Origin of the sequence: Shewanella glacialipiscicola (genome assembly GCF_023283485.1) — a bacterium.
Taxonomy (GTDB): Bacteria; Pseudomonadota; Gammaproteobacteria; order Enterobacterales; family Shewanellaceae; genus Shewanella; species Shewanella glacialipiscicola.
This window is the reverse complement of record NZ_JAKILU010000005.1, coordinates 1-57,671: the sequence shown is the minus strand read 5'-3', so window position 1 is coordinate 57,671 and position 57,671 is coordinate 1. Positions and strand designations below refer to the sequence as shown.

41 protein-coding genes and 4 pseudogenes (1 of these 45 running past the window's edge) are annotated in these 57,671 nt (G+C 44.1%); 24 read left to right on the top strand and 21 right to left on the bottom strand.

The window, feature by feature from the left end; translation table 11 throughout:
- Nucleotides 1-511, bottom strand: the 5' portion of a protein-coding gene (yjjX, locus tag L2717_RS05985; RefSeq protein ID WP_220773847.1) for an inosine/xanthosine triphosphatase. 50 nt of this gene lie to the left of the window's left edge; the window shows 511 of its 561 coding nt (coding positions 1-511); the start codon lies at nucleotides 509-511; its stop codon lies beyond the left edge, outside the window.
- Nucleotides 512-780: 269 nt separating this feature from the next.
- Between yjjX and L2717_RS05980 the strand changes: the two genes are divergently transcribed.
- Both L2717_RS05980 and L2717_RS05975 read left to right on the top strand, forming a co-directional pair.
- Nucleotides 781-3,345, top strand: coding sequence for an acylase (locus L2717_RS05980; RefSeq protein WP_220773835.1), 2,565 nt, complete (start codon nucleotides 781-783; stop codon nucleotides 3,343-3,345).
- 466 nt (nucleotides 3,346-3,811) lie between these two features.
- Nucleotides 3,812-5,107 carry an SLC5/6 family protein gene (locus L2717_RS05975; protein WP_220773834.1) on the top strand — a complete coding sequence of 432 codons (1,296 nt, stop codon included), beginning with the start codon at nucleotides 3,812-3,814 and terminating at the stop codon, nucleotides 5,105-5,107.
- A 103-nt stretch (nucleotides 5,108-5,210) separates the two neighbouring features.
- On the opposite strand, the gene L2717_RS05970 is transcribed toward L2717_RS05975, so the two are convergent.
- Nucleotides 5,211-5,654, bottom strand: coding sequence for a GNAT family N-acetyltransferase (locus L2717_RS05970; protein WP_248938002.1), 444 nt, complete (start codon nucleotides 5,652-5,654; stop codon nucleotides 5,211-5,213).
- A gap of 500 nt (nucleotides 5,655-6,154) precedes the next feature.
- Between L2717_RS05970 and L2717_RS05965 the strand changes: the two genes are divergently transcribed.
- Complete coding sequence (locus L2717_RS05965) at nucleotides 6,155-7,489, top strand: dicarboxylate/amino acid:cation symporter (RefSeq protein WP_220774931.1); 1,335 nt, start codon at nucleotides 6,155-6,157, stop codon at nucleotides 7,487-7,489.
- Between the two features lie 71 nt (nucleotides 7,490-7,560).
- Here L2717_RS05965 and L2717_RS05960 read toward each other — a convergent pair.
- A pseudogene (locus L2717_RS05960) lies at nucleotides 7,561-8,881 on the bottom strand (IS4 family transposase).
- Nucleotides 8,882-9,006: 125 nt separating this feature from the next.
- Nucleotides 9,007-9,921, bottom strand: a complete 915-nt coding sequence (locus tag L2717_RS05955) for a L,D-transpeptidase family protein (RefSeq protein WP_220774930.1) — start codon at nucleotides 9,919-9,921, stop codon at nucleotides 9,007-9,009.
- 708 nt (nucleotides 9,922-10,629) lie between these two features.
- Here L2717_RS05955 and L2717_RS05950 point away from each other — a divergent pair.
- The gene (locus L2717_RS05950) at nucleotides 10,630-12,360 is read left to right on the top strand and encodes a potassium/proton antiporter (RefSeq protein ID WP_220774075.1); all 1,731 of its coding nucleotides are present in this window, start codon (nucleotides 10,630-10,632) and stop codon (nucleotides 12,358-12,360) included.
- 100 nt (nucleotides 12,361-12,460) lie between these two features.
- Here the strand turns inward: L2717_RS05950 and L2717_RS05945 are convergent, their stop codons facing one another.
- The gene (locus L2717_RS05945) at nucleotides 12,461-13,387 is read right to left on the bottom strand and encodes an LpxL/LpxP family Kdo(2)-lipid IV(A) lauroyl/palmitoleoyl acyltransferase (RefSeq protein ID WP_220774073.1); all 927 of its coding nucleotides are present in this window, start codon (nucleotides 13,385-13,387) and stop codon (nucleotides 12,461-12,463) included.
- A gap of 103 nt (nucleotides 13,388-13,490) precedes the next feature.
- Here L2717_RS05945 and hldE point away from each other — a divergent pair, with 103 nt between their 5' ends.
- The 3 genes from hldE (at nucleotide 13,491) to L2717_RS05930 (ending at nucleotide 16,376) form a co-directional block, all read left to right on the top strand.
- Nucleotides 13,491-14,921 carry a bifunctional D-glycero-beta-D-manno-heptose-7-phosphate kinase/D-glycero-beta-D-manno-heptose 1-phosphate adenylyltransferase HldE gene (gene hldE / locus L2717_RS05940; protein WP_220774072.1) on the top strand — a complete coding sequence of 477 codons (1,431 nt, stop codon included), beginning with the start codon at nucleotides 13,491-13,493 and terminating at the stop codon, nucleotides 14,919-14,921.
- The gene (locus L2717_RS05935) at nucleotides 14,918-15,745 is read left to right on the top strand and encodes a hypothetical protein (protein ID WP_220774071.1); all 828 of its coding nucleotides are present in this window, start codon (nucleotides 14,918-14,920) and stop codon (nucleotides 15,743-15,745) included. Before hldE ends, L2717_RS05935 begins: the two co-directional genes overlap by 4 nt.
- Before the next feature lie 151 nt (nucleotides 15,746-15,896).
- Nucleotides 15,897-16,376 (top strand): TetR family transcriptional regulator, encoded by a 480-nt coding sequence (locus L2717_RS05930; protein WP_220774070.1) that lies wholly within the window; start codon nucleotides 15,897-15,899, stop codon nucleotides 16,374-16,376.
- A 75-nt stretch (nucleotides 16,377-16,451) separates the two neighbouring features.
- Here the strand turns inward: L2717_RS05930 and pntB are convergent, their stop codons facing one another.
- Nucleotides 16,452-17,936 carry a Re/Si-specific NAD(P)(+) transhydrogenase subunit beta gene (gene pntB / locus L2717_RS05925; protein ID WP_220774069.1) on the bottom strand — a complete coding sequence of 495 codons (1,485 nt, stop codon included), beginning with the start codon at nucleotides 17,934-17,936 and terminating at the stop codon, nucleotides 16,452-16,454.
- 12 nt (nucleotides 17,937-17,948) lie between these two features.
- Complete coding sequence (locus tag L2717_RS05920) at nucleotides 17,949-19,475, bottom strand: Re/Si-specific NAD(P)(+) transhydrogenase subunit alpha (RefSeq protein WP_220774067.1); 1,527 nt, start codon at nucleotides 19,473-19,475, stop codon at nucleotides 17,949-17,951.
- Between the two features lie 415 nt (nucleotides 19,476-19,890).
- Here L2717_RS05920 and L2717_RS05915 point away from each other — a divergent pair, with 415 nt between their 5' ends.
- From L2717_RS05915 to L2717_RS05895, 5 genes are all read left to right on the top strand, one after another.
- Nucleotides 19,891-21,690, top strand: a complete 1,800-nt coding sequence (locus L2717_RS05915) for an assimilatory sulfite reductase (NADPH) flavoprotein subunit (protein WP_220774076.1) — start codon at nucleotides 19,891-19,893, stop codon at nucleotides 21,688-21,690.
- 100 nt (nucleotides 21,691-21,790) lie between these two features.
- Nucleotides 21,791-23,488, top strand: a complete 1,698-nt coding sequence (gene cysI, locus L2717_RS05910) for an assimilatory sulfite reductase (NADPH) hemoprotein subunit (RefSeq protein ID WP_107881668.1) — start codon at nucleotides 21,791-21,793, stop codon at nucleotides 23,486-23,488.
- On the top strand, nucleotides 23,481-24,266 hold the full coding sequence (locus tag L2717_RS05905; protein WP_107881670.1) for a phosphoadenylyl-sulfate reductase: 786 nt from the start codon (nucleotides 23,481-23,483) through the stop codon (nucleotides 24,264-24,266). Before cysI ends, L2717_RS05905 begins: the two co-directional genes overlap by 8 nt.
- A gap of 747 nt (nucleotides 24,267-25,013) precedes the next feature.
- A complete protein-coding gene (gene mtgA / locus L2717_RS05900) occupies nucleotides 25,014-25,799 on the top strand; it encodes a monofunctional biosynthetic peptidoglycan transglycosylase (protein WP_220774066.1) in 786 nt (261 codons plus the stop codon).
- 392 nt (nucleotides 25,800-26,191) lie between these two features.
- A complete protein-coding gene (locus L2717_RS05895; protein WP_248938001.1) occupies nucleotides 26,192-27,928 on the top strand; it encodes a hypothetical protein in 1,737 nt (578 codons plus the stop codon).
- 88 nt (nucleotides 27,929-28,016) lie between these two features.
- Here L2717_RS05895 and L2717_RS05890 read toward each other — a convergent pair whose 3' ends face one another.
- Together L2717_RS05890 and L2717_RS05885 are read right to left on the bottom strand one after the other, a co-directional pair.
- Nucleotides 28,017-29,573: a S41 family peptidase gene (locus tag L2717_RS05890; protein WP_248938000.1), complete on the bottom strand. Its 1,557-nt coding sequence runs from the start codon at nucleotides 29,571-29,573 to the stop codon at nucleotides 28,017-28,019.
- 183 nt (nucleotides 29,574-29,756) lie between these two features.
- Nucleotides 29,757-30,641, bottom strand: coding sequence for a phospholipase A (locus L2717_RS05885; protein ID WP_220773614.1), 885 nt, complete (start codon nucleotides 30,639-30,641; stop codon nucleotides 29,757-29,759).
- A 498-nt stretch (nucleotides 30,642-31,139) separates the two neighbouring features.
- On the opposite strand from L2717_RS05885, the gene cobA reads away from it, so the two are divergent.
- From cobA to cysC, 5 genes are all read left to right on the top strand, one after another.
- On the top strand, nucleotides 31,140-31,985 hold the full coding sequence (cobA, locus tag L2717_RS05880; RefSeq protein WP_220773615.1) for a uroporphyrinogen-III C-methyltransferase: 846 nt from the start codon (nucleotides 31,140-31,142) through the stop codon (nucleotides 31,983-31,985).
- A gap of 82 nt (nucleotides 31,986-32,067) precedes the next feature.
- The gene (gene cysD, locus L2717_RS05875) at nucleotides 32,068-32,976 is read left to right on the top strand and encodes a sulfate adenylyltransferase subunit CysD (RefSeq protein ID WP_220773616.1); all 909 of its coding nucleotides are present in this window, start codon (nucleotides 32,068-32,070) and stop codon (nucleotides 32,974-32,976) included.
- Between the two features lie 83 nt (nucleotides 32,977-33,059).
- The gene (cysN, locus tag L2717_RS05870; protein WP_220773617.1) at nucleotides 33,060-34,502 is read left to right on the top strand and encodes a sulfate adenylyltransferase subunit CysN; all 1,443 of its coding nucleotides are present in this window, start codon (nucleotides 33,060-33,062) and stop codon (nucleotides 34,500-34,502) included.
- A 3-nt stretch (nucleotides 34,503-34,505) separates the two neighbouring features.
- The gene (locus L2717_RS05865; RefSeq protein WP_220773618.1) at nucleotides 34,506-36,236 is read left to right on the top strand and encodes an SLC13 family permease; all 1,731 of its coding nucleotides are present in this window, start codon (nucleotides 34,506-34,508) and stop codon (nucleotides 36,234-36,236) included.
- Between the two features lie 56 nt (nucleotides 36,237-36,292).
- The gene (gene cysC / locus L2717_RS05860) at nucleotides 36,293-36,910 is read left to right on the top strand and encodes an adenylyl-sulfate kinase (RefSeq protein ID WP_220773619.1); all 618 of its coding nucleotides are present in this window, start codon (nucleotides 36,293-36,295) and stop codon (nucleotides 36,908-36,910) included.
- A 76-nt stretch (nucleotides 36,911-36,986) separates the two neighbouring features.
- Here the strand turns inward: cysC and L2717_RS05855 are convergent, their stop codons facing one another.
- Entirely contained in the window at nucleotides 36,987-37,826 is an 840-nt protein-coding gene (locus tag L2717_RS05855) for a TIGR03899 family protein (protein WP_220773632.1), read from the bottom strand.
- Nucleotides 37,827-38,615: 789 nt separating this feature from the next.
- On the opposite strand from L2717_RS05855, the gene hemG reads away from it, so the two are divergent.
- Both hemG and L2717_RS05845 read left to right on the top strand, forming a co-directional pair.
- Nucleotides 38,616-39,137 carry a menaquinone-dependent protoporphyrinogen IX dehydrogenase gene (gene hemG, locus L2717_RS05850; protein ID WP_220773620.1) on the top strand — a complete coding sequence of 174 codons (522 nt, stop codon included), beginning with the start codon at nucleotides 38,616-38,618 and terminating at the stop codon, nucleotides 39,135-39,137.
- 151 nt (nucleotides 39,138-39,288) lie between these two features.
- Entirely contained in the window at nucleotides 39,289-39,786 is a 498-nt protein-coding gene (locus tag L2717_RS05845) for a cytochrome b/b6 domain-containing protein (RefSeq protein ID WP_373316152.1), read from the top strand.
- A gap of 76 nt (nucleotides 39,787-39,862) precedes the next feature.
- Here the strand turns inward: L2717_RS05845 and L2717_RS05840 are convergent, their stop codons facing one another.
- From L2717_RS05840 to L2717_RS05815, 6 genes are all read right to left on the bottom strand, one after another.
- The gene (locus L2717_RS05840; protein WP_220773622.1) at nucleotides 39,863-40,618 is read right to left on the bottom strand and encodes a thiol:disulfide interchange protein DsbA/DsbL; all 756 of its coding nucleotides are present in this window, start codon (nucleotides 40,616-40,618) and stop codon (nucleotides 39,863-39,865) included.
- Nucleotides 40,619-41,036: 418 nt separating this feature from the next.
- Nucleotides 41,037-41,681, bottom strand: coding sequence for a DNA-J related domain-containing protein (locus L2717_RS05835; protein WP_220773623.1), 645 nt, complete (start codon nucleotides 41,679-41,681; stop codon nucleotides 41,037-41,039).
- A gap of 376 nt (nucleotides 41,682-42,057) precedes the next feature.
- A complete protein-coding gene (gene nfsB, locus L2717_RS05830) occupies nucleotides 42,058-42,711 on the bottom strand; it encodes an oxygen-insensitive NAD(P)H nitroreductase (protein WP_220773624.1) in 654 nt (217 codons plus the stop codon).
- A 277-nt stretch (nucleotides 42,712-42,988) separates the two neighbouring features.
- Nucleotides 42,989-43,720, bottom strand: a complete 732-nt coding sequence (locus L2717_RS05825; RefSeq protein ID WP_220773625.1) for an amino acid ABC transporter ATP-binding protein — start codon at nucleotides 43,718-43,720, stop codon at nucleotides 42,989-42,991.
- On the bottom strand, nucleotides 43,713-44,393 hold the full coding sequence (locus tag L2717_RS05820; RefSeq protein WP_220773626.1) for an amino acid ABC transporter permease: 681 nt from the start codon (nucleotides 44,391-44,393) through the stop codon (nucleotides 43,713-43,715). The genes L2717_RS05825 and L2717_RS05820 overlap by 8 nt, the downstream gene beginning before the upstream one ends.
- Nucleotides 44,394-44,400: 7 nt before the next feature.
- Nucleotides 44,401-45,135, bottom strand: a complete 735-nt coding sequence (locus tag L2717_RS05815) for a basic amino acid ABC transporter substrate-binding protein (protein WP_220773627.1) — start codon at nucleotides 45,133-45,135, stop codon at nucleotides 44,401-44,403.
- Between the two features lie 470 nt (nucleotides 45,136-45,605).
- Here L2717_RS05815 and L2717_RS05810 point away from each other — a divergent pair, with 470 nt between their 5' ends.
- The gene (locus L2717_RS05810) at nucleotides 45,606-46,424 is read left to right on the top strand and encodes a hypothetical protein (RefSeq protein WP_220773628.1); all 819 of its coding nucleotides are present in this window, start codon (nucleotides 45,606-45,608) and stop codon (nucleotides 46,422-46,424) included.
- Between the two features lie 9 nt (nucleotides 46,425-46,433).
- Here the strand turns inward: L2717_RS05810 and L2717_RS05805 are convergent, their stop codons facing one another.
- Nucleotides 46,434-47,324: a LysR family transcriptional regulator gene (locus L2717_RS05805; protein WP_220773629.1), complete on the bottom strand. Its 891-nt coding sequence runs from the start codon at nucleotides 47,322-47,324 to the stop codon at nucleotides 46,434-46,436.
- Between the two features lie 121 nt (nucleotides 47,325-47,445).
- On the opposite strand from L2717_RS05805, the gene L2717_RS05800 reads away from it, so the two are divergent.
- From L2717_RS05800 to L2717_RS05785, 4 genes and pseudogenes are all read left to right on the top strand, one after another.
- A complete protein-coding gene (locus tag L2717_RS05800) occupies nucleotides 47,446-47,880 on the top strand; it encodes a CidA/LrgA family protein (RefSeq protein WP_220773630.1) in 435 nt (144 codons plus the stop codon).
- A gap of 2 nt (nucleotides 47,881-47,882) precedes the next feature.
- Entirely contained in the window at nucleotides 47,883-48,602 is a 720-nt protein-coding gene (locus L2717_RS05795; RefSeq protein WP_220773631.1) for an LrgB family protein, read from the top strand.
- Nucleotides 48,603-49,118: 516 nt separating this feature from the next.
- Entirely contained in the window at nucleotides 49,119-50,084 is a 966-nt protein-coding gene (gene pbpG / locus L2717_RS05790) for a D-alanyl-D-alanine endopeptidase (RefSeq protein WP_220775037.1), read from the top strand.
- 461 nt (nucleotides 50,085-50,545) lie between these two features.
- Nucleotides 50,546-51,530 (top strand): annotated as a pseudogene (locus tag L2717_RS05785) (dienelactone hydrolase family protein).
- 838 nt (nucleotides 51,531-52,368) lie between these two features.
- On the opposite strand, the pseudogene L2717_RS18235 reads toward L2717_RS05785, so the two are convergent.
- The 4 genes and pseudogenes from L2717_RS18235 to L2717_RS05770 all read right to left on the bottom strand — a co-directional run.
- Nucleotides 52,369-52,809, bottom strand: a pseudogene (locus tag L2717_RS18235) (methyl-accepting chemotaxis protein); the annotation flags it as partial.
- 99 nt (nucleotides 52,810-52,908) lie between these two features.
- Nucleotides 52,909-53,595 (bottom strand): annotated as a pseudogene (locus L2717_RS18230) (PAS domain-containing protein); the annotation flags it as partial.
- A gap of 581 nt (nucleotides 53,596-54,176) precedes the next feature.
- Nucleotides 54,177-55,385: a NupC/NupG family nucleoside CNT transporter gene (locus tag L2717_RS05775; RefSeq protein WP_220774897.1), complete on the bottom strand. Its 1,209-nt coding sequence runs from the start codon at nucleotides 55,383-55,385 to the stop codon at nucleotides 54,177-54,179.
- Nucleotides 55,386-55,644: 259 nt separating this feature from the next.
- Complete coding sequence (locus L2717_RS05770; RefSeq protein WP_220774896.1) at nucleotides 55,645-56,592, bottom strand: LysR family transcriptional regulator; 948 nt, start codon at nucleotides 56,590-56,592, stop codon at nucleotides 55,645-55,647.
- Between the last annotated feature and the right edge of the window lie 1,079 nt (nucleotides 56,593-57,671).

Sequence of the window (57,671 nt, the reverse complement as noted above, 5' to 3'; positions counted from 1 at the left end):
GAATTATCGCTTGGGTATAATTGCTTTCACGGGTTGCATGCCCGTGGGTTAGTAAACCAATAGCGCCACCTTTTTGCTTGATATTGATGGTGTTAAACAACCTATCCATCACATGCCCGAGTTCTTCGCCTGCTTCTAATGCGCGATAAACTTGCATTGGCAGTGGCAAAATTGCGCTACGGCCAATGGCGAGTTGGTCTTTATGACCAATAGCAATGTAGGCGAATGTGGCTGGACCAAAGTCAAAGTTATCAACGCCACCTTCCATGGCAAAGTAGTAATCACCCTTGGTGTCTTGCGTGTCTTGTTGTTGACAATAGTGAACCCGATTAATCGCGCCTTGGCGAGTTTCACTATCCGTCATCGGTTGAGCTGCTACACCTGAAGGCGCATCCATACCCTTTACTTCGATAATGCTATCGGGGAACAGTTGCGCCATCGCCGTCGTTGCGGCATTGATTTTAACTGGGTTTTTAGAGCCCACTTTTATGTTAATTATTTTTCGCTGCACATTTTGTTTCATATATGTTGCTTATTTTGGTTATTAATGTGGACGCTCGTTTGAATCATTGCTTAAATGGTCTGAGGTGTCTAAGCGTTTGGGTTTTCTATTTTGCCACAGTCTTTGGTGAAGCTCAGTAAAAAAGCCAACAGTAGGGGAGGCAAAATAGCCAGCTTAGGCACTAGGAAGCGACATGCAACTATTGCTCCTTCAGTTATTCGTCTGGACAGGCAGTAAGGCAATGTCATTGAAGGAATCAAAACCAAGAGATAATAATAATGAAATTCAACAAACTCATGATCGCAATGGGAATGGCTTGCGGTGTCATACTCGCAGGTTGTAACGATAGCGACGATAGCCCTACGCCTACTGAACCTGAAACCCAATTACAAACCTTTGCGCCTAATGGTTTACTTAAAGCCAGTATTCGCCGTACCACCTACGGCGTGCCGCATATCCAAGCCGATAACTTAGAAAGCCTAGGTTTTGGTAGCGGTTATGCACAAGCGCAAGATAATTTATGTGTGTTAGCCGATGGCTTTATTAAAGCTAACTCGCAGCGCTCTATGTATTTTGGCCCCCATGCGTCAATTGATTTTACGACCGGCCTACCCACGGCTGAAGATAACGGCAACTTGATTTCAGACTTTGCCTATAAAGCATTAAAAATCAGGGCACAAGCCGAAGAAAAATGGCCTAGTTTTAGTGAAAACTCTCGGGCATTAATCCAAGGTTTTACCTCTGGTTATAACCAATATCTTGCTGATGTCGAAACGGGCAAACAAACGGCTGAACCTTTTTGTGGTGGTCAGCCTTGGGTGAAAGCCATAGCACCAGAGGATGTGGTCACCTATCTGTTTTCTATCGCGTTATTACCGGGCGCGGCTAATTTTCTAGATTTGATCTTCTACGCTAACCCAGGGGATGCGCAGGAATATATGCCGCGTATTGTTGGGCCAGCGCCAAGCCAAGATCAAACGGCATTTGTTGCCGATATGCAATCTAAGTTGATTGCCCGCGTGGCTCGTATTACTACGCCAGAGACCAATCCAGGTGAGTTAGGCTCCAACGGTTGGGGTTTAGGTAAGGATAAAACTGAAAATGGTAAAGGTATGGTGCTGGGTAATCCGCATTTTCCGCATACGGGCAACCTGCGTTTTTGGCAGTCTCATATCACGATTCCTGGGCATTTGGACATGATGGGTGGCTCGCTAGTCGGTATGCCTGGACCGATTAATATCGGCTTTAATAAAGACTTAGCTTGGACGCATACCTTTTCAACTGCCGAACATTTTGTGATGTATAACCTTGAGTTAGTCTCGGGCGATCGGATGCAATATCTGTTTGATGGTAAGCCGATGCCGATCACCAAAGAGACGGTATCGATTTTAGTCAATGGCGGCCCTGCGGGCATGCTGGTGGCTGAGAAGGATATTTATACCACAGCCAAAGGCCCTATGGTTGAAGCACCCGCTGCGTTAGCGCCATTTGGTTGGGATGATGGCGGCGCCTTTATGCTCCAAGATGCCAATATGGGCAATATGGATCCTGTCGACCATTGGCTAGCAATGGATATGGCGACCAATAAAGAAGAGTTTCAACAAGCCTTTAAAGATTACGACGGGGTTATTTTTAATAACACTATGTACGCCGATAAAGAGGGTAATGCCTTCTATATTGACGATTCTACCGTGCCGGGATTATCAGAAGCGGCGGTAGTGTTACTCAAAACCTCGCCAGACATTAAGGCGGCAAAGGCGAAAGCTGGGTTTACGATTTTACCCGGTAACACCTCGCTGTTCAGTTTTGATGGCCCAACGCCCTATGAGCGTGCCCCCAAACTTGAGCGCACTGACTTTGTGCAAAACTCTAATGATTCATTCTGGTCGACAAACTTAAATGAACCCCTCACTTATTTCTCGCCCATGTATGGTGTAGAAGCGGGGCAGTTATCACTGCGTACACGTATGGGTCTTAGCTTAATGCAGGACGCTGCAGGTGCCGATGGCAAGTTTAGCTTGGAAGAACTCGAAGCGGCAGTGTTATCTAATCGCAGTTATTTAGCTGAGCTAGTGCTGCCAGAGTTGATTGCCCAGTGTGATGCCCAAGGCAGCACGCCTGTGGTGGTGTCAGCGAGTTTATCAAAAGATGTCACTTCGGCTTGTGCAGCGTTAAAAGCATGGAATGGTAAGCAAGATAACGACAGTAAAGGTGGCGCCTTAGTGCGTGAGTTTGCCCACCAATTCAGCCAAACGACGATGCTGACCCAAGGGTTTGATCCTGCCAATGCAGCGACGACTCCTAAGAAGTTGACTACTGATGGTAGTGCGTTAGTGGCCTTAGCCCATGGCGCGCTTAATCTTGAGGCGGCTGGTTTTGCCTTAGATGCACCATTGGGTGATGTGCAGTTTGTGGAAAAATCGCTGCCCGATGGTACGCCAAGCGGCTCGCGTTTGCCTTGGCCGGGTAGCCATAATACTGAAGGTGGCTTTAACGTGTTCTCGACCAGTTTGTCGGGCGATGACACTTTGATCCCGCAGCACAAGTACGCACCTGTTATGGACGTCGTCACGGGTAAAGCCATGAGTTCAGGTTTAACCGCGAAGGGGTACCAAATCCGTTATGGTTCGAGTTGGATGATGGCGGTGCACTTTACCGATGAGGGCCCAGTAGCGCGGGGAATATTAACCTACTCTGAGTCGAGTAATATCTTAACACCTGCTTTTGCCGATCAAAGTCTGTTGTACTCGAGTGAGAAAACTTTCCGGCCGCTGTTGTTTAAAGAGGCGGATATCACCCCAGCAGTGCTATCAACAACGGAGCTGAGTTTACAGAAACCTTAAATCCGATAGATTTAATTGCTCACCGTTTGTTTATCATTAACGGCTCACTGCGAAACATAATTCGCGCTGAGCCGTTTTTTTATACAGGGTGAAAACTGATAGTTATTTGTAAAAATTTAACATTACCAATGGCGATCTAGATCACCATTCCGCGCATGGCTGTGGTGGTGCATCACATTTTGATGTTTTTTGCGATCAAAGCCCGCTTAGCTGTTTTTATCAACACACACCTAATGTCACGTCATTGAGTTTTTAGTGAAAAATTTGTAATTTAATGCGATTTTAGTGTTTATTTTTTGATGCTAAATTGGGGCTTTATTACATTGAATCAGCGATCTAGATCCCAATATCAGTTTATTATGAAATTCCCTTACATTAAGCGGTGTCAGATCAACTTTTATAGACATTTTTTGGTTATCCTTAGCGCGAATTTATTATGTTTAGTCACATGTAAGGTAACTTCTATATGCAAAAAGATGCGACCAGTGTTCTTGGAACACCTCAAAGCACGCAAGAAAATAACACCGCAAAACACTTACCTTGGACACGCCAAGATACGACTTGGATGTTGAGCTTGTTTGGCACCGCAGTGGGTGCTGGAATTTTATTTTTACCGATTAACGCAGGCATGGGCGGTTTTTGGCCGCTGGTACTGATGGCCATAATTATTGGCCCTATGACTTATCTTGCTCACCGTGGTCTATCTCGTTTTGTGTGTTCATCAAGTATTCCTGGTAGTGATATCACTCAAGTGGTGGAAGAGCATTTTGGTATTGGTGCAGGCAAGGCCATTACTGTTTTGTATTTCTTTGCCATTTACCCGATTGTACTTATTTACGGTGTAGGTATTACCAATACTGTTGATAGCTTTATCGTTAACCAGTTAGGTATGGCATCACCACCACGCTTCATTTTATCAGGGTTGTTGATCCTTGGTATGATGGCTGTAATGGTTGCTGGTGAGAAATTTATGCTGAAAGTGACTCAACTTTTAGTGTATCCGCTGGTGGGTATTTTAGCTTTCATGTCTCTTTATTTAATACCTGAATGGAAAATGGATGCCTTACAAGTTGTACCTGAAGTGGGTGCATTTTTAGGAACGGTTTGGTTGACTATCCCTGTATTAGTGTTCGCTTTTAACCATTCGCCTGCAATTTCACAGTTTTCAGTATCATTAAAACGCGACCATGGCGTGAATGCTTCCCGCAAAGCCGATGTGATTTTACGTAACACTTCGATTATGTTAGTGGGCTTTGTGATGTTGTTTGTGTTCTCTTGTGTGTTGTCGTTATCGCCAGCTCAGTTAGCTGAAGCTAAAGCACAGAATCTACCGATTTTATCTTATTTAGCTAACGTACATTCAAGTGGTTTTGTAAGCTACTTTGGTCCGTTTATTGCCTTTATCGCGATTGTGTCTTCTTTCTTCGGCCATTACATGGGCGCGACAGAAGGCATGAAAGGTGTGATTGTTAAGCAGTTACGCTCAAGTGGTAAATCGGTTTCTGATGTGAAGATCGACAAGTTTATCTTAGGCTTTATGTTCCTCACTATCTGGGCTGTGGCTGTGATTAACCCAAGCATCTTAGGTATGATTGAAGCTTTAGGTGGTCCAATTATCGCTGCAATTCTGTACATAATGCCTATGTATGCTGTGTATAAAGTGCCAGCATTAAAAGCATATCGCGGCCGTATTAGTAATATCTTTGTCGTTATTGCGGGCTTACTGGCAATGACAGCAATTGTATTTGGCTTCTTTAGCTAGGTTTGAATGTTAGTCGGCGCGCGGCATTAAGCTGTTGCGCCATCTGTAAAAAAGGTCGAGCCACTGGCTCGACCTTTTTAATTTTGTGAATATTTTAAAGCACTTATTTTTCTTCAAACATTAAGTAGTAACTCTGCTTCATCCCTAAGGCTTGGTAGGTCTGCTGGGCTGCAAGGTTTTCTTGTTCGACATATAAACGAAAGCTTGCCGCGCCGCCATTAGTTTCGGCCAGTTGTTTAACTTCGTTATAGAGTTTGCCATAGATACCTTGGCGACGATTTTGCGGACGAATATACACACTTTGGATCCAGTAATAATCCTTAGCACGCCAATCGCTCCATTCAAATGTCACCATCAGTGAGCCTACGATTTCACCCGTGATTTCTGCGACGAGATAAAACCCTTTTTGTGGACTTTCCAGTAGTGTGCCCACGCCTCGTGTAAGTATGGCTTCATCTAAGGCTAAGCCTTCAGTTTCTTGTGCCATGGCTTGATTAAATTGTACTAAGGCGGTTATGTCTTGAGCCTTAGCTTTACGGATCAACATACGACAACTCCTAGGCGGTTATTTGGCAATAGTGCTTTTGTTTAATGAACAACTATTTAGTGGTTCACTTTAACATGGAATATTGGGTGATAACGAGTTTGCCAGTGGCAGGTTTAGCCGCAAACTTGCTTGTTGATAGAATATTGAGTGCGGCTAAATTCTTATTTTGCAGGCTTGTCTCGGGTGAAGGTTCTCTAAATTAAGGCATTCAATGATGGCATTGGTGATGACTTTTCCGCTAAGGCAATGCGAATACACCAACAATAGCACCGCATATTTTGAGGCGTAAGTTGTAAAAATGGCAGAATTGGGAGGCAGGATTATAAACGTGCTTTTTGTTAATGTTATTGATTTTTAGACAGTTTAGCTCAACGTGACCCAGATCATTCTTAGATTTAAACCCCTCTGCTAGACTCGGCGATTGCCTCATTTAGACTGAGAAGCTAGCACGTTAGTTCTGGTCTTTGCCTTACCATTGTTTCAAGTTCAAGGTTATTAATATGACAAAACCCAAGTTGTCAGCATTAGGCTATGTTTGGTCTCGCTGGATGTCAGTGCCGCTGTGGCTACAAATTGTTATTGGTATGGTGTTGGGTATTTTGGTTGGTATCATTTTTGGTGAGCAAGCAACTTGCCTGAAGCCGCTGGGTACCTTGTTTGTTAATGCTATTAAGATGCTGATTGTGCCACTGGTGTTTTGCTCGCTGATAGTGGGCGTCACTTCGATGCAAGATACGGGCAAGATGGGCCGAATTGGCTTTAAATCCTTTGTGTTTTATCTCTCCACCACAGCGGTTGCGATAAGTATCGGCCTCGTTGTCGGTTATATTCTTCAACCTGGCGCAGGCTTAGGTTTAACGCTGGTAAAAGGTGCGACTCAAACCGCTAAAGAGGTGCCGTCTTTAATTGATACCTTAGTAGACATAGTGCCGACAAACCCGATTGCTGCCTTGGCAAATGGCCAAATTTTGCAGGTTATAGTGTTTGCTATCGCTTTAGGTATCGCCTTAGTGCTGACGGGTGAGCACGGTAAACCGGCAATAAAAGTGTTCGAAAGCCTTGCTGAGGCCATGTATAAGCTGGCTGACATGGTGATGAAGCTCGCGCCCTATGGTGTATTCGGGCTAATGGCTTGGGTGGCGGGTGAGTATGGTATTGATATGCTTTGGCCACTAATCAAAGTTATTATTGCTGTATATATCGGCTGTATTATCCATGTACTTGGTTTCTATAGTCTTGTACTGCGCGGGGTTGCGAAGTTAAACCCATTGCAGTTTTTTAAAGGGATTGGTAATGCCATGGTAGTGGCATTTACTACGTCTAGCTCTGCCGGCACGTTACCTGCGAGCATGAAATGCGCGAGTGAAAACCTAGGTGTCCATAAAAAGATTTCTAGCTTTGTGTTACCGCTGGGCACCACTATCAATATGGATGGTACGGCGTTATACCAAGGGGTAACTGTGCTGTTTGTGGCGCAGGCGTTTAGTATAGACCTTACTTTAGTGGATTATCTCACCATTATTTTAACGGCAACATTGGCTTCTATTGGTACTGCTGGAGTACCCGGTGCAGGTTTGGTGATGCTGACGTTAGTGCTGACAACCGTAGGACTCCCATTAGAAGGCGTGGCATTAATTGCAGGGATTGACCGTATTTTGGATATGGTGCGTACTGTGGTGAACGTATCGGGTGACTTAGTGGCAACGACTGTGATTGCAAAGTCTGAGGATGAGCTTGATATGGCGCATTATAATGCCGACATGGAGCAAAGTGCCGTACTAGCCGAGCAGAATATTGCCCTTGAAACGGCAGCGGAGAAGAGCGCTAAGGCATAGAGAACCAAAACGTATTAACCTCAAGTCGTCAGTTATTACATAAAAAACCGCCATTGGATAATGCCGTTCACTTAAGAGTGAACGGCATTTTTATTTGGTCTAATTGGATACTTGTTTTTGCTCATTTTAAGCACTCTTGGATAAGCCCTTTCCCGTTTACCATCCAACTTAAATTGCTGTGCATTACGTTCTATATCCAATACATCTGGGGACATTACCCTGCGTTTGTGATGGCAGTTGTGTCAGCTTGAAGATGATATGACTCGCAGCATCCCGAAAACTCAGTTGATTGGGATGGACCGATGGCAAGCTTTTGGTCATCAGTAACATCTTGTATCGGATAAGATTATAGGCCAGCAACACGCCCCACAGCTCTTGAGTCACGAGTTCTGGCACTTGACTGCGCAGCGTAAAACGACTCTCCAACAGGTGCTGTTTCATCTCTCTGTAGCCCAGTTCGATTTCCCATCGATGAGCATACAAGTCGACAATGTCTTCGCTGGGGTAACGCATCGGGTCAGTCAACGAGGTTAAAATGGAGATTAACTTACCTTTCACTGTCTTAGTGAGTAAGCGGACTTCAAGCGTATCTGGGAGCAGCGGCCATTTCTTTCTGGCTTGAGGCGTGGTGGTGAGCCTCACCAGCTGGTCATGCTGACCCAACGTTCGAATCACCTCATATTGAGTGCCTTTCTTCAGCGGCAACAACCAGTGGCTATCAGGTTGCGCTTGCTGCCAAGCGTGCAGAAGGCCGAGCGAGTAAAATCCTCGGTCAAAGAGGGTTAGACTGTGATTGGGAATGCTAGGAATGAGCCCAGATGCTAAGTTCATTTCATTTTCGGCAACCGAATCAAAGACACTGTTGACCAACAAATGGCTGCTTAACGCCATCAAGCAAATCATGCGAATTTGCGGATAAGCCGCTTCGCCTGAAGCGTTTGCGGCGCGCGCAAAGGCAGCTTGATTTTGGACACTATCGGGTGTCTGCCACACGACACCGTCGACGCCATACAAGTTAAGACCGCACCAATGCGGGTGCTCAGCTCTCGCATGCCAGGTATTGGCGCTGCGGCTAAATACCTCTCGAACCACCTCACTGCCCAATCGTTTACGCACCTGAGTTACGGCGCTGCGAGTAACATAATCAATCTCTTGCGGCAGAACAATGTCGAGTTTGTTGATGAGTGACCGAACAGACTCTCCTAGGAACAAGGCCATTCCGATCACCGCCCAAATCATCGCATCCATGGGTAATTTACGCCGTCTGAGTGTGGCAACGCCCTGAGAGTCCAAACAGGATTGAATTAACTCAGGTTCTAACACATCAGCTAAGCAGGTGAATTCAGTTAGGCGAGTAATATGAGTGCGCGCGAGTGCTTCTGAAAGTTGCATAAAAAATCCGATGACATGAGGTCATCGGATTTTGATTTTTTCAGCAAGATCGTCAAGCGATCTGTCTTAACTGATCGGCATTACGCAGATAGCGGGTATTTTTTTAGATGATATTTGCCAGCAAATTATTGATTAATGACCAATGGTACACCGGTACGTTCATCGAGCAGCTTCTTGATCACAGAAGAATCAGTGTCCGCTTTAGCAATAAACTTGGCGATCTCTTTGGGTAATGAAATCGCAACGGGATCATTCGATTCAAACTCAGCTATCGTGCGAGACAGTGGTTGATGCACGGCTAAGTAGCGCTTACCGTCTGGCTCTTCGGTTGCTTTAATCGGTTGGTTTACAAATTGTACGCGGGTGCCCACAGGGACCGTCTTGAACAAATGCTCGATATCTTCATGGCGTAAACGCACACAACCTTGGCTGACACGTAAACCGATACCGAAACTGGCGTTGGTGCCATGAATCGCATATAAGTTGCCGATATACAGCGCATACAGACCCATAGGGTTGTCTGGGCCCGCTGGCCATACCGCAGGCAGGATTTCACCCTTAGCGGCATATTCTTTACGAATGCGTGGCGTAGGGGTCCATGTTGGATTTGCCCGCTTACGTTGCACCGTTGTCACCCAGTTTTCAGGAGTATCTTTACCGATTTGGCCAATACCAATAGGTAACACTTCAACGGTTTTTTTACCCTTGGGGTAATAGTAAAGGCGCATTTCAGCAACGTTAATGACGATACCTTCATGGGGAGCATTAGGCAGAATCAATTGTAATGGGATAAGTAGTTTGCTACCTGGCTTTGGTAGAAAAGGATCTACGCCTGGGTTAGCTTCCAGTAAGTTACTAAGACCAAGCTGGTATTTGGCTGCAATATCTTCGAGGGTATGTTTACCCTCTGGAACCGTATAATACTGGTTCTCGCCAATTAACCTGCTTTGGGCGGCTGGTAAAGGATATTCCGTTGCTAAAGCGGACAGACTAGGGAAAACCAAAGTCAATAATAAAGCTGTGGTGCGAAGCATACTCATAAGCGGAGACTACGATTCCTGTTAATAAAAAAGCGTGTTTAACGCCGCTTTCTCTCATAAAACGAGAATGGCAAATTGACGAGCAAAATGCACTGGCGCGCGAAGCTCGCATCCTTCCTTATTTCGGCCATTATTTCAACTGAAATCTGTTCTATAAAGCGTATTTATTGCTTTATGTGTGTTTTTTTACCTTTATCCATAACAGCTTTGTCCTCACATTTTTCATCCAGTTGATGATAATTCTTGAGCGTTAACAACTGAGATTACCCGAGTATGGCGGAGGATGACGAGGCCACCCTTAAAATCGATGTTCAAATATTCACCATTTTATGGCTTCAAGTTTCATTCGAGACAAAATTGCTAACAAAAGTGTGAGTTTATACAGGTTTGTAGCTTGATTACGGGTTAATAATTTTAGTTTATGTCGAATTGTTTTTTTTAACATATTGATATTTATTTATTTTAAATTTGATAAATTATGTGGCTGTATTCTGGTGCTTTTTAGGTTTAACTTTAGCATTTGTTTCAATGTTATCTAAAAGTTGTATTTTTGTATTGTCAGCGTAGATGATTGAATTTTAATATTTAATGCTCCATTAATTCATAATAATTATGCTAATATAAAATCATAAAATTGTAATTAGTATCATTTTTAACCTCGGTGAACCTTTATCGTTTAACTCAATAACCTGTATTAAGGAGGCGTTTGTGGATGCAGATTCCGTCAATAGTTTTTTTCTGATCGGCGCCTTACTTACTGCGGTAAGTATTTTAGTTAGTCCTATGTCGTCCCGCTTGGGTATTCCTATTTTATTGATTTTCCTCGCTGTGGGTATTTTAGCGGGTGAAGATGGGCCTGGTGGGATCCTATTTGATGACTATTCGACGGCCTATTTAGTCAGTAACTTAGCCTTAGCCGTTATCTTACTCGACGGGGGTATGCGTACCCGAGTTGCCAGTTTTAGGGTCGCGTTGTGGCCGGCATTATCGTTGGCAACTTTTGGGGTGGCAATTACTACCAGTATTACTGGCATGATGGCCGCATGGTTGTTTGATTTGCATTGGTTGCAAGGTTTGCTGGTTGGCGCGATTGTAGGCTCAACCGATGCTGCAGCAGTATTTTCTTTGCTCAAAGGCCGCAGCCTTAACGAACGCGTTGGCGCAACCTTAGAAATCGAGTCCGGCAGTAACGATCCTATGGCGGTGTTTTTAACCGTCACTTTGATTGCGATTCTTGCCAATGTGGATACTGAGCTTTCCTTCAGTTTTATGTTTATGAGCTTTGTTAAACAATTTGGCTTAGGCATATGCTTTGGTCTTGGTGGTGGCTGGCTGTTGTGGAAGCTGGTTAATTTGAGCAAATTAGCCGATGGCTTGTATGCCATTTTGGTGTTGAGTGGTGGACTCATCATTTACGCCGCGTCTAACAAACTCGGTGGCAGCGGTATTTTATCCATTTACTTAGTGGGATTGTTGCTCGGTAATAAACCCACCCGTGGGCGGCATGCTATTTTGAACGTGCTCGACGGCATGACATGGATCAGCCAAATCGGCATGTTCCTTGTGTTAGGGTTATTACTTACTCCCTCCGATTTAGTCGATATTATGATCCCTGGTTTTGCCTTGGCATTCGGGATGATTTTATTTGCTCGTCCCATCGCAGTTTGGGTGAGCTTGTTGCCCTTTAAAAGTTTTAGCAGCCGTGATCGCTGGTTTATTTCTTGGGTCGGATTACGCGGTGCGGTACCTATCATCCTAGCGGTATTCCCTATGATGGCGGGTTTACCGGGCGCTCAACTGTATTTTAATTTGGCTTTCTTCGTGGTGTTAGTGTCATTACTCGTCCAAGGTGCCTCTTTGACTTTTGCCGCGCGCTTAGCAAAGGTGGAACTGCCCCCAAAGCCTTTACCTGTTTCGCGTTCAGGGGTTGAGATATACCCGAGCAGCGAATGGGAAGTGTTTGTGTATCGTTTGAGTGATAGTAAGTGGTGTATTGGTGAGCCTTTAAAACGCTTGGCTATGCCTGATGGAACGCGGATTGCGGCAGTATTTAGAGACAACACTTTACTGCATCCTTCTGGTAGTACTTGTTTAGAAGCCGGTGACATACTTTGTGTATTGGGGCAGGAACGCAGTTTAGAAGCATTAAGCCAGCTCTTTAGCCAAGCGCCAGAGACAAAAGACGTACAGCGTTTCTTCGGTGACTTCTTTATTGAAACCGATGTAAAACTAGCCGATTTAGCGCCTATTTATGGCCTTAGCTTAGATAATGTGGCTGACGATATGACTATCGCAGACTTAGTCACATCGCAACTGAGCGCGAATCCTGTACTGGGGGATAAGTTCCAGTGGCAGTCATTACATTGGGTCGTGGCGGGGCTTAATGAAGGTAAAGTGACAAACGTAGGTATCCGTTTGCCCACGGAGATTGCATCCTAAATACTTTGGATTCATTTTACGGTTAATGCCTCTATAAAAATGCCAGCTTATTTGCTGGCATTTTTATGTTAAAAACGGACTTATATTAAAACGGATAGCGCTACTGATACACAGACTTATCTGTGGGATCGGGGCGAGTCTTAAAGCGGCGATGTAACCACATATATTGGGCGCGATTTTTATCAATGATGGTTTCGATAATTTTATTACCGCGAATTGCATCATCTAGCTCATTTTCACCGGGGAAATTATCTAACGGTGGCATGACTTCAATACGATACCCTTCATCACCTGCGGTACGTTCAACGAAAAAAGGTAATACTTTGGCTTTACCAAGTTTGGCTAAGGTGGTGGCGCCCGTAATCGTTGCTGCATCTGGCATGGCATAAAACGGGATAAATACGGCGCTGGAGCGGCCAAAGTCCTGATCGGCCGTGTACCAAATTACATCGGGATTACGTAGGCAGCGCACCATTTGGCGTAAGTCGCGTTTAGAGACTAAGCCTTTATTCGAGCGTAGACGACCTTGAACTTGTAGGTATTCCATCACTGGATTATTGTGCGGGCGATAAACCCCTACGCCGGGTTGAAATTGACCAAAGATACGCGCACCCATTTCCAATGGTAAACAATGAACAGCAAAAAGAATCACACCGTGACCGGCATTGAGTGTGTCTTGCACGTGTTCTTGACCGGTAATGCTCATATGCTGTTGTACTTTTTCGTCGGACCACCACCAAGCATTGATGGTATCGAAAATAGCTTTGCCGGTTTCTTCAAAGTTACGTAGCAGCAACTCTTCTCGCTGCGCGGGGGTCATCTCGGGGAAGCAAAGAGTCAAGTTACGGCGCGCAGTGTGCGTGCGGCTACCCGCAAACTTCATCACTAAACGGCCTAAACCTTTACCCAATTTCATCTGCCAAGATAGCGGAAGTAGTTGAGTTAAACGCATCAAAAATACGCCAAACCACATAGGCCAATGTTTAGGATGATATAACGAAGATGAAAACTCGGCTTTCTCGACCACAAAATACTCACTACTTTTGAAAATTACTGCTCATTCTAACTCAAATCCTACTGAAATTAGGTACAATCACGGTTTAATTTCTGCATATGAAGATAAGGCCACTATGAAGGTTTCACTGCCAGCATTTGAAAAAGCCAGAGTGTTAGTCGTCGGCGATGTGATGTTAGACCGCTATTGGGTTGGTCCTACTGCACGAATTTCCCCTGAAGCCCCTGTGCCTGTGGTGAAGATTAATCAGGTCGAAGACAGACCCGGTGGTGCAGCAAACGTGGCGCTCAATATTGCAACCTTAGGGGGGCAAGTACAACTTGCTGGGCTCGTCGGTCAAGACGATACTGCCACAGCCTTAACGCTCGGCGTGCAAACCTTAGGGGTTGAACCTCAGTGGTTAACCATTGCCGATAAGCCCACCATTACTAAGCTGCGGGTATTATCACGCAATCAGCAGTTAATCCGTCTGGATTTTGAAGAAGCCTTCGATAAGGCCGATAGTGTGCGTTTGCTTAAGCAATCTGAAGCCTTACTCGATGCTGTCGATGTGGTGGTGCTGTCTGATTATGCTAAGGGTGCTATCAATGAGCCGCGGGATTTTATTGCCTTAGCACGCGCTAAAGGAGTGATGGTCTTAGTTGACCCTAAGGGCAGTGATTTTGGCCGTTATCATGGTGCATCCTTGATTACCCCGAATATGAGCGAGTTTGAAGCCGTTGTGGGCACTGTGACCTCAGAGGCCGATTTGCTCGAAAAAGCCCGTGGTTTACTCAAACTCCATAACTTTGATGCCATTTTAGTTACCCGCTCAGAAAAGGGTATGACCTTAGTCACCGCCAATTCGCCTGAATTACATATCCCCACCGTTGCCCGTGAAGTCTATGATGTGACTGGCGCGGGCGATACAGTGATTTCAGCGCTGGCAACTTCATTGGCCGCAGGTGCTGATTTACCGCAAGCCTGCGCTATCGCAAATACGGCGGCAGGTGTGGTCGTGGGTAAACTGGGCACTTCGACTGTGAGCCGCATTGAACTAATTAGTGCGCTAGCTGTGCACCAAGGTGAATCGGGTTTTGGCGTAGTGAGTGAAGATCAACTGGCTTACGCCCTTGAGCAAGCTAAATTACGCGGTGAGCGTGTGGTCATGACCAACGGTTGCTTTGATATTTTACATGCGGGACATGTGAGTTATCTCAAGCAAGCCAAAGCCTTGGGCGATCGCTTAATTGTGGCAGTAAACGATGATGCTTCGGTTAAGCGCCTTAAGGGAGAAGGTCGTCCTGTTAATCAAATTGATCGCCGTATGGCTGTGTTAGCCGGTTTAGCTTCGGTCGATTGGGTCGTACCTTTTAGTGAAGATACGCCGCAGCGCATTATTGCTCGATTATTGCCAAACCTGCTGGTTAAAGGGGGCGATTATAAGCTTGAAGATATTGCGGGTGGCGCTGAAGTGATTGCCGCTGGGGGGCAAGTGCAGGTGCTGGGTTTTGAAGATGGTATTTCAACGACAGCAATTATCCAAAATATCATGGCTAATCAGTGAGTCTGATTGCTCTAGTCTTTGCAGCGAGTTTGTCTTGGGCTCCTATCGCCGATAAGCAGGCGTTAATTTGCCCTTTACCCGAGCTTGGCACTTGCTTGACATTATTGCCTCAGCAAGTGCTGTTGCAGCTCCCCCTAACGCAGCAGCAATTTACGCAGGCTTTAGGGCAAAGAAGTGCGATGGTGATGCCGGTTGACGATAGCAAAATAGCAGGGCTAGTTTTAGTTAACGAGCAGCAAACACCAGCGGTTCAGTTAGCCAGTATCGATAGCGTGACCTACCAATTACCTTTGCATCAACAAACACAATTAACTCTGTGGCATGAGCTCGGTCACCTAGAAAACCGTGCTCTGCAAGGTACTGTTTTACCCACTCAATTGAGTGCATATCAGCATGAATGGCTTGCCGATATCTACTTAATGTGGCGTATTGCGCGTCAGCAAGGTGATTTTACCCTCGCATGGCAGCAATATCATAGACGCAATCTTGATGCGTTAACAAATCAGGCGCATTTGTCGCATTGGAGTGCCCCTATGATGATACAAGTGTTTCATCGTTATAATGCGAGGCAAATGGCTAATTTTACTGTTTACGCCGATTTTGTGATGGATTTTTACCCAAGAGCTGAACAGCTTGATCCAAGACTATTGGGAGAATATTCGAGTTTGTTGCAACGTACTTTTGGGGCAAGTGTGCTACAACCGCTGCCTCGCTATCTTTTTTGGAGAAAAGCCGCTTTAGGACAATATTTAAAACCGACCTTAATTTTGTTGATGGGTGATGTTGAAGCACAAGACTGGTTGGTACAAAACTCTATGTTGTGAACGTGTTAATTTTTATGGTGTTATTATCCATTTAAGTCTGAACCTTAGCTGAACGAAGGTTAAATACGCTAGTTTTGGCTAAGCTCGCAGCAGTAATCCCTAGATGGCTTTGGTAAGATTTGCCCTTAAAAATAAGAGGGGAGATCTTACTGTGGCTAAACGCTCGCGAGTACAAACTGAGCTGACCATTAATCAAATTATGGATGAAGCATTAAAGCAGATTTTGACTATCGGTTTTGAGACCATGTCCTACACCACGTTGTCAGAAGCAACCGGTATTAGCCGCACTGGTATTAGTCATCATTTTCCACGAAAAACTGACTTTTTAGTGCGTTTAGATGGCCGTATTGGCAATCTATTTGTTGAGGCATTAGACTTTTCTAGCCAAGAAACCTTAGAAACATCTTGGATGCAGGCGATGCAAGAAGAGCATTATCGCGCTGTGTTGAGGCTGTTTTTTAGCCTCTGTGGTGGTGCTAATAATGAAATCACTCTCTTTAGAGCGGTAAGCAACGCGCGCCAACAAGCGATTGCTGAACTCGGTTTAGTCGGTGATAGTACGATTAATCATTTATTAGGTCGTAGTGCTGTCATGTTGCTATCCAATTTCGATGTAGAGAAAGCGGCATAATCAACAGTAAAAAATTACTAAAAATTAAGGGAGCCTATGGCTCCCTTAATGCTATTAAAACGAATGCTATTAAAACTACAGTGCTTTTAAAATTGCTTCGACACTGGCTTTCGCATCCCCAAATAACATTTGGGTATTCTCTTTAAAGAACAGTGGATTTTGCACGCCGGCATAACCGGTATTCATTGACCGTTTAAAGCCGATGACATTTTGTGCTTTCCACACTTCTAGCACTGGCATGCCCGCAATAGGACTACCTGGGTCTTCCATTGCCGCGGGGTTAACCGTGTCGTTTGCACCAATAACCAGCACTACGTCAGTATCTTTAAAGTCTTCGTTGATTTCGTCCATTTCAAGCACGATATCGTAGGGGACTTTTGCTTCTGCTAACAGTACGTTCATGTGCCCTGGTAAGCGGCCTGCGACTGGATGTATGCCGAAACGGACTTTAATACCGCGATCACGCAGTTTTTGGGTGATTTCAGCAACAGGATATTGCGCCTGTGCTACCGCCATCCCATAACCGGGTGTGATGATAACCGACGTAGCATTTTTCAGCATATCCGCTACATCTTCAGCGTTGGTTTCACGGTAATCGCCCATTTCTTCATCGCCTGTAGAGACAGCGCCATCGGTGCCAAAGCCACCTGCGATAACCGAAATAAACGAGCGATTCATTGCTTTACACATGATGTAAGACAGAATAGCACCCGATGAACCCACTAATGCGCCGACCACAATCAAGAGGTCGTTTGACAACATAAAGCCCGCTGCTGCCGCTGCCCAACCTGAGTAGGAGTTCAGCATAGACACCACTACAGGCATATCTGCGCCGCCAATTGATGCCACTAAATGCCAGCCAAAGGCAAAGGCAATGAGGGTCATCAACAGTAGTGCAGGCATAGTGCCGCCTGTCTGTACGAAATACACCATCAGGGCTAAAGACACTAAAACCGCCACTAAATTGAGTTTGTGGCGATGTGGCAACATCATAGGTTTAGATGAAAATGTACCGCGTAACTTACCAAAGGCGACAATCGAACCGGTAAAAGTGACCGCACCGATGAAGATGCCGAGGAAAACTTCGACTAAGTGGATGTTAAGCATCGCACCAGTGAGATGTTCTTTGCTGGCGGCTTTAGCCACTTCACTTAGGGCATCATTCACCGCAGCGAGAGTGGCATTAATATCACCACCGACAGCCACCACTACTTGTGACACTTCTTGTGGGTGCAAATCGATAAAGCTATTGAAGCCAACCAATACTGCAGCCATACCCACAAAGCTATGTAATATAGCAACCAATTCAGGCATTTGAGTCATTTCGACTTTCAATGCTAAGCGGATACCAATCGCACCACCAATCACCATGGCGATTAAGATCCATGCAATACCGTTAGTATCAGGGTTAAAAATAGTCGCCAGTAGGGCGATTGCCATACCGAGGATCCCGAATAAATTACCATGTTTTGCCGTCTCTTGCTTCGACAGTCCCGCGAGACTGAAGATGAAGAGAATGGCGGCAATAATATAAGCTGCTGTTACCAGTCCTTGAGACACGTTAAACCCCCTTTAATCCTTACGGAACATCTTCAGCATACGCTGAGTGACGGTAAAACCGCCAAAGATGTTAATACTGGCGATCAGCACGGCGATAAATGCCAGTACAGTAACCAACGTTGAACCCTGACCAATTTGCAGCAACGCGCCGACCACGATAATGCCTGAAATCGCGTTCGTCACTGACATCAAAGGCGTGTGCAGTGAATGTGAAACGTTCCAAACAACGTAATAGCCAACCACGCAAGACAGTACAAATACCGTGAAGTGTGACAAGAACTCTGCCGGAGCAACGGATGCCACAGCAGCAAATCCTGCAACACCTAAAGCGGCGAGCACGTATTTCAGTTTTGATGGCTCTTTGGGCGTGGTGTTTTTAGGCTCGATTTTCACAGCCGGTTTTACCGGTGCTGCTGACACCGAAATCGGTGGTGGCGGGAAAGTCACTTCACCTTCTTTAATCACGGTCATATTACGCATGACTACATCATCAAAATTGATGTGGGCATTACCGTCTTTCTCTTTACACATTAACTTCATCAAATTGACTAAGTTAGTACCGTAAAGTTGTGACGATTGCGCGGGTAAACGGCCCGGTAGATCGGTATAACCAATCACTTTGACGCCATTAGGAGTGACAAATAACTCGCCCGATTGAGTGTATTCGCAGTTACCGCCAGTCGCGGCGGCTAAATCGACGATCACAGAGCCGCTCTTCATGGTATCAACCATGGCTTTAGTGATGAGCTTAGGCGCAGGACGACCCGGAATTAGCGCGGTAGTGATGATGATATCGACTTCTTTTGCTTGCTCAGCAAACAGCGCCATTTCAGCGGCGATAAATTCATCCGACATGGTTTTAGCATAACCATCGGATGAGCCACCTTCTTCGTTACCAAAGTCCAGCTTAAGGAACTGGCCGCCCATAGATTCGATTTGTTCAGCGACTTCTAAACGGGTATCAAAGGCGCGTACTATGGCGCCAAGTGAGCCCGCGGTGCCAATAGCTGCAAGGCCAGCAACCCCAGCACCAATCACTAATACTTTAGCGGGAGGGACTTTACCTGCAGCGGTAATTTGCCCCGTAAAGAAACGACCAAATTGATGCGCCGCTTCAACCACGGCGCGATAACCGCCAATGTTAGCCATAGAGGAGAGAGCATCGAGTGATTGTGCGCGGGAGATGCGTGGCACCATATCCATCGCCATCACGTTGATATTGCGTTTAGACAATTTTTCAACTAGCTCAGGGTTTTGTGCTGGCCAAATAAAGCTGACGACAGTTGCCCCGTCTTTGATTTGTTCGATTTCAACATCGTTTGGCGCATTGACCTTAAAAATGAGGTCGGCTTGCCAGACATCCGTCGTGATATTTGCTCCTGCAGCGGTAAAGGCTGCATCGTCAAAGCTAGACAGTTGACCGGCATTCGATTCAACCATCACTTCAAAGCCGAGTTTTTTTAGCTGCTCAACGGTGGCTGGCGTCGCGGCGACCCGAGTTTCACCGGCGAGACTTTCTCTCGGTATTCCAATCTGCATGACTACTCCCTGATGATTTATATAATCGTTCCGCCTGAGTACTGTTTATTACGCTTGAGCTACAAAGGTCGTTATTAGTGTTAACTCATTTATTTTATTGCGGCAAGTTATCACACTCAATATCAAGTATGAAACGTGCGTTTTAGAAACACACTTTTCTTTGAACAACAGAGGTGACAGTACGACAGGCTCGTTACCATTGTGGCAAGACTTTAATTTGGCACAAGTGCATATTGCACAAGCAGGTCGTTTCAGCACTGGTCGGATCAAAAACTTTTAACCAGTGCACACTTTTGTAGCTTAATTTTTGCACTTTGTATATTCCAAAAAGGAATTAAAAATCTTATTTTATTCTTTTTTGCTTTTCTTAAAGCGGGATAAGCTAGTGAATATCACATTGTCACAGGGCCATTTCATGTTGTTAAAGGAACTTTCATCGTTGGCTTCGCCATTGTCTCAAGGACAAATCGAAAAGCTAAAACAGCTCACAGCAGAGTTAAATGCGGTACAACTGGCTTGGGTTAGTGGCTATCTTGCCGCGACAGCTAACGCCGGCCAACTGACTCCCGCTGTCGAAACTCAAACAGTTCAGACGTTAACTATTCTTTATGGTAGTCAAACGGGTAATGGCCATGGCGTTGCTAAAGCCCTTGCCGATAAGGCGCAAGCTCAGGGTTATGCGGTTAATCTTGCTTCGATGGGCGAATATAATGTACGCCAACTGAAACAAGAAACTGTGCTTTTGCTGGTGGTAAGTACCCACGGTGAAGGTGAGGCCCCAGATGATGCAATCGAATTACATAAATTTTTAGCTTCCAAACGTGCGCCTAAGTTAGACAACCTGCATTACTCAGTGCTTGCACTCGGGGATTCTAGCTATGAGTTTTTCTGCCAAACCGGTAAAGACTTTGATGCTCGCCTCGCGGCTCTAGGTGCTAAGTCATTATTGCCCTTGATTGAATGTGACGTAGATTATGAAACCGCTGCAAGCGAATGGCATGCCGAGGTTTTGAACAGTGTAAAACCGTTAATTCAAACCTCGTCAGCCAATGTGGTATCCATTGGTACTGTTAAGACTACGCAAGTGAATGAGTTTACAAAGCAAAATCCATATCTTGCTGAGGTACTCGTTAGTCAAAAGATTACGGGTCGCGGCTCAGATCGCGACGTACGCCATGTTGAAATTGATCTTGGTGAATCGGGCTTAACCTACCAAGTAGGTGATGCTTTAGGGGTATGGTTTAGCAATAACGAAGTATTAGTGGATGAGATTTTAGCGGCTTTGTCACTCGCGGCTGACGAGCTAGTCACGCTTGGATCGCAATCCTTGCCCCTCAAGCAAGCTTTGCTCAATAACAAAGAACTGACTCAGTTATATCCTGGATTAGTCAAAGCCTGGGCTGAGCTTAGTGGCAATGCTGAGCTGTTGGCATTGAGTGAGGATAAAGAGCAAGTACGCCATTTTATTCTCAAGCATCAATTTGCCGACTTAGTCGCCCAGTACCCATTTTCTAATGGTGCTGAAACGTTAAGTGCGACAAAGCTGCTTGAGTTACTGCGTCCATTAACGCCACGACTTTACTCTATTGCCTCAAGCCAAAGTGAAGTCGAAACTGAAGTACATTTAACCGTGGCCTTAGTGGAAGATGAGCGCCATGGCGCGGCGCGTTTTGGCGGCGCATCACATTTCTTAGCTTCTGCCGCTGAAGGCACACAAGTTAAGGTTTATGTTGAGCCGAATAAGCATTTCCGTTTACCCGAAAATCCAGCAACGCCCGTGATCATGGTGGGCCCTGGTACGGGGGTCGCGCCATTTCGTGCTTTTATGCAAGAACGTGTTGCCCAAGGTGTTCAAGCGGATAGCTGGTTATTCTTCGGTAATCCCCATTTTGAGCAAGATTTTTTGTATCAAACTGAGTGGCAACAGTATCTTAAAAATGGCGATTTAAGTCGTATTGACGTGGCGTTTTCACGTGACCAAGCCCATAAAATATATGTACAACACCGTATTAAAGAGCAGGCAAAAACGCTGTGGCAATGGCTTGAAAATGGTGCACATCTGTACATTTGCGGCGATGCTGAGCGGATGGCAAAAGATGTTCATCAAGCCTTAATTGAAGTCGCAATTGAAGTGGGTGGATTAGATATAGACGCCGCAGAAGCCTACTTTGACACACTACGCAGCGACAAACGCTACCAAAAAGACGTGTATTAATTGCAGCCTAGAACGCACATAAAAAACGCATAAGAATAGCCAAAGCTGCAAACACCATCACGATGTGCAGCTAGTGAACCGAATTTAAGAGGCAGTTGCCATGAGTGAGCAAAAGTTAGCGTTAAACGAATACTTAAAAACTGACAGTAATTATCTGCGCGGTACGATTACAGAAGGCTTAGATTCTTCCGTCACGGGTAGCTTCAGCGATAGTGATCAGCAGTTGATCAAATTTCATGGTTTTTATCAGCAGGACGATCGCGATTTACGTAATGAACGTAAAGAGCAAAAACTTGAGCCTTTATACAGCTTCATGTTGCGTGCTCGGGTGCCTGGTGGCGTGTGTACACCACAGCAATGGTTGGGAGTGGATGAAATCGCTTCAACGTTAACCAGTTCAAACAGTATACGTTTGACCACTCGTCAAACCTTTCAATACCACGGTATTCCAAAGCGCAATCTTAAACCGTTAATCCAAGGATTAGATCGTGAAGCGCTGGATTCAATCGCCGCTTGTGGTGATGTAAACCGTAACGTGATGTGTAACCCTAATCCGGTTGAATCTAGATTGCATCAACAGGCTTATGCGGTGGCAAAGCAATTGTCTGATCACTTGTTACCCCACACCCGCGCCTATGCTGAAATTTGGTTAGATAAAGAAAAATTACTCTCGACCGAAGATGAAACCGTTGAACCTGTGTATGGCAAAACTTATCTGCCGCGTAAGTTTAAAATGGCCGTGGCTGTACCGCCAGATAATGATGTTGACGTTTACACCAACGATTTAGGGTTTATCGCCATTGCTGAAAAAGGTGAGCTGGTTGGCTTTAATTTAACGGCTGGCGGTGGCATGGGCTCAACCCACGGCGAAGTGGAAACTTTCCCACGTTTGGGTGACGATTTGGGCTTTATTAAAGCCGCAGATGTAATGAAGTTTGCCGAAGCGGTGATGACAGTACAGCGTGATTGGGGTAATCGCTCAAACCGCAAACGTTCACGCCTTAAATACACCATTGTTGACCATGGTTATGAGAAGTTTAAAGCCGAAGTCGAGGCGCGTGCTGGGGTAAAATTTGAGCCTAAGCGTGACGTGGTAATCGGCGATCGCGGTGATCGTTATGGCTGGGTTGAAGGCGTTGATGGTAAATGGCATTTAACCTTGTACATTGAAAGTGGTCGGGTAAAGGATTATCCCGGTAAAACGCTGCAAACCGGATTGCGCGAAATCGCTAAAATTCACCAAGGCGATTTCCGCATGACCTCGAATCAAAACATGATCATCGCAGGTGTGGCGGCAGAAGATAAAGCCACCATTGAAGGCTTAGCCCGTAAACATGGTCTGTTGGGGCAAGTGATTACTCAAACTCGTGGTCATTCGATAGCTTGTGTGGCGCTGCCAACGTGCCCGTTAGCTATGGCGGAAGCGGAGCGTTATTTCCCCGAGTTTATCGACCATATCGATGCATTACAGGCAAAACATGGTATCAGTGAACAGGCAATAGTGGTGCGGATGACGGGTTGCCCTAATGGCTGTGCACGCCCATTTGCTGCCGAAATTGGTTTAGTAGGTAAAGCGCCTGGTCGTTATAACTTGTATTTAGGTGCAAGTTTTGAAGGCACACGTTTGAATAAAATGCACCGGGAAAATATCCAAGAAGCCGAAATTCTGGCAGAGTTAGATACCTTGTTTGGCCGCTACGCGACAGAGCGTAATGCTAGCGAAACTTTTGGCAACTTTACTGTTCGCATCGGCGTAGTAAAGGCGGTTATTGACGCCGCTAAGGATTTTCATGGCTGAGCTTTATCTGAACAATAATGAAACTAAAGTGCCGACAATCATCAGCTCTGTAGAGCTACAGTCGCTATTGATCGCACCTAAAGCCGAACAAACGATAGAGCTTGAGCGCATTAATCAGTTTTTAGCAGGGCTGCGCGCGCAAGAGCGAGTGTTATGGGGGTTAACTTATTTGCCCGGTAACCCCGCACTGTCGTCAAGTTTTGGGATCCAAGCAGCGGTAATGCTGCATATGGTGAGCCAAGCACGGGCAAATATTCCGGTTATTTTGACCGATACCGGATATTTGTTCCCTGAAACCTATCAGTTTATTGATGAACTGACGCAGCGGTTATCGTTAAATTTAAAAGTGTATCAAGCAGCAATGACATCTGCATGGCAAGAGGCACGTTTTGGTCAGTTGTGGGAACAAGGTTTAAATGGGTTAGAGCAGTACAACCGTTTAAATAAAGTGGAGCCTATGCAGCGTGCCTTAACTGAGCTGGAAGTTGGCACTTGGTTTGCTGGGCTGCGCCGCAGCCAAGCCAGCAGCCGTGAAACCTTACCTATATTGGCGATTCATGGTTCGCGGTTTAAATTACTGCCGATTATTGAGTGGACCAATAAAGATGTGCATTTATATTTGACGCAATTTAATTTGCCATATCATCCACTTTGGGATCAAGGTTATGTTTCTGTTGGCGACACCCATTCCAGTAAGCCATTAGAATTGGGTATGAGTGAAGAAGAAACTCGCTTTAATGGGCTAAAACGTGAGTGTGGCTTACACTATGACATTTAAACAATAATGATTAACTTATTGATTTAAAATATTAATAATGGATTCTTGCCATTGCAGTATCGCTAGCTATTAAGATTTTTGAAATTAAAAATACATTTTTAATTTTGGCGGTATCTTTTGGCGTAGCGGTAATCTAAATGTCATAAAAACGCGCTAAATTGATTCTAATCTCCGTCATCGCGGTGTTTTGTGTGAATTTTATACATTTTTAATCACAAAGTGACACATTGATTTATTCTGAGCTATATTTTGAAGTTCCCGTAGATAGTTTTGAGCTTTTTATTGTGTAACTGGCATCGTTGATACCTTTTACAAAGTTGGGTTGTTGTCATCGTTATTGATGGGCTGCGTTGGCTATATAGCGTTATAACAAAACTTAAGGCAGTAAATAGGGTACAAACCTGGCTCGCCTACGCGAGTATAAAGTTGTTTGATTGACTTGCTAGCCCTCGTTAATCTGTCATCATTACCTCGGTCAGCTGTCGTCAAAGCTGCCGAGGTTGAATCCAGTTTACTTCGCCCCATTTGTATTCTTAATTTGTTCCTATTAGGGTCTATTCTCTATCTATCTTTGATTCTGTTATAAAATATCTTTGGTGTTTCTGGGATTCTCGTTGCATGATCAGCATGTAATAGGCTTAGTACTAGAGATTATTTTTTAGACCGAGTTGTTGCAGAGACTTTTCTGCATGAGATAGATGGCTAAATGACTGCCAAAGGTGAGAGTGCTTGGATGAGATGGTATAAATGACGGCTCCTATGTATGCGATGCGAGATCATGTCCGGCGTCCCAGTGTGAATAAAAAAAGCAGTATGAAACCTCAAAGACCAAAGCGTAGCTTTCGGCGTTTATTGTCATGGCTATTTAAGGGATTACTTTGGGCATTATTATGCTCGATATTATTGGTGATACTGCTGAGGTTTGTCGATCCCCCTATGTGGACTTGGCGCATTGAACGTGCTTTATCTCCGCCCGCACCTATGGGTGAGGTGATGCACGAATGGCGTGATATCGAACAAATATCTTCCCAATTACAATTAGCGGTCATTGCCGCAGAAGATCAACATTTTGCCGACCATAGTGGATTCGATTTAGCGGCGATTAGCTCGGCGCTGAAATACAATCAGCAGGGGGGCAAGGTTCGTGGTGCGAGTACCTTAAGTCAGCAGGCGGCGAAAAATCTTTTTATGTGGTCAAGTCGCAGTTTTTTGCGTAAAGGATTAGAAGCCTGGTTTACGCTATTGATGGAATTGACTTGGGATAAGTCACGTATTCTCGAAGTGTATTTAAATATTGTCGAATTTGGCCCCGGAATATACGGCGCTGAAGCGGCATCAAAGCATTATTTTGGTAAATCTGCGGCCAAGCTTACTCAATATGAGGCTTCATTACTTGCCGCCATTTTACCTAACCCTTGGCGCTATAAGATTTCACCGCCATCGTCCTATGTACAGCAGCGCTCGGCTTGGATCCGCAAACAAATGAATCAGTTAGGTGATATCACGCTTAAAAAAGTTTATGAAGTAGAATAATCATTATGACCTTTACCGATAGCTTGTCTTGATTGTTTATTATTCGCCATCATCAATCGACGGATAGTCTCAGAATTAAGACCAAACTAAGCTTGTATCGAGCTAACGTTATCAATGATGATTTTTAGTGAATTAAGTCTTTACCTCATTCGCATCTAGATTTATTTAATGTTAAATTATGGTGTGTTTTTATGTTGATTCTTAAAGTAACACCTCAGTCTTTTCGGCTGAGGTGTTACTTTGTGCTTTGTGGTAGTAAAATTTATACCTTTCTGGTTTTTACATTGTTCGCATTAGGGATAGGTAAGAACAGTCAATATTGAATTGCCAGAACATTATGTTAGGCATTTTTTTTATATTAAATTGAATTGATCTCAAATGGAGTTTGTTAAATGAAAAAGATTGTGATTGCTGCGGCAATTATTGCGGCCGGTGCGGGCGGTTATTGGTATACGCAAAATGGTGCTGGTTCAAGTGCCTCTGCAAACCCTTTGCTCGACTATGTGCCCGCTGATACGCCGTTATTTTCGGGCCAGTTAACTCCTTTCCCGTTAAAAGCCTATTTACAGTCTATTTCTGGAAATTATCAGCAATACCCCAGTAATACTTTAACTGAACTAGATGAGTTAGATAGCCCTATGGGCAAGTTCTTTGTCAGCATTTATCAGCAATATATGGAGGGAATTAAAGACCCCGCTTTATTGTTGAAAACCTTTGGCCTTCCTGATGAGGTTAAACCTTATATTTATACATTAGGCGCTTTGCCAGTCTTCAAAATTGATGTTAATCAAGTCGATGCTTTTTGGGCTGTGTTAGATAAAGCCGAAAAAGACAGTGGTGTAAGCCACGAAATGCGTAAAATCGGTGACGTTGATTACCGCGCCTATATGTTATCGGATGATAGTGCAGCTGAAAAAGTGGAGTTATTATTTGCCCAGAAAGATGGCATTTTAACGATGACATTCAGCACATCTTTAACTAAGCCTGATTTATTAGAAATGGCGTTTGGTATTAAGAAGGCGCCGCAGTCATTAGCAGCTTCAGGTATTTTAGACGATATTATTAAGACCCATGGTTTTAAAAATAACAGCATTAGCTTTATCAATCATGTAGAAATTGTAAAGGCATTAACATCAGCCGATAGCAATCTATTATCGCAGCAATTAACGCTACTTTTAGCCAGCGAAAGCACAGGTGAAAATCCATTAGCTGAAATTAGAACACCTGAATGCCGTGCTGAACTCACCGCAATTGCCGCAAACTGGCCGCGTACCGTTGCAGGGTTAACTGAGTTTTCAGTAAGCGAAAAAGAAAGCCACATGGCTGCCTCATTTGTGATTGAAACTAAGAATCAACCTATTTTGGCAGCGTTACAAAAAATGCGTGGTTTTATTCCTGCACATATGGACGATATCAACAGCACTATATTCTCGATGGCTATAGGTTTAGATGTTAATGAAGTCGCGCCTGCATTAACTGCAATTTGGGATGATCTACAAAAACCACAATTGACTTGTGCGCCACTAGCACAATGGCAGTCGGAGCTGAGTCAACAAAGTCCAGCGATGCTCGGTATGTTCACCGGTATGGCTAATGGCGTGAAAGGTATGAGCGTATCATTACTCGACTTTAAAATGACAACGCACGATCAAGATTATCAGTTAGAAAGCGTAGATGCCTTAGTTAGCCTGAGTGCCGAAAATCCCGCCATGTTATTCAATATGGTAAAACCTTTCGCGCCTATGTTGGCGGATGTGCAATTAGCCGATAATGGTGATGCCACTGATTTATCTCCCATATTAATGCTGCCACCTGAGTTAGGTATCAAACCTATGTTGGCGATTAAAGGTCAGCATTTGGTGATGTATAGCGGTGATAAAGGTTTGCAACTGGCAAACAAACTTGCGGCTGAGAAACTGTCAACTAATGGCATGTATAGCTTATCTGCTGACTACGGCAAGATGTTTACTCCCATGCTAACGTTATTAGAAATGAGCGGTGAGCCAGTCCCCGAAGAAATGAAAATGCTTAAAGATTACAATATGCGAGTAAAAATGAGTTTTGATGTTAATCAGCAAGGCTTAGTCATAGGCTCTGTCGCTAATTCTAAAGCAACAGAGAAAAAGTAATTCTAGATGCCATTTATTGATGCGCTACTATTGAGTTAGCGAATAAATATTAAATCGAGCCAGCTAATTGCTGGCTCTTTTTTTGTGGCTAATTGAGCTTAGATTGAGCTAATTTTATGGGTTGTAAGCCTGGTTGTCCCTGCTGCGGTTTGGGCTTGGCTGAACGGACTAAACTCACCAGTCCTTGCCATTGGATGTCGTTATTTTGCGGCAGCAAAATATCGGGTTCAGTCCCCACACCAGATAACAGCTTACCTTGGGCATCATAGGTTAATGAGCTACTCAACCTTATATCGAGCCCACTATTTGGTAATTTGAAATGATAGTGACGAGCAAAGTCACCAGAGGTTTTTTCGCCAATCAAATTGACTCTGGACCATAAACGAGTGCGATAGGCTATCCATTCACATTCTTGGCGACAATGTGGGCTTACAAGTAGCGCTAAACGATTGCGACCTTCAGGCGTCACCACAGGTTTAGTACGGACATACCAAGGACTAAATTTATCGTCGTTGACTGTAGGTAAGTTGTGGGTGAGAGCCTTAAGCCGAGGCGCACTGTACTCTAGCGTGTCGAGTGGCATAAAGTTGAGCGGTTTTAGGTAATCATTTCTGAATTTGGGTGAGCGGCGATAATGTGCAAATCCCATCACGTTTGGCGCTAGGGTATTATTTAAATCTGTATCTTGGTATCGCGACAACATGGTAAGTAGTGTGGGGCTAAAGCCTTTTGCATCACGTAAATCAATGATGAGTAAGGGATGTGTCATGCCCTTGAACAGTTCTTGCTGTAACTCTTTATCTAATTCAAAAGCGCTGAGATCGCTTATTTTAAGTTTAACCGTCGTCGTATTGACCTTTGCTAACCGATGAGGCATATCTTGAAATTCAGGGCGTTCAAATGTCGATAATTGATTAATGAGATCAAACACGCTGGGCTCACGGTTGTCATCTTCTTTGGCAATGGCGTCGATAACTTGTGACTGTTTTGGTGCTAAGGCAAGTGTGACCTGCTGAGTCTGCATGTCGTCATTAATCAGAGTAATAAGTACATAGGGTTTAATGCTCAAACCTAGGTCTTCGCGCAATAAATTAAGTCTTTTAAGCCAAGGCCACTGCATTTCTTGGCTTTGTCTAGCAGGCTCGGGCAAATAAGCTTGGCTAGCAGTAACCCATTTATGTATGGGAAGCCCATCAATATGAGTGATAAAGGGAAAGTGGCTATTGATTGGACTATTGTCTTTATCTAAAGCCAGCCATTGATCGTTTAGAGGCCGTAATATTAGTGGCAGTTCGCCACTTTTATCATCAAAATTTTGTACCAGTGCGCCAGGGTCTTTTAATGTATTCAGTAGTTTAGTTATTTCGGCCGCAAATCGGGCATGTGGCGTAATATCCTGATGTTGCTCAACAATGAGGCTTGCTACATGGCTGAGTTGCGCGTTGGTGTTATCCATAGTTAACGCATAGAAACCTGAGTATTGTTCTATTTGACTTAATAGGGCGTAGAGATCTTGACGTATCTCTTGAGCATTGAGCACAGGAAGGGGTTTATTTTTTGGTACCGCGAAAAATACAAGCTGAAGTAAGCTGGCTACAATGATCGCTAAAAGCAATGTGACGATACTGCGGTAGCTAAAACTCATATTCCTCCCATGATACTCAGCTTTGCTTTAGGGCATAAAAGGTGTGCAACTGTCGGCCTAATTGCCTTAGGCATTAACGTGTGTTGTGCTGACATCAAATCAGCCTCATCTGAGCTATTTAGCCGTATCATTGGCTATGGCATCAGATTGAGGCTGATTTTTGTATACTGTTACTTTATATTGCTATAGCAGATCGTTGAGTGAAATCCCGATACCGATACGTTGATTATGGTAGTCATAGTCGATGAGACTCTCACCATAGCCATTAAAATATTGAGTATAAAAGCGTAAGTTGCCGACAATTGGATAGCTCCATGTCACTTCAGCAGAACCTCGGTCAATATCTTCTAGATTAGTTTTAAGGGTTAATGTGAGCCTATGCTCATCGATGCCATAAACGCCGACAAACTCAGCTCTACCTATGTAGTCTTCAATATTGGGGTTATCGTCGCCGTTTGCCTGATTTGGATCTGTTTTTTCATCTTCTGGAATGCGCCACCATACTTTAGTTGAGAAGGCGAGCGGACCCGCATCAAAAATCATCGTGGCGTAAAGTCGATTCCAGCTACGGGAAAGTGGCCCCGCTTTACCGTTAGATTGATGTACAGCACCGACACCCCAAAAAGAGTTAGTGACACTGCCAATTTTCCAATCGTTATTAAACATCAGAAAGACTTCAGGTTCGTGATTGGTTTCTCTAAAAGGGGACGAAGTGTCTTTGTTATACACCTGCCAATAGGATTGGTTGGTGTAAGCAAAAAATAAATGACCGTTATCACCGAATATATTGTACCAAATAGGGAATTTAAAGCTGATTTGAAACTTCGCTTCAAATTCATCTAAAGAATAAGGATTGAGTACAGCATCCTCGGTAAAGGGATCCATATTAGGATCGGGATTATAAGTAACCGGTAAAAAGTAATTCACTTTATGGGGTGCAATAACAAAAGGCAGATCCGCTGTAGCAAGTTCAACCTCTACTCTATCTTTAACTAATGATTCCTCGGCATTTATATTCGCACTAAATAATAGTCCTACTACTGCGATTGCTGAATAAAGTCGTTTCATCTGCCCTCCATGATGCATTTATTAGTTTTTTTGTCCGTCTAGCGCAACAAAAATAATGGCGCTCAGCTTACCACTAGAAAGTGAATGTATCGCTATTGAAAAATCAAATGTTATGGTGCACTCCAAGGTTTTATGTTGGCTTTTTAGCCAAAGGTGTCGAGGCTATTAATTGGCAAGGGATGGCATTTTGATATTTATCATCGGGCATTCGTCTTTTAAGTAGAGTTTTTGAGAATAACATAGTGCAAAAATCATCAATATCTCTAACAAGGCGTGGTTTTATTAAAACGCGATATTGTTTCTAAGTTGTTGTTATATAGTTATTTGTTTTTATATTCTAGATGGCGCTAAGGCTTGAACATAGAATTTTATCGTTTTATTGCTGGCATCCTCAGCTTCTTTTATATCTAAATGATATAAAAACTAATAATTATCTATTTATTGTGGAATATAAGACGCGCTATATTTCAGCAGACTAAAGTGATGTTGGGGATTCTGATGGAAGTATTATCTTTACCGGGCCAAGCGGCCAAAGGCAAAGTGTGGCTGGTGGGTGCAGGTCCTGGTGACGTTGAGTTATTGACGTTAAAGGCATGGCGCATTCTTAAAAACGCCGATGCTGTGCTGTACGATGCCTTAGTCAGTCAAGATATTCTCGATCTTATCCCTAAAGATGCTGAAAAGATTGCCGTAGGCAAACGTGCTAATAAACACAGCGCCGCGCAGGACGACATTAATCAGTTACTCGTTACCAAAGCTTACACCCGTAAAAATGTAGTACGGCTTAAGGGTGGCGATCCTTTTATTTTTGGCCGCGGCGGTGAAGAGTTACAAACCTTAGTCGAAGCGGGAGTTGAGTTTGAAGTTGTCCCCGGCATTACTGCCGCCAGTGGTACCTCTGCCTACGCGGGGATCCCTTTAACGCACAGAGACTATGCCCAAGGCGTTACTTTTATTACAGGCCATTGCCAGTTAGCGAGCCGCCCGATGGATTGGCAAGGTTATGCTAATGCTAACAATACATTAGTCGTGTACATGGGGATTCTTAATGCGGGCATAATTCGTCAAGGTTTGCTCAATGCGGGTCGAAGCTCGGATACGCCAGTGGCGATAGTGTCGAAGGCGACAACCAAAGAGCAGCGGCGCTTTATCGGCCGTTTAGGCGAGCTTGAACAACTTGCTGCCGATCCTGAATTACACATGCCAGCACTGATGATTATTGGCGAAGTGGTCGCGCTGAGTGACACCTTGCATTGGTTCAAATCTGAATCGGTTGAAAATGCCCATGATAATGATGGACTGACTCAATCGGATAGAGTGTTGGCTGCCGCGTCGATAAACTAAGCAACGAACAGTGATAAATATTTAAATTAAGCAAACCCATGCTGTGCTAATTACAGCTAATTTAAGGTAAACGGAGAATAGTATGGCCGGGCGTGAATTAAGCCACTTACAACAACTGGAAGCCGAGAGTATCCAGATCATTCGTGAAGTTGCAGCCGAATTCGATAATCCTGTGATGATGTATTCTATCGGGAAAGATTCTTCCGTTATGCTGCACTTAGCGCGTAAAGCCTTTTACCCGGGCAAGATCCCATTTCCGTTATTGCATGTTGATACGGGTTGGAAATTTAAGCAGATGATTACCTTTCGTGATGCACAAGCCAAGAAATTTGGTTTTGAGCTGCTGACACATACTAACCCTGAAGGCGTGGCGCAGGGGATTAACCCTTTCGACCATGGTAGCGCTAAACATACCGATATCATGAAGACCCAAGGTCTAAAGCAAGCACTTAACCAATACGGTTTTGATGCCGCTTTTGGTGGCGCCCGTCGTGATGAAGAAAAATCTCGAGCTAAAGAGCGGGTATATTCCTTCCGCGACCGTCACCACAGGTGGGATCCTAAAAACCAACGCCCAGAATTATGGCGTACCTATAACGGCGCGGTGAATAAAGGCGAAAGTATTCGAGTGTTTCCGTTATCTAACTGGACAGAGTTGGATATTTGGCAATATATCTATCAAGAAAACATTGAGTTAGTGTCATTATACTTTGCTGCTAAACGTCCTGTTGTTGAGCGCGATGGCCAGCTAATTTTGGTTGATGATGAACGGATGACGTTAGCCGAAGGCGAGCAGATTAAAGAAGAAGTGGTACGTTTTAGAACCTTAGGTTGCTATCCACTCACAGCCGCTATGCATTCTGAGGCTGATAGCTTAGAGAAGATTATTGAAGAAATGCTGTTAACCCGTTCGAGTGAGCGCCAAGGCCGACTAATCGATTCAGATCAAAGTGCCTCGATGGAGCAGAAGAAGCGTCAAGGCTACTTCTAATCTCGGCAAGGTTAAGCCTATTTCGCGAAGGTGGCGCAAGTAAAGCACGACCTTCAGCCAAGCAGATCAAGAGTGAGAATAAGATGGACAAAGCAGTCAATAAAACCAATCGCATGGCGGCGGAAATTACCCTCCATGGTGTAAAAGAATATTTGGCCCTACAGCAGTATAAAGGTTTACTGCGCTTTTTAACCTGCGGCAGTGTTGATGATGGCAAAAGCACCTTAATCGGTCGTCTATTACACGACAGCGCACAAATCTATGAAGATCAATTGGCGAGCTTAAAGAGCGACAGCGCTAAGATGGGCACTACAGGTGAAGCCATTGACTTAGCCTTGCTGGTGGATGGTTTGCAAGCTGAGCGCGAGCAAGGTATCACTATTGATGTGGCTTACCGTTATTTTTCAAGTGATAAGCGCAAATTCATTATCGCCGATACCCCAGGGCATGAGCAGTACACCCGCAATATGGCCACGGGCGCATCGACCTGTGATTTAGCGGTGATTTTAGTCGATGCCCGCTACGGCGTGCAGACTCAGACTAAGCGCCATGCATTTATCGCTTCATTATTGGGTATTCGTCACTTTGTCGTTGCCGTAAATAAAATGGACCTGCTTGAGTTTGACCAGCAAGTATTCAACCGTATTCGTGCTGATTTTACCGATTTCGTTAAAGACTTTGGCTGTCCTGATATCCATTTTGTGCCGTTATCGGCGCTGAATGGTGACAACGTAGTTGAGCGCAGTAATCAAAGCCCTTGGTATCAAGGTGGCACTTTGCTCGAACTGCTAGAAACTATTGATACACAACGTGAACTCAGCTCCTTACCCGTACGTTTCCCAGTACAGTATGTGTCGCGCCCTAACTTAGATTTCCGCGGTTTTGCAGGCACTTTAGCGTCAGGTATTATTAAGGTTGGCGACGATTTAGTGGCTTTGCCATCGGGCAAACGCAGTAAGGTTGAGCGTATTGTCACCTTCGATGGTGACATACAAGAAGCGGTTGCAGGCCAAGCAGTGATGATAACACTAGAAGATGAAATTGATATTTCCCGTGGCGATTTATTGGCTAAACCTGATTCAGCACCAGCCGTCGCTAATGTGATCAGCGCTGACATAGTGTGGATGGATGAAAAGCCATTACAACTGGGTCAGTTATACGACATCAAAGTGGCGGGTAAAAAAACACAAGCCTCTGTGACTGGCATCGATTATGTGGTTGATGTTAATACCTTAGCGCGCAGCGCGACGGATACACTTGGGTTAAATGCCATTGCCCGCGTGACCTTAGAACTGACCGAAGACATAGTATTTGATGCGTATTCTTTGGTGCGAGATACGGGCGGAATGATCTTAATTGACCGTTTAAGTAATGCGACCGTCGCCGCAGTGATGGTAGTTTCGGGTCAACATATTAATAAACAAACCACATCACAATTTAGTGCCTTTGAAGTAGAGTTTAATGCCTTAGTGCGTAAACACTACCCCCATTGGCAAGCGATAGATATCTCTAAGCTTGGAGCTTAATTTGTGAGTGACCTGTGGCTGTTAGCTATTATTTTGTTAGGGCTTGTGGCTGGCTTAATTAGCGGTCGCATTAACCCTGCAGTATTGTTTTTATTTGCATTTTTACTGTGTTATTTGTTTGACATGGTTGCACTTGATACCGCATTAACCAGCTTTACCAATATTGGCTTGGTCACCTTAGTTCTATTGGTGTTGGCCGCGACAGCGTTAGAAAAAACCTCCCTACTGGGCAAATTGAGTCAGGTTATCGGTAATAGTTCTTTACCTATAACCATGGCAAAGCTTGGGCTATCGACTGCCTTGTTATCATCTTTTACTAATAACACTGCCGTGGTGGCATCGCTCATAGGTGTTGTGCGCCGCAATCAAGTGCACGCTCCGGCTAAGTTGCTGTTACCCCTTAATTACGCAGCAATTTTAGGTGGCACGCTTACGCTAATTGGTACATCAACTAACTTAATTGTTAACTCCTTCGTGGAAAACGCTGGCTTACCCGCCTTAGGTTTTTTTGAGTTCACGCCCGTCGCTGTTGTGATTGTCGTCGCGGGTATTTTACTGTTGGTCCTATTGGTAAATATTCTGCCAGATAGACGCGAAGAGTCAGATGAAGAAGCACTACCTTATTTACTCGAAGCCCATGTGGCGAAAGGTTCGCTCTTAGTGGGCCGCAGTGTGGTTGACAATAAACTCAGGGCGCTAAAGCAGTTATATCTAGTCGAGTTAGAACGCAGTGGCATTTGTATTTGCCCCGTGCCGCCCCAGCTAGTGCTACAAGCGGACGATGTGCTGCGTTTTAGCGGTGCGGTAGAATCGGTGGAGTTATTACATCAATTCGATGGTTTAGATTGGTTTGGTAAACATCAAGCAAAGGGGCAAAATTTAGTTGAAGCAGTGCTTGCGCCGTCATCCAGTTTAGTCGGTAACTCGTTAAAAGTATCGCGTTTTCGTGAGCAGTTTGATGCCGCCGTGATGGCGATTCGGCGCGGAAATCATCCGCTAAAGGGCGGACTTGGTGACATTATTTTGCAACCTGGCGATGTATTGTTATTGACGCCAGGGGATAGTTTTAGCGCCAATCCAAAATTGAGCTCAGAATTTGCCGCAGTGAGTGGGCTAGATTTAAATGTACGCTTAGACAATCACCGTGGCCGTTGGGTATTACTCGGTTTTGCGGCTGTGATTGTACTCAGTGTTACTGGTGTGTTGCCGTTAGCTAAGGGTTTAGTGTTGTTGTTGCTCGGTTATTTTGCCATTGGCGCTGTTACTTTGGCTGAGCTTAAACGCCGTTTCCCATTAGAATTGGTGGTCATTGTGGGGAGCGCCTTAGGGCTCGCCAATTTGATGATGAGCACAGGCCTTGCCGATAGCTTAGCGCAAGGATTGCTTTCGGTTATCAATGGTTATGGCGTATTTGGCGCTTTTGTCGGTGTGTATTTGATGACCTTGTTGCTGACGGAACTGGTCACCAATAATGCCGCTGCGGCGCTATCTTTCCCGATTGCTTACGCGATAGCGCTTAATTACGGTGTCGATGCAAGACCCTTTATTATGGCGGTGGTGTTTGGTGCCAGCGCGAGCTTTATTTCCCCCTACGGTTATCAGACCAATTTGATGGTATTTAATGCGGGTAATTACCGCTTCAGTGACTTTGTTCGTTTAGGGTTGCCGTTATCTGTGTTGTATTCCGTGATCGTGATATTTATGGTGCCAATCATCTTTCCTTTTAATGATTAGCTTGAGTTTATTGCCCTATGTGAGTTATTTTTTTGTATAGGGATTGAGGAGTTTTTATGACAAATATCGTGTGGCATCAACATCCTATCGATCAAGCTGCTAGAGCTAAACAAAAAGGTCAGAACCCTGTTTTATTGTGGTTTACTGGGCTCTCAGGTGCGGGTAAATCAACATTGGCAGGCGCGTTAGAGCGGGCGTTATTTGAGGCGGGATTCCATACTTATTTGCTCGATGGCGATAATGTGCGCCATGGTCTGTGTAACGATTTAGGTTTTACCGTTAAAGATCGTGACGAAAATCTGCGCCGAGTGGGTGAAGTGGCTAAATTGATGGTGGATGCTGGGCTGGTGATTTTATCGGCCTTTATTTCCCCGACCCGTGAAGAGCGCGATAGTATTCGTGCTAGCTTTCCCGCGGGGCGGTTTATTGAAGTGCATGTGTCCACGCCTTTAAGCGTGTGCGAGCAGCGCGATCCTAAGGGGTTGTACGTGAAAGCGCGCAGTGGCGAAATAGCTAATTTTACTGGCGTTTCATCGCCATACGAAGCGCCATTGGCCGCCGAATTAACGATTGATACCAGTAAAGGCGATTTAGCGACTCAAGTACGCGCGTTAATTGACTATTTAACTGCAATCAATGTGATTAATACCGATAAGATAAGTGCGTTAGCCTAATGTTTAACGCTGAGTAATTTAACAGGAGCTTTTGAGCTCCTTTATTATTTCTTTTATTCAGCAATTCTATTAGCCATTATTCTATTTTAAAGTCCTTAGCGAATAGCAATTGCAATGCTTTGAGATATTCTTGATCGGGTTTCGGGAGTACTAACTGGGCCAGTTCATCACCAATGGGCGTGAGTCGATAATAACTAAAGAGCAGATTGCCGCTCTTTGGAGTCAGTTTCATCTGCGTACCTTGCACGGAAAATTGGATTGGGGTTTTATGATTGAGTAAACCGGTCTCAAATTCGCTGCTATGGATAATACCCGCATCCACTAAAGTCAGAATGCTGGAATAGGGCAGGCCAAACTGTGATAAACCTAAGTTAACTGAGGTCGTTTTACGGAAATACTGGCCCATCCCGCCTGATAAACGATAACCGCTAATTAGCTTTAATCGCTGTTCGTTATTTACTTTTGCTGCCATACCGAGGGCTTTTTCGAGAATTTGCGCCTCACGATGGGTAAGTTGTTTGAGTAAAGCTAAGGTGCGTAAGCTGAAATTACCTGGGTTAACAATCTCGCTCGATAAGATTCGCGCCCACAAATCTTGCATCTTACGATTATGGATTTGCTCTGCCATCATAAAAAATTGATGGCTCCAATCGGGATCAAGCTCGACGCCGGTGACATCCGACGGTGTATAGCTGATGGCTAACGAAAATATCGTCTCCACATTGGTTTGATATTGGCTTGATAACTTATCAGCGCGGTGCTTAGCGCGCTCAGCGACCGAGGCATTTGCAGGGCGATATTCTCTCTCTGTTGCTAGTCCTAACTGCCTACCGAGTAATAGTACTTTTTTTCGGGCAGAAACATCGGATGTCGGCTCAGCTTCCTCTGCCAACATTAAAATATCTGAATCCTTCATCATGTAATAAATCCCTGCGTGTCAGTGATATGTTTCGTGTACTGCATTCTATTCTATGGTTTTAGTGGGTGTTTTATTGGCTGTCCATAGGATTTCATTACAAGGTTCTGAATAGCGCTGCACATTAAGCGCCTAAATTAACCAACATGCGGTAAAGCCGGCACCAATATAAAAATTCAGGCCGAAATACCCTGCCATAATGGCCCTCATAATACGGTAATAATGACTGTTGTAATGTGATTAATCGTAAAACTCGCCGACATTCAACAGTAAGCATCATGCATATGATGCCAATATCGAGGCCAGCTTACATCGGTGAGGATGAGAATTGTGCGCAAACAATAAATCTATAGCTTAGTGATGCCCTAGTGCTTTATGCCTACGCCTCAGCAGATAAACCATGAGTGAACGTTAAAAAGGGGGCAAGGTTTATCCCGTCACGGATTTATTCTTACAGAATATGGGAGACAAGCCTACCTATGTTCGCCCAGACTTTTTAACCTCTTTCAAAAAGGGTCAACCTCAGGATTTGTCCTTTTTTGTGAGCTGGCTAAAACAACCGTATATACATGGCGTCTTTGGCGTTAAGCCCGTGATCTATTTCATGTAAATGGCAGAGTAAATCACCTACTATGAAACATCTTAAGTGTTATTTTCTTTTGTATACTCAGCTAAACGCTACTGGAACCTGATTGACTCACAATACGATCGCGGGTATTTGCGTCACTATCAAGTCGCCATTTTATATATTGCTAATGGTTATTTTACTTAGACTGAATCGAGGCTAAATTGAAAAAAATTCTCATTATTTATTCTAGTGTTCACGGCCAGACTCAAAAAATTGCCACTAAATTAGCGCAGCAGCTAATCGGTTTGGGTAACTCAGTGGTGACTGCTGATATCAAGGATGCTCCAGCCCTTAATGAGTTTGACAAAGTCATTGTCGGCGCCAGTATTCGCCACGGTAAACATAACCCTCGTTTGTATGAGTTTATTGAAAAGCATCAAACGGTATTGGCGAGTAAAGTAAGTGGATTTTTCTCAGTGAGTTTAGTCGCGCGTAAACCCACTAAAAATACTCCAGAAACAAACCCTTATATGCAAGCCTTTTTGAGTAAAACTACATGGCGACCACAATTATTGCGGGTTTTTGGCGGTAACTTGAATTATCCCGGTTATAACACTTTAGATAGAAATGTTATTCGTTTCATCATGTGGTTAACTAAAGGGCCTACGGATCCTGTGACTAATGTTGAATACACTGACTGGCATAAAGTCGATGAATTTGGTGAGCAAATTCATCGCGCTTAAATGTGAGAGTTGAAATAATAATGCTGTTTACCACCATGGGATTATCTATTGAACGGAGCAGCATTGAACGGAACAGTATTAAAGGGTTGAGTATGTTCTTTATCAGGGAGGAGTTATAAATATGCTAACTATGCTCAGGTCTCGGTGCCGTATGCTGATGAGATATCTGCATGTCGGGATTGTGATGTTAAGTAGCTTACTTGTGTGCACTAGCCCATGGATTATGATGTTGCGGCGGATACCCGATAACGCTAGCCTCTGGGATTATTTACACGTGTATTTAGGTTTAGCCTGCACAGGTCTTGGCATCCTTTTTTTAATCAACAATTGTTTGCAAGGAAAGTGGCGCCAATATTTTGGGTGGTTAGTCGGTGATGGCATGCAGTTAAAACAAGACATTGTCGGGCTTGTAAAAGGTAAATTTCCTATCGCGGGTGGCAAAGGGTTATTTAGCGCGATTGAAGGCATAGGCATGTTGTTACTGGTGGCGACTGGCCTTAGCGGTTTAATCTGGTTTCTATTTCAGGGCACGGCTACTGCGATAGAGTGGCGCGGTTATCATCAGCTATTTGCTCAGGCATTTATTGGTTTCTTAGTGGTGCATTTACTCTTAGCTATCAGTCATATCATCGATTTTATCCGGCAATAGATTTCTTCACTCCTTTTTAAACTTAAAAAAATGGCCTCAATATTGAGGCCATTTTTTGATATTGGTTAACGTCAAATTAGCTAAGACGTCGCTGGCGAGTGACGGCTATTGCTGCGGTAAAGACTAAAAATAACCCACCTAAACTGCCGCCAGATGAGGTTTTAGCCGGAGCGACATCTTTCTCAATAGCAAGGTAGTTAATTAACCCAATTAACTCATCTAAGGTTTTAATGCTGTTTAAGTTAACCGCATATTTATCGTTCACGATGAAGGCTGGTACGCTCTCAATCTTAAATTCGTTTTGTTGAGTACGCCACAGCGCGAGCTTTTCATTGGTGCTTTTACTGTCTGCGACGTTATCGTACTGGGCTGCATCGATACCTAATGGGGCGAAGATCTCTTTAATATCATCACGGTTATTGATTTGCTGCTCATGTTCATGGCCCGGAGCGCTGTGATCGTGGCCATTTTGGCCTTCGACACCTTGAATGGCGCTGAACATGGCATGAGTTAGGGCATCTTTATTATCCACGCTTTGGATCACAGCCAGCGAGCGCATGACTTCAGTGCCAATGTCACTATTCATGAAATCGACATGCTTACTATCAAAGCCTATTTTGGGATTGAGATTGGCTTTAATATCGGGCAGATAATTGGTTTCCATATTGAAACAGTTATGGCAATAAAATGAATAAAACTCAGTGAGTTTAGGTTCGCTGCTTGGCGCTTTGGTGGAGATTTGAGTGTAATGCGTACCTTCAATAAAATTGGCGGCCAAGCTGCTCAATGGAGTGATCACTAAGGTGACAGCCAAGGCTAATTGTTTAATCATAATGTCCTCAAATTCGATGGTGTTAAATGCGGAGTATCAGTCATTTTTCTTTATCAGTGCTTATATGGTTAGCATAAGAGTAAAAGTGAACTGCAGTGTAAGTGTTGGCCTAGCAAAAATCCCAGCATTGGCGCATGGGTTTAGGGTAAATGGAAAGGCTTAATTATGGCTGAATTAGCCTGCTACGACTGTGCTAAATCTGTGATCCCAATGGAAGTTTTGCTGTAGATTTGCAGGAGTGTAAGCGGGATCACATCACCGCGTTGCAGAGCTCCTGCCCTAGCCGAGATAAAGCGCGAGTAGAAGCGCCATAGGATTGGATGTTTGTGCAATATCTCATGTGAGCATCAAACGCCGTTTAAATGGATCCATTTAAACGGCACCACATAGGGCATAGTGCTGTATTGAGTACCAATGTTTATGCCGCATCTTTTAATGACTGCCAAGCCTCACAGACCTCGCGGAATCGCGCCGCATCACCATCGGGTCGATCGGGATGCCATTTGAGTGCTAATCGCCGCCACTGTTTGCGGATATCGCGCGCGGTGGCACTTTCGTCTAACTCGAATACTCTTAAGGCATTACCCTTATTCATCAAATTGATATTTAGGCCAATATAGCTTTTATAATTACTCCAAAAGGCTTCGAGCAGCTCCCGCACCACGTTTTCACTGGTGTCGTAGTTATTCCAATCAAGGTAATACTCACGCAGAGAACTATCCTGCATTATCAAGGTATTAACGTTGGATGGCACTAAGCGAAAAATTTGAATTTCCATGGCTTTCACTTGTAACCATTGCTTGGGCAGTAATATTTCCTGTAGCTCAAACAGGGCGTTCATCAGTAAAAAATTACGCTTGAAGAGATCATTGCCGGGGTTTTCATCAAGTTGATGTAACAGGCCTTGGTCTTGTAACTCTGCCGCTAAGTGATGAATTTTCCAGCTTTGGTTTGAAGCTTGTAAAACTGTCAGCAACGACCAAATCAATGGATTATCGCCCTTAGTGTTTGTAACTCGAATCGATTGAGGTTCTGCAGTGAGAGAGGGTTTGGCAAATAACATACTGACTGTCCCATCCTAAATAGTGAGTGTAAACATGGCGCCGATAACGTGTATTAGGCTGCTCAAAAGTGTTAAAAACGCAGAACATTAATGATTTACGAAACTGATTATTAAATTATTTTTCAAATTGTTTCTTAAATCATGCCATAGAGCCAAAGTGTAGGCAAAGGTGAATTTTACAGTAATAGCACAGCAGGCTGCCTCTACCGTGAGTAATGTTATTGTCAATGCTCACTTAATACATAAATTGCAAGCTGACAGCTTGAGTACGGCTATTGAGCGGTATTAAATATAAAAGACCCTTACTGATATCGTTATAAAACAAGGGTCTTATCAGCTTTTGGTTGAAAAACATCAAATAAGCTGTTTATCAGTGTTAGATTTCAGTAAAAATCTTATCTTGTGCTAGACGCGATTTAGGCAACTTAGCATTGAAATCTTCTTCAGCACGGTAGCCAAGCGCAACGACGACAGACGCGCATAAACCTTGTTCTCTTAAGCCTAATACTTGATTTAATTGAGTCGCATCGAAGCCTTCAATTGGGCAAGCATCGATATCTAATACGCTGGCGCCGAGCATTAGGGTGCCAAGAGCTAAGTAGACTTGTTTTTCCATCCAATGCTGCGCATCTTTCAGCTCATAATTATGCATATTCACGAAAAAAGAGCGGCCTTTGTGCTGCGCTTGCTTAGCTTCTTCGTTGGCAAAACGGCCATCTTTAGCTTCTTGTTCTAATACTAGCTGTAAGTGTGCATTGTCTAACTGGGTACGAGTACAAAGCACGACCACATGGGAAGCATTAAGGATTTTTGGAGTATTAAAGGCGAAGTGTTCTGTTGCTTGGGCAATTAACGCTTTACCTTCGGCGGTGCTCGCTAACACAAAATGCCAAGGCTGTGAGTTAGTTGATGAGGGGCTGAACTGCAATAACGTTTTGATTTCTTGTATTTTATCAGCAGGGATCGTCTTAGTTGGATCAAACGCTTTCGTGGTGTAACGTTTTTTAGCAAGGAAACTTAAGTCACTCATGTAACGGCTCCAAATCATCAAGGAATACAAATTCAATGCCAGCATTCTAAGCGGGTTTACATAAAATACAATGTGATCACGGCAGATGTTAGAGGCAAAAACGTTAAATGGGCTGGTGGGTCAAGGTTCAAACGCAAAAAGCATTATGGATATTCTGGATATGAGTTTGGTACATTTACCGTTGAAGTAAGAGCGAACTGACTATTAATTTAAATCCTTCACTCACTGCACGCTCTGATAAAAGTAACGGCAGTGAGCATGATTGTTTCACATCAATCTAACCAGCACGCAGTACTTTGCTTAAAAACGCTTGAGTACGGGCTTCTTTAGGGTGGCTAAATAGCGCATCGGGTGGGCTCGATTCGACCACATAACCGCCATCCATAAAAATCACTCGATCGGATACATCTCGTGCAAAGCCCATTTCGTGGGTCACAATCACCATGGTCATGCCCTTTAGTGCTAAGTCTTTCATCACGTCGAGTACATCGCCGACCATCTCAGGATCGAGTGCCGATGTTGGCTCATCAAACAACATCAAGTCTGGCTCCATGGCTAATGCGCGGGCAATGGCGACCCTTTGCTTTTGGCCGCCCGATAAACTGGCGGGGTAGGCATTGGCTTTGTCACTTAAACCAACCTGTGCCAGTAGGTCGAGGGCCTTTACCTCAGCTTGTGCTGGCGTCATCAGCTTTAGGCTAATGGGCGCTAAGGTAATATTTTGAATCACGGTTTTATGGGGGAACAGGTTAAAGTTTTGAAATACCATGCCCACTTTTTGCCGCAGTTTATCGACACAGGCATTTTTTGCTGTGATGAGCTGACCTTCAATCTCGATATCACCTTGGCTAGGTTGCTCCAACAGATTGATACAACGTAAAAAAGTACTTTTACCACTGCCACTAGGGCCGATCACGCTCACCACTTCGCCCTGACGAATATGCTCACTAATGCCCTTGAGCACGTGGTTATCGCCGAAGTTTTTATGCAGGTTGGTTATTTTAATCACTTTGTTTCAACCTCTTTTCAAATTTCGATAGCACGAAGGTGAAGCTGTACGTCAGGAACAGGTAAATAAGGGCGCAGGTAAATAACGGCACACTGTCTTCAAAGGTGCGGCTACGGATGATTTCACCCGCGCGCATTAAATCAACGCCACCAATAAAGCCAATAACGGCGGTTTCCTTGAGGAGTACGATAAATTCATTACCTAGTGCCGGCAGAATATTTTTAACCGCCTGAGGCAAAATAATCGATTTCATGGTCATCGTTTGCGATAAACCCAGTGAACGTGCCGCTTCGGTTTGACCTTTGTCGACAGCTTGAATACCCGCGCGGATAATCTCAGAAATATAAGCGCCACTATTAAGGCCAAAGGCGATAATGGCAGCGGTGATTTTATCGACATCTAAGGCTGAAAGCACGATGAAGTAAAGAATCACTAACTGTACTACTACAGGGGTGCCGCGGATCACGCCGACATAAAGATTGGCGGGAAAGCGGATATACCACTTAGACGACATCTTCATAAAGGTTGTGCCAATGCCTAACACTGCACCTAATAACATGGCGAAGAAAGTGACGATTAATGTCACCTTTAAGCCATTTAATATCAGCAGTATACCTATCATGCCATCTTCGCCGATTGGGCTAAATAGCGAATTATTAATTGCGTCTATCATGCTGAAATCACTTTATATGGGTAGAAACCAGTGTTTGGTATTGGCCGTCGGCTTTCATTTTTGCCAAGGTATTGTTGATGCTAGTTAACAGTTCTGGTTGCTTTTTTGAAACGGCAAAGCCGTAAAACTCAGCCGGAAAATCAAGTTTTATCAGCTTTAATTCAGGATTTTTTGCCAGATAATTAGCCGCAGGTTCGCTGTCAAATAATACCAAATCTACTTTGGCATTTTTAAGCTCCATAATGGCCTCAAAACCGGTATTAAAAGCAGTCACATTCTCGGTGTACTGCTTTGCCATAATGTCGGCAGTGGAACCTAATTGCACGGCAAAATGCTTACCTTTAATATCTTCAATTGTTTGAATACTATCGTTATCTTTGTTAACCAGTACCACTTGCGTTGCTTCGTAGTAGGGTTCAGAAAAGTTAACGCTTGCTTGACGTTCAGCGGTAATAGTCATGCCAGAAGCAATAAAATCAATTTTACCTGAGTTGAGTGCGACGATCAGTGAATCGAACTTCATGTTTTCGACTTTCAATGTTTTGCCGGCATCTTTAGCGATTTTTTTTGCCAATTCGATATCGAAGCCTTTGATTTCATCACCACTTTGGCCGCCAACATATTCAAACGGCGGGAATGCCGCGTTGGTGCCAACAACTAACACGTCGTCGCTTTTCCCACATCCTGCTAACAACAAGGTGGCTGTTAATGTCAGGCCGCCTAATAACATGGATTTTTTCATTTAAGACTCTCTTGTCGTTTTCATTATCAGTGTGGCGACTATAGGCAGACGCTGAATGAGTGTCAATATTTATGCTGTTAAATTGACTAATAATTCATTTTTATTTTTCGTTTATAGCAGAGGGTAGTGATGGATTGACGCCTTGTGTTTGAGTTGTTTTTTATTGGTTAAATATTTGTTTGTATACAGATGTCTAACGTTACTGTAAGTTTTGATTCTCCTTTGCGGGTGTTTATGTTAGTTATTTTTAAGCAGCTTATCGTGATGCAAATATTCACTTATGCATCAAAGCTAAAATTAACTTTTGCATCAAAGCTAAGATTAACTTATGGAGCACACAAACTCAGAATTAACTCGTTGAGGCACGCTATTCATCGCGCCATTTTTATCGATGTTATGCTAATTTTATACAGTGTTAACCACGGGTCTATTGACGCTACAGACCATAGAATATGTGTTAGGAGCTTAAAGTGAACTATCTCAATTTGGCATTAGTTTGTGCTGCCCTGTGTGCATCGGGGGCGCTAAAGGCTGAGGAGCAAACTCAGTGGCATTACAGCTTAGGTATCCACGATTTTATTGTTGAGGATTCCCATACTCCTGGGGTGAATGCGAGTTTATTAATTGAACATCGCACTCAAACCGATATTCTGTTGACGGCGGCGATTGATATCTATTTCGATATTGATACAGATAAGCTCGATCCTGATCATATCCCCGTATGGTTTAAGTCTGACTATGCCGCCAGTGGCGAGCTCTACCGTGTAAACCCTGAGTTCTCATTGGGTTGGCAGCTTGATTTACAAGGAAAACGTAACACTGTCAGTTCAGTCGAAAAGCAAGTTAAGTTGTTTCCTGAACTAACGGCCAACTTTGGTGGACAGCAATTACAAGCGCAATTGAAAGCGGGAGCGGGTTATTACTATCTTGAAATCGATGATGATGTGCCTAAAACGCGAGGTTACGATCGTAGCGATTTTGGTAATAGTGAGTTTGCATATACCTTGATGGGGCAGTTAGGTATAGATGCGACCGCTGAGCTACATATGCAAGTTGCTGCTCAAACTTGGCAAGATGATGATCAATGGCTAGAGCGTCAATATCGATTCGAGATGAGTTATCAAACTGATTTTTGGTATCCCAGTAGCCAGTTAGTGCTCAGTGCTGAACATACCCAATATAATTTAGACCACTACGCTAAAGTGGATGTTAATTCGGCTGATTACTTACCTATTTTACCTTGGGATAGTGACACTCTAGTGCGCCTAAGCCTTGTGATCCCTTGGTAGAAAACAGCATTATTGCTGAGTTAAATGTTTTTTGACTAAGTTAATCATGGCTTGTGCGGCGAAGGATAATACCTGATCTTTACGCCAAAATAGTGATAATTCCCAGCGTAGCTCATCACTCGCCAGCGGTATATTCACCACACCAGACACGCTGTAACGCCGCGCAATTGAGCGCGGTAATACCATCACGCCAGTCCCCGCTGCGACTAAGGCTATACCAAAGTCAGCTTGGCTAACACGAGTAATATTTTTAGGGGTAAATCCGGCGTGTTGGCAGGCTCTGAGCACTAATTGGTAAAGAGTATACTCAGTTTCGAACATCACTTGTGGCTCGTTACTAAGGTCGCTAAATAGCAGCACGCCTCTAGTCGATAAAGAATTTTCTTTAGGTAGTACGACGACCATAGGATCGTTAAATACACGGATACCCTCATAACCATCATCAACTTCGATAATGCCTGTCGCAAGTTCAATTTCACCTTTTTGGATCGCTGCGGTTTGTTCTACCCCCCCACGAACGAGCAAGTGCATATCAATTTGCGGATATTGCTGACGATATTTAGCAATAATGGGCGCAAAAATTTCCGCACTGCCTAATGGAGCTAACCCGAGTTTGAGCTCGCCAGCCGTTAAACTACGCTGCGCGGTGAGTTCAGCAAGCATACGTTGCCGCCCTGCGAGTAAATCCTTGCCATGGCGATAGACGACTTCACCGGCTGGAGTGAGCTTGACATGGGTGCCGCGCTTACCTCGCTCGAGTAAGATAAGATCGAGCTCCAGTTCTAATTGGCGCACGGCTTTTGATAGTGCCGGTTGCGTGAGATGAACTATTTCGCTGGCCTTACCAAAGCCTCCGGCATCAACGATTTCGATAAAATAGCGAATGACTTTGAGATCCATCTGGATTCACCTTTAATGTATTCCTAAAATTCATGTATTACATTCTTAATATTCATTTTTTTTATCAAATAAGCAAGCCTAAAATAGCCCCATAGAAAACTTTGTTCTAACCGAGAAAATCATGTCATTCCTACAAGCCGCAATACGTCAGTGTCGACATTGGGCTTTGTTATTAACCCAAATCGGCCTCTTTTGTTTACTGTCCTTTGCTTGCCACTGGTTTGCGACTTGGGCACATTCGCCTATCCCTGGAAGTGTGATTGGTCTAGCAATTCTGTTGTTTTTATTGGGTTTTAAGTTAATACCCGAAAATGCTGTGCAACTGGGTGCCGCTTGGTTGATTGGTGAATTATTGTTGTTTTTTATCCCTCCAGTGATATCTGTGATTAAATACGAGGCGTTATTTGAGCAATATGGCACCAATATTTTGTTTACTTTAGTGATGGGCAGTGTGTGTGTGATGTTTGGCACTGGTTTTGTTGTCGATAGAGTGTTTCGTTTTGAACGCCAACTCAATATCAAAAAGCAGGCCCGTCGCCACGCTAAGGCAGCTTAGTTATGGCTAATTCAAATGTGGTCGATTTTGTCATGTCACAAACGGGGTTAGCTTTATTTAGTCTATTGCTTACCGTATTTTGTTATTTCGGCGCTAAGCGTTTATACAAGTACCATAGAGTTTGGTGGTTAGCGCCGATAGTATTAGCGCCGATAGTGATTACCTTGTTGGTATTTAATCTTGAAATACCATTACCTACTTATTTCGAATATACCCATTGGTTAATGGCCATGCTAGCGCCAGCGACGATCGCCTTTGCTTTACCTATCTACCGTGAGCGTAAGCTTATCCGCCAATATCCACTGACGATTGGTTTAGGGGTACTCGCCGGATTATTTTTAGGGATGATTTCTTCTTGGGTGCTGGTGAAATTTGTTCCTTTGCCGGTGGAATTGTCTAAGAGTTTGCTGGTGCGCTCGGTTTCAACTCCCTTTGCGATGGAGGCTACCAGTGCCTTTGGCGGTGTACCTGAACTGACAGCCATGATGGTGTTAATCACTGGCGTGATTGGCATGCTGGTGTGTGAGCCTTTATTCAAATTCATGCGTATTCGTACCTCGTTAGGTAAAGGTGTTGCCCTAGGCGCATCGGCTCACGGTGCAGGCGCTGCGAAAGCCAACGAAATTGGCCAGCAAGAGGGGGTTATCGCCAGTTTAACGATGATTTTTATCGGTATTGCTATGGTGCTAGGCGCCCCTGTTTTTGCGTTGATCTTTATCTAGGCTTTGAATTCTATCGTGTGAGTTTTACGGCTTGAATTTACACTCCTCAATTTTGGCAAATTTGCCTCTTCGGGCGCTAACACCTTTTTGGTTATGCGCCTTTTTTTTGCTTGAGATTAATCCCCTCAGAGAGGGCGTGCTGTATTAAGTTGAAATACATCATATTAGTGGGGGCTTTAGGATATCCCAAACGCATTTTTAACTGACTTTACTGTGTGTTTTTTGTTAAAAGTATAAAAAGTCGTGTATTATTTTCATAGCCAATGATTCTACTGAGGAATCTATATATTTAAGCTGTAATGACTGCCGTAAGTCAAAAGTCTGTATCTAGCCGCTTGAATATTGAAACTCAGTGACAGGTTAAGCTGGCTTTACATAAGCAAAATAGACAAGAAAGTGCTGATCTTGCAGATAAAAATCTCATTACATTCTATTTCTTTCACTGAAGAACTCCTATACTTAGCAAAACCTTGTGCCATAGCACAATCGATCCCTTTTTTATTCAGTGAAATCTAAATGAAGATCCGTTTTCTACTCAGTAGTTTTATCCTTGTATGCAGCAGTTTTACTGTTGCCACGACAGCGCATTCCGCCAATTCGGCTCCTGTCCCAGTTAACTATGCTAGCTATGCCAGCAAAAGTACTGCTGTTAAAAAAGCGATAGTAAAACAGCAAGAAGTGGCATCGAGTAGCGCTATGGTGGTCGACCTTAAAACCAACGAAGTTTTATATTCGAGTAACCCAAATGCTGTGTTGCCCATAGCCTCAGTCACTAAGCTGATGACGGCGATGGTGACCTTAGATGCCAAACTCGCAATGGATCAAAAGTTAACGGTCAATATTAAAGACACTCAGGAAATGCGTGGCGTTTATTCTCGGGTGCGTATTGGCAGTGAAATTAGCCGTAAAGACATGCTACTGCTGACGTTAATGTCATCTGAAAACCGTGCCGCGGCGAGTCTTGCACATCATTACCCTGGTGGCCATAAAGCTTTTATTCGGGCGATGAATGCCAAGGCTAAAGCGCTTGGCATGAAAAATACCCGTTATGTTGAACCTACAGGGTTATCCTATAAAAACGTCTCCAGCGCCCGCGATCTTGTTGTGCTACTTAAAGCCAGTGAAGGTTATCCTATGCTAGGCCAATTGAGCTCGACTGAAAAAAAGACCGTTACCTTTGCTAAGCCAAGATACAGTTTGGATTTTCGCAATACTAACCGTTTGGTTTATAAAGATAACTGGAATATCCATCTGACTAAAACCGGTTTTACTAACGAAGCGGGGCATTGCTTAGTGATGCGTACCGAAATGGCAAAACGGCAAGTAGCCTTTGTGGTGCTTGATGCCTACGGTAAATATACTCATATCGCCGATGCTAATCGTCTGCGTAATTGGTTAGAGACTGGTAAAGTGACCCCGATTCCTGCTGAAGCGAGACAATACAAAAGGGTGCGTAGCCAGCAACAATTAGCTAAGCTTTGAACGAGGTTTAGTACTCAGCAGTTCACGTAATAGTTTTACACCATAGTGCTTTAGTTAGTTTAGCAAGCGCTTAGGTTAGCCCTCAGTAGACGACCGCAAAGGTCGTCTCGTTTGCAGCATTAGTTCATTTTGCATATTCTGCGGTTGATCGTTTATGCCTTATATTTTGCCCCTTCAATATCTTGCTCTACAGCCAAATAGGCTTCATTCAAATCGGAATGGTGACTTTGCATGTCATGATGCTTTTTTATTACTCGAACGCCCTCATTGATATAGAACATAGAGTTGTTAATTCAATTGCTTTTAGTGTGATTTAAATACTTATTTACAAAACGGTAAACGCTAACGTTGCCATGGGCACGATTCTTCCTTTACTCTCTAGTAGACCCTCAAAACGTTATTACTCTCAAGCTTAGGGAAGGCATACTACCTGCGGTTAGCTTGTCCAATGGAGACACCTCATGACACAGCAAGATAAGCAAACCCAAGGGATAATAACCCCGCAAATTGCGCATGACGCACAAGCTATTCCACAAGAAGCCTTTGACTGGTATGACGAATATGCACACGGCATTATTGATCGCCGTGAGTTTATGGGGCGCCTTGCTGGGCTCGTCGCGTTAGGATTTACTATGACGACACTGACCGGCGCCTTTTTACCCAATTATGCCCTCGCCGAGCAAGTATCTTTTAATGATCCCGCTATTCAAGCAAGCTATGTAAAATTTCCTTCGCCAAATGGCTTTGGTGAAGGGCGTGGCTATTTAGTGATCCCCGATGAATTACTCATTGCTGCAAGCACCGCTGGTGAAGCGAGAACTATAGATCCCAGTAAAAAAAGCCGCTGTGGTGTTAGTCATACATGAAAACAGAGGCTTAAATCCTTATATCGAAGATGTTGCCCGCCGTTTAGCGGCGCAAGGTTATATCGCCTTGGCTCCCGACGCACTGTATTCACTGGGTGGCTATCCCGGTAATGATGATGCGGGCCGCACCATGCAAAGTAGTTTAGATAAAGCCAAAATAGAACAAGACTTTATTGCCGCCGCACAGTTTTTAAAAGCTCATCCGCAGAGCAATGGCAAGCTGGGTGCGGTCGGCTTTTGTTTTGGCGGTTATATCGTCAATATGTTAGCCGCTACCATCCCTGATGAGCTTAATGCGGGCGTACCATTTTATGGAACTCCAGCAGCGATGCCGTTGCGTAACCGCGTCAAGGGCCCATTAATGCTGCAGTTTGCTGAGCTTGACGAACGCGTTAATGACACTTGGGCAGAATACGAAACTCAGTTAAAAGCCAATAAAGCCGATTATATTGCGTATCTTTACCCGAATGTACACCACGGATTCCACAACGATTCCACTGGCCGATATGATAAAGCCACTGCGGAACTTGCTTGGTCGCGGAGTTTAGCTTTTTTCGAAACAAAACTTCGTGGTGAGTAATATGCCAACTCATTTATTGAATTAACTATGGCTTAAAGGATGATGGGTTACGCTAGGGCGTGTTGACGTTTCAGGGTTATTTTTGCAGCGAGTTGGCGGGCTTTTATGCAAGGCAAAGCCCGTGCAGTGTAGTTATTCTACATAAACGGGCGATAACGCAGCAGAAACGCCAGCCAAACGCTGCCCGAAGGGTTCGTCTGGCAAGCTCTTGCTCTTTGTCACTCGTCATTTGAGTAGAATAACTACATGTCACTCCTCGTTTCGTGATCACGAGCTTGCCAGAGCGAACAAAATTTCATCTCGAAACGTCAACACGCCCTAGTACGCAATTGTACAAAGACGATAACTCATCATTTTGACTGAGGATTGCTATAGCCATTTCGCTGCATAACAAAGGTACGAACCGTTATGTTTTTTGTGGATAGAGAATAGTGTTTAATAGAAATAACGCTATTAAACAAATTGATAAGAATAATTTAGGGAATTTAATCCCCATCAAAAATGAGTTAAATGCCGTTAAAGCGAATACGTTTATATTACTCTGCACTCGGTATAAGCGCTGTACCTCTGCAGATGATTTTTCCCTTTATCTGCAATAAATTTATGGATAAGGTAATAAAGTTAATCGGTTAATTCAGCCACTATCCCAAGTGTAGGTGAACGAGTAAGAGTGTAAGTGAACGAGTAAGCATTACAGCCATCCTTGGCTAATTCAATTTAAAAATCAGTATTTAAAACAAGCAGATAAAGAGTAGGGTTTTAAAATGAATAGGTTAAAGCCTGCTGCACTTTAAAAATCATGCCGGTAAAAAAAGCTAAAATCGCGCTTAACTTAACGCTAAACCGTGAGCTGGTTGGTAAATTGACCCACAGCATTCACTACTTTTTGTGCCCCATCTTGGATGTCTGTCATCACATTGCCTGACTCAGTAGAGAGCTCTAATCCAAGCTGAGCTTGTTTTTTGCCAGCTTCAATCATATTGACAGCACTTTCAGTGAGTTTCTTGTTTTTAGAAACCACATCAACGATTTCTTCGGTAGCCTTACTCGTGCGCGAGGCCAGCTGCCTTACTTCATCGGCAACAACTGCAAAGCCACGACCTTGCTCACCCGCGCGAGCGGCTTCAATGGCGGCATTTAATGCCAGTAAATTAGTTTGATCCGCAATGCCACTAATACTTTGTACCAAAGTGCCAATCATCTGCGATTGCTTATCTAAATCTTCAATACCTTGGGCGGCGGCGCCCATTTGAAGCGCCAATTTATTCATGACCTCAACCATTTCTTGTAGCACTTTACTGCCTTTTTGCGCCATAGAATCTGTGTGTTGAGAGGTGTCATAGGCGATATCAGCAGCCTCCGCAATAGCCTGCTCACGGTTCACTTGGTCGGTAATGTCGGTGGCAAATTTCACAACTTTATAGAGTTGTTTGTAGCCATCAAAAATCGGGTTGTAGGAGGCTTCTAACCAAACAACGCGCCCATGACTGTCGACACGTTTAAAGCGATTGGCCACAAAATGACCTTTACGCAATTGTTCCCAAAAGTGCTGATATTCTATTGAGTTATATTCTTCTGGCTCACAAAATATCTTATGGTGTTTACCGACAATTTGGTTTTTACTGTAACCCATCGCATGTAGAAAGTTATCGTTAGCGGTTATGACTGTGCCATCTAAATTAAATTCTATCACCGCGGTAGAACGCAGTAATGCTTGGGTTAAATCTTCGTGCTCTTGGGCTTCTTCAATCGTACGAGTGAGATCATTAGCATAAATAGAAAAGTGTTTTACTTTGCCATTGCTATTTTTTACCGGCTGTAAAATTGCCCGCAGCCATGCTTCTTCACCGTTGCCCTTCGTTATTTGTAGTGCGCCCGCCCAATGCTCACATTGCCTTAATGCATCAGCCATACGTTTAAAGTGGATGGTGTTTTTGGCGCGTTCAGGCACTAAATCAGTTAAATGCTTGCCCACAGGCGATGTATTTTTATACTGCATGTCATTAATGAAATGACTATTAATGGCGGATATTTCGCCATTAGCATCAAGGGTAATTGCGATCATTTCACTGTCTAGGCTTTCCCTAACCTGCTGCATTGATGATAGCTCTTCTTTTAAGAGTTCATTCTCTTCTTTTAAGCGTTTACTAAATAAAATCATATAGATATCCAGACAGAGGGAAGGTGCGTTGTAACACATAACAAAGTATAAGTTAATTTAAGAACAAGTCTTACGAGCTAACACACAAAATAGTTCATAAGTTGTATTAAATAAATGTAGTTAACTGACGAATTGCCCATTCGCACTTTGCCATTTTTACATTTAATTATGGGTATAAGGTAATTTATATCAATTACTTGAGTGTGTTGTTGATGCTGATTTATTGTGTTCTTACTAGATAAGAAGCAGATATTATAGTTGAGGCTACCTCTTTTGGGATGGGTAAAAATAAACCCCACATCAAGTTTATGTTGATGTGGGGTTTATTGTGAGTAAAGGTACTCGTTTGTGATTTGATAGCTGAGATCAAATTGTGTAAGTCAGAGATACTGCAAGTTAGCTGCCGGCCGCTCAATACTGGTAGTTAAACACCAGCAGTTAAACACTGGCCGCTAAATACCGGCAGTTAAACACAGTGGCTCAACCTATAACGAGAGAATAATACTGGCAATAGCAGCACTCATTAGGTTGGCCAATACGCCAGCGGCAATGGCGCGAAATCCATTACGGGCGATAAACTCGCGGCGCTCTGGCACCATACTACCTAGCCCACCAATCAAAATTGCCATAGTCGAAATATTTGCAAAACCACACAGGGCAAAGGTGACAACGGCCTGTGAATGGACGCTGAGTTGGTCTTCTACTTTCATTAACTGAATAAAGGCCACAAACTCATTAACGACAATTTTTTGGCCGATGAGAGAGCCTGCAGTAATCGCTTCATGCCAAGGAATACCTAACAGCCACGCCATAGGGGCAAATAGATAACCGAGTAAAAATTCGAAGCTTAAGCTGTAACCAAACCATTCACCCACAGCACCTAAAATACCATTAAGTAGGGCGATAACGCTGACAAAAGCCAGCAGAGTTGCACCAATCCCTACCGCAATCCGCATACCCGACATTGCGCCATCGGCTAAGGCTTCAACCACATTGGTCGCGCGTGGCAGTTCAACTGAAGTGATTTCATCAATACTATTTTTATCATGCTCGCTCGGTGGCATTAAGATTTTTGCCATCAACAGACCCGCAGGAGCTGACATAAAGGCGGCGGCAATCAAATAGTTAAGGTCGACACCTAAAGCGGCATATCCCACTAAGGTGCCACCCGCTACAGAGGCTAGGCCACAGCTCATTACCGCGAAAAACTGCGAGTCGCTCATGTGCTTTAAATAAGGTTTGATTACCAACGGCGCTTCAATCATGCCAACGAAGATGTTCGCCGTAGCAGATAACGACTCAGCGCGACCGGTGCCCAGAAAACGCTGCAGACCACCACCAATAATGTTGATCACCTTAGGCATTAAGCCAATATGGTATAGGGCTGAAATCAATGCCGAGAAGAAAATGATAATACCTAACACATTGATAGCAAATACAAAGCCGACTTTACCCGTGGCAAGATCGCCAAACAAGAAGCCAATCCCTTCGTTGCCGTAGGCTATTACACTCGATACACCAGCGGTAACGGACTGTAATACGGACTTACCCGCAGGCACGTAGAGCACCAACAGGGCAAACAGAATTTGTAAACCTAGGGCTAAAATCACTGTACGGTAAGGAATGTTTTTGCGGTTCACTGACAGTAACCATGCAAAAAACAGTATGCTAATCATGCCTAATATCGCGGTCATAATGGGTTTGTTCTTTTTAGTGAAGGAAGAAGTCGCGCATTGTAGGCTGAGTAATAGTAAGGGCAAGTCGAGGGCGTTACTGGGCTGTTACGATAAAGAAGCTTGAAAATGCAGAAGTTTAAGTTACTGTTTGTAAAGGATAATAAAAATTAATCTGCGTACTGTTGCCGACAGGAAATAATATTTGTGTCAGCAGCAACAATCGACATCGCGCCACGCAGATCGGTATTGATTTTTAAATGCAGAGGTAAATAAGCCGTTACATAATCGCCTTACCTAGCCAAGGCTTGAGCCTTTTATCCCAATAGGGTGGGTGACCAATATGCGACTTTAAGCAGTCAATGATCAGTTTGTACTTAGTCGGTAGATGGCGCCGCCTTGGATAAACCACATAAACGGGCATTTGCTGTAGGGGTTTCCAATCGGGCAAGAGTTGAATCAGTTTACCGCTTTGAAACTCATCACTGAGTAAATAAGTAGCCACATAACCTATGCCGCGCCCAGCAATCACCGCATTACGCACCGCTTCAGCTAAATCAACACGGTAATTCCCCGCCACCTGCACGGTTTGCTCAAGGTCATTTTTAGCAAAGCTCCAGCGATCATAATTACGGCTTTTACTTTGATAGATAACACAATTATGTTGAGCCAACTCCTGTGGATGGTGCGGCACGCCGTGCTTGAGTAAATAATCGGGGGAGGCAACCACCACAAAGTTGGTTTCAGCGAGGTGCTGGGCGATATAACTTTCGTGTAGCTGCTCATGATTGGTGATCCACAAATCCAGACCTTCCTCTAGCATGTCAGCCTTATGGTCGAACAGGCTCAGCTCAAAGCGTAACTCAGGGTATTTTTGCTGTAACACTTCTAACGCAGGAATAATGTGTAACGTGCCAAAGGATTGCGAGCAACCTAGACGAATAGTACCGCTAATATCATCACGGGCATCGAGCATCATAGCATCGGCATTTTGTGTTGCCTCAAACACTTGCTCACAGTAATGGGCAAACTGCTGGCCAGCGTCGGTTAACACTAAGGTGCGAGTGGTACGCTGTACTAGCAGTAAATTCAGCTCAGCTTCTAGTGCACCAATTTGTTTGCTGACATAGGAAGTCGAGGTTTTTAATTTAGCCGCCGCTTGGGTAAAACTGCCACTGGTCACCAGAGTGTGAAATATCACCATCTGGCTAGCTCTATGTTGTATCACGCGGGCCCCTCTAAAATTGAAAACGTTATTTTAAGCTAGCCTAGCCCTAACCGACAGCCGTTTATACCAATGCTGCGCTATTTTAATGTTGAAATAGCCTTATATGGCATTGGTACAGCAGCACAACGGCGCGGTTTATGTTGTTTTAGTCGGTATAAGTAAGTATTTGACGGCGTTATTTGAAGGCGTTATTTGATGGCGTCAATAGAACAGCTGCACTGAGTTAAATTTAGGCACTTTGTAAGCTAGGTAATATTCATGGCTTGATCACTCACTTAATATAACATTTAAGCCAGTAGGCTAAATATTCGGCATTAGACCTTAGTGTGACAGCCACTATGTTTCGATGAATTAATTGGTTAACTAGCTAATTTATATTATTAAAATACTAGACATGAATTAATCAGAACGCTATCTTAGGTTTTCAACAAGGATGAGCATTTTTTACCTATCGATAACACCTGTCGGTAATCAGTAATATAAGTCACTTGCATCAGGACGATGTGTCTTTTCTCTTTCTTAGATACCCCAATCCTCCTGCAAATGAGTGAATATGCTGTGGCACTTATTTTCTTGTTGCTCTGTGTTTGTAGCACTGTATTGAGTGTTATGAGTTAACCGTTTCGCGTTGAGTTCGTTGAGTTAATGCGGCCTCGCGGCCGAGGTGAATCAAGGTCGTGGGTCTTCAACCCCTGATTTTCAATCAGAGTCGACCAAGGAGAACTGCTCGTCCTATCCTCCTTGGATGCTCCAAGACGCCCCCAACGGAGTTAAAAGCCCCTTGGGCTCATTGGCAAATTTGCTACCGCTTCCGAAGGATGCATCCCTGCACCTGCGAAAGCTAGCTCGCCATCTGATAGGCAGGATGCCTGAATGTCGTGAAGTGCATGGATGCACGAGAACGACCATGGCGAGACTCACGCAATTTGCCTATTCGCCCTGCGGCAACGCCGAGGGGGAAAGACTTAATTGAGCTTCAGAGTTATGCCTGCTGAGATGGTCACCTCGGCCTCGGCATCGCAATGTGCCATGATTTAGGTGCACAAAATCTGACTCGAGGTGACCGATATGAACTATAA

What these genes read in the sequence shown, in the direction of transcription:
- L2717_RS05800 (WP_220773630.1), top strand. Translation starts at nt 47,446, where the DNA reads ATGTCATTCCTACAAGCCGCAATACGTCAGTGTCGACATTGGGCTTTG.
- L2717_RS05885 (WP_220773614.1), bottom strand. Translation starts at nt 30,641, where the DNA reads ATGAAACGACTTTATTCAGCAATCGCAGTAGTAGGACTATTATTTAGT.
- L2717_RS05915 (WP_220774076.1), top strand. Translation starts at nt 19,891, where the DNA reads ATGTTGTTAAAGGAACTTTCATCGTTGGCTTCGCCATTGTCTCAAGGA.
- L2717_RS05920 (WP_220774067.1), bottom strand. Translation starts at nt 19,475, where the DNA reads ATGCAGATTGGAATACCGAGAGAAAGTCTCGCCGGTGAAACTCGGGTC.
- cobA (WP_220773615.1), top strand. Translation starts at nt 31,140, where the DNA reads ATGGAAGTATTATCTTTACCGGGCCAAGCGGCCAAAGGCAAAGTGTGG.
- L2717_RS05955 (WP_220774930.1), bottom strand. Translation starts at nt 9,921, where the DNA reads ATGAGTATGCTTCGCACCACAGCTTTATTATTGACTTTGGTTTTCCCT.
- L2717_RS05840 (WP_220773622.1), bottom strand. Translation starts at nt 40,618, where the DNA reads ATGATTAAACAATTAGCCTTGGCTGTCACCTTAGTGATCACTCCATTG.
- L2717_RS05975 (WP_220773834.1), top strand. Translation starts at nt 3,812, where the DNA reads ATGCAAAAAGATGCGACCAGTGTTCTTGGAACACCTCAAAGCACGCAA.
- L2717_RS05980 (WP_220773835.1), top strand. Translation starts at nt 781, where the DNA reads ATGAAATTCAACAAACTCATGATCGCAATGGGAATGGCTTGCGGTGTC.
- L2717_RS05970 (WP_248938002.1), bottom strand. Translation starts at nt 5,654, where the DNA reads ATGTTGATCCGTAAAGCTAAGGCTCAAGACATAACCGCCTTAGTACAA.
- L2717_RS05835 (WP_220773623.1), bottom strand. Translation starts at nt 41,681, where the DNA reads ATGTTATTTGCCAAACCCTCTCTCACTGCAGAACCTCAATCGATTCGA.
- cysN (WP_220773617.1), top strand. Translation starts at nt 33,060, where the DNA reads ATGGACAAAGCAGTCAATAAAACCAATCGCATGGCGGCGGAAATTACC.
- L2717_RS05775 (WP_220774897.1), bottom strand. Translation starts at nt 55,385, where the DNA reads ATGACCGCGATATTAGGCATGATTAGCATACTGTTTTTTGCATGGTTA.
- L2717_RS05805 (WP_220773629.1), bottom strand. Translation starts at nt 47,324, where the DNA reads ATGGATCTCAAAGTCATTCGCTATTTTATCGAAATCGTTGATGCCGGA.
- L2717_RS05890 (WP_248938000.1), bottom strand. Translation starts at nt 29,573, where the DNA reads ATGAGTTTTAGCTACCGCAGTATCGTCACATTGCTTTTAGCGATCATT.
- L2717_RS05905 (WP_107881670.1), top strand. Translation starts at nt 23,481, where the DNA reads ATGGCTGAGCTTTATCTGAACAATAATGAAACTAAAGTGCCGACAATC.
- L2717_RS05895 (WP_248938001.1), top strand. Translation starts at nt 26,192, where the DNA reads ATGAAAAAGATTGTGATTGCTGCGGCAATTATTGCGGCCGGTGCGGGC.
- cysD (WP_220773616.1), top strand. Translation starts at nt 32,068, where the DNA reads ATGGCCGGGCGTGAATTAAGCCACTTACAACAACTGGAAGCCGAGAGT.
- L2717_RS05815 (WP_220773627.1), bottom strand. Translation starts at nt 45,135, where the DNA reads ATGAAAAAATCCATGTTATTAGGCGGCCTGACATTAACAGCCACCTTG.
- hldE (WP_220774072.1), top strand. Translation starts at nt 13,491, where the DNA reads ATGAAGGTTTCACTGCCAGCATTTGAAAAAGCCAGAGTGTTAGTCGTC.
- mtgA (WP_220774066.1), top strand. Translation starts at nt 25,014, where the DNA reads ATGACGGCTCCTATGTATGCGATGCGAGATCATGTCCGGCGTCCCAGT.
- L2717_RS05820 (WP_220773626.1), bottom strand. Translation starts at nt 44,393, where the DNA reads ATGATAGACGCAATTAATAATTCGCTATTTAGCCCAATCGGCGAAGAT.
- L2717_RS05845 (WP_373316152.1), top strand. Translation starts at nt 39,289, where the DNA reads ATGCTGATGAGATATCTGCATGTCGGGATTGTGATGTTAAGTAGCTTA.
- cysI (WP_107881668.1), top strand. Translation starts at nt 21,791, where the DNA reads ATGAGTGAGCAAAAGTTAGCGTTAAACGAATACTTAAAAACTGACAGT.
- pbpG (WP_220775037.1), top strand. Translation starts at nt 49,119, where the DNA reads ATGAAGATCCGTTTTCTACTCAGTAGTTTTATCCTTGTATGCAGCAGT.
- L2717_RS05965 (WP_220774931.1), top strand. Translation starts at nt 6,155, where the DNA reads ATGACAAAACCCAAGTTGTCAGCATTAGGCTATGTTTGGTCTCGCTGG.
- nfsB (WP_220773624.1), bottom strand. Translation starts at nt 42,711, where the DNA reads ATGAGTGACTTAAGTTTCCTTGCTAAAAAACGTTACACCACGAAAGCG.
- cysC (WP_220773619.1), top strand. Translation starts at nt 36,293, where the DNA reads ATGACAAATATCGTGTGGCATCAACATCCTATCGATCAAGCTGCTAGA.
- L2717_RS05795 (WP_220773631.1), top strand. Translation starts at nt 47,883, where the DNA reads ATGGCTAATTCAAATGTGGTCGATTTTGTCATGTCACAAACGGGGTTA.
- L2717_RS05855 (WP_220773632.1), bottom strand. Translation starts at nt 37,826, where the DNA reads ATGAAGGATTCAGATATTTTAATGTTGGCAGAGGAAGCTGAGCCGACA.